Origin of the sequence: Streptomyces adustus (genome assembly GCF_009377175.1) — a bacterium.
Taxonomy (GTDB): domain Bacteria; phylum Actinomycetota; class Actinomycetes; order Streptomycetales; family Streptomycetaceae; genus Streptomyces; species Streptomyces adustus.
This window is the reverse complement of record NZ_VJZD01000006.1, coordinates 1-57,671: the sequence shown is the minus strand read 5'-3', so window position 1 is coordinate 57,671 and position 57,671 is coordinate 1. Positions and strand designations below refer to the sequence as shown.

General features: G+C 71.3%; 47 protein-coding genes and 3 pseudogenes (1 of these 50 running past the window's edge). 13 read left to right on the top strand and 37 right to left on the bottom strand.

Going from position 1 to position 57,671, the window contains the following annotated elements:
- The 22 genes and pseudogenes from rfbC to FNH09_RS02835 all read right to left on the bottom strand — a co-directional run.
- Positions 1-69, bottom strand: partial view of a dTDP-4-dehydrorhamnose 3,5-epimerase gene (gene rfbC, locus FNH09_RS02940; RefSeq protein WP_152884794.1) — the beginning only. The gene continues 483 nt to the left of window position 1, outside the view; 69 of the gene's 552 nt are visible here — the first part of the coding sequence; it begins with the start codon at positions 67-69; its stop codon lies beyond the left edge, outside the window.
- A complete protein-coding gene (locus tag FNH09_RS02935) occupies positions 66-1,310 on the bottom strand; it encodes a polysaccharide pyruvyl transferase family protein (protein WP_152884792.1) in 1,245 nt (414 codons plus the stop codon). The genes rfbC and FNH09_RS02935 overlap by 4 nt, the downstream gene beginning before the upstream one ends.
- Positions 1,307-2,254 carry a glycosyltransferase family 2 protein gene (locus FNH09_RS02930; RefSeq protein WP_152884790.1) on the bottom strand — a complete coding sequence of 316 codons (948 nt, stop codon included), beginning with the start codon at positions 2,252-2,254 and terminating at the stop codon, positions 1,307-1,309. Before FNH09_RS02930 ends, FNH09_RS02935 begins: the two co-directional genes overlap by 4 nt.
- A complete protein-coding gene (locus FNH09_RS02925) occupies positions 2,251-3,540 on the bottom strand; it encodes an MATE family efflux transporter (protein ID WP_152884788.1) in 1,290 nt (429 codons plus the stop codon). Before FNH09_RS02925 ends, FNH09_RS02930 begins: the two co-directional genes overlap by 4 nt.
- Positions 3,541-3,545: 5 nt before the next feature.
- A complete protein-coding gene (locus FNH09_RS02920; RefSeq protein WP_152884860.1) occupies positions 3,546-4,799 on the bottom strand; it encodes a DUF4910 domain-containing protein in 1,254 nt (417 codons plus the stop codon).
- Between the two features lie 32 nt (positions 4,800-4,831).
- A complete protein-coding gene (locus FNH09_RS02915) occupies positions 4,832-5,857 on the bottom strand; it encodes an NAD-dependent epimerase/dehydratase family protein (protein ID WP_152884786.1) in 1,026 nt (341 codons plus the stop codon).
- 3 nt (positions 5,858-5,860) lie between these two features.
- Entirely contained in the window at positions 5,861-6,508 is a 648-nt protein-coding gene (locus tag FNH09_RS02910) for a PIG-L family deacetylase (protein ID WP_162468032.1), read from the bottom strand.
- Positions 6,505-7,335, bottom strand: a complete 831-nt coding sequence (locus tag FNH09_RS02905) for a glycosyltransferase family protein (RefSeq protein WP_152884784.1) — start codon at positions 7,333-7,335, stop codon at positions 6,505-6,507. Before FNH09_RS02905 ends, FNH09_RS02910 begins: the two co-directional genes overlap by 4 nt.
- Entirely contained in the window at positions 7,332-8,567 is a 1,236-nt protein-coding gene (locus tag FNH09_RS02900) for a class I SAM-dependent methyltransferase (protein ID WP_152884782.1), read from the bottom strand. Before FNH09_RS02900 ends, FNH09_RS02905 begins: the two co-directional genes overlap by 4 nt.
- Complete coding sequence (locus FNH09_RS02895) at positions 8,567-9,835, bottom strand: glycosyltransferase (protein ID WP_152884780.1); 1,269 nt, start codon at positions 9,833-9,835, stop codon at positions 8,567-8,569. The genes FNH09_RS02900 and FNH09_RS02895 overlap by 1 nt, the downstream gene beginning before the upstream one ends.
- A gap of 2 nt (positions 9,836-9,837) precedes the next feature.
- Positions 9,838-11,112, bottom strand: coding sequence for an O-antigen ligase domain-containing protein (locus FNH09_RS02890; RefSeq protein WP_152884777.1), 1,275 nt, complete (start codon positions 11,110-11,112; stop codon positions 9,838-9,840).
- 1 nt (position 11,113) lies between these two features.
- The gene (locus FNH09_RS02885) at positions 11,114-12,634 is read right to left on the bottom strand and encodes a right-handed parallel beta-helix repeat-containing protein (RefSeq protein ID WP_152884775.1); all 1,521 of its coding nucleotides are present in this window, start codon (positions 12,632-12,634) and stop codon (positions 11,114-11,116) included.
- A 13-nt stretch (positions 12,635-12,647) separates the two neighbouring features.
- Positions 12,648-14,618 carry a heparinase II/III family protein gene (locus tag FNH09_RS02880; protein WP_152884772.1) on the bottom strand — a complete coding sequence of 657 codons (1,971 nt, stop codon included), beginning with the start codon at positions 14,616-14,618 and terminating at the stop codon, positions 12,648-12,650.
- Positions 14,615-16,813 carry a Gfo/Idh/MocA family oxidoreductase gene (locus FNH09_RS02875; protein WP_162468031.1) on the bottom strand — a complete coding sequence of 733 codons (2,199 nt, stop codon included), beginning with the start codon at positions 16,811-16,813 and terminating at the stop codon, positions 14,615-14,617. The genes FNH09_RS02880 and FNH09_RS02875 overlap by 4 nt, the downstream gene beginning before the upstream one ends.
- 25 nt (positions 16,814-16,838) lie before the next feature.
- A complete protein-coding gene (asnB, locus tag FNH09_RS02870) occupies positions 16,839-18,773 on the bottom strand; it encodes an asparagine synthase (glutamine-hydrolyzing) (protein ID WP_152884770.1) in 1,935 nt (644 codons plus the stop codon).
- Positions 18,774-18,776: 3 nt separating this feature from the next.
- Positions 18,777-20,297: a Wzz/FepE/Etk N-terminal domain-containing protein gene (locus tag FNH09_RS02865; protein ID WP_162468030.1), complete on the bottom strand. Its 1,521-nt coding sequence runs from the start codon at positions 20,295-20,297 to the stop codon at positions 18,777-18,779.
- A complete protein-coding gene (locus tag FNH09_RS02860; protein WP_152884768.1) occupies positions 20,294-21,658 on the bottom strand; it encodes a Wzz/FepE/Etk N-terminal domain-containing protein in 1,365 nt (454 codons plus the stop codon). Before FNH09_RS02860 ends, FNH09_RS02865 begins: the two co-directional genes overlap by 4 nt.
- Positions 21,655-22,922, bottom strand: a pseudogene (locus FNH09_RS02855) (glycosyltransferase family 4 protein). The gene FNH09_RS02860 and the pseudogene FNH09_RS02855 overlap by 4 nt, the downstream one beginning before the upstream one ends.
- On the bottom strand, positions 22,912-24,231 hold the full coding sequence (locus tag FNH09_RS02850; RefSeq protein ID WP_152884764.1) for a nucleotide sugar dehydrogenase: 1,320 nt from the start codon (positions 24,229-24,231) through the stop codon (positions 22,912-22,914). The pseudogene FNH09_RS02855 and the gene FNH09_RS02850 overlap by 11 nt, the downstream one beginning before the upstream one ends.
- Before the next feature lie 73 nt (positions 24,232-24,304).
- The gene (locus tag FNH09_RS02845; RefSeq protein WP_162468029.1) at positions 24,305-25,783 is read right to left on the bottom strand and encodes an exopolysaccharide biosynthesis polyprenyl glycosylphosphotransferase; all 1,479 of its coding nucleotides are present in this window, start codon (positions 25,781-25,783) and stop codon (positions 24,305-24,307) included.
- A 709-nt stretch (positions 25,784-26,492) separates the two neighbouring features.
- Positions 26,493-27,365 carry a PhzF family phenazine biosynthesis protein gene (locus FNH09_RS02840; protein WP_152884752.1) on the bottom strand — a complete coding sequence of 291 codons (873 nt, stop codon included), beginning with the start codon at positions 27,363-27,365 and terminating at the stop codon, positions 26,493-26,495.
- A gap of 39 nt (positions 27,366-27,404) precedes the next feature.
- Positions 27,405-28,034, bottom strand: a complete 630-nt coding sequence (locus FNH09_RS02835; RefSeq protein WP_202919575.1) for a cutinase family protein — start codon at positions 28,032-28,034, stop codon at positions 27,405-27,407.
- A gap of 267 nt (positions 28,035-28,301) precedes the next feature.
- Here FNH09_RS02835 and FNH09_RS49715 point away from each other — a divergent pair, with 267 nt between their 5' ends.
- Together FNH09_RS49715 and FNH09_RS02825 are read left to right on the top strand one after the other, a co-directional pair.
- On the top strand, positions 28,302-29,912 hold the full coding sequence (locus FNH09_RS49715) for a LuxR C-terminal-related transcriptional regulator (RefSeq protein ID WP_162468028.1): 1,611 nt from the start codon (positions 28,302-28,304) through the stop codon (positions 29,910-29,912).
- 10 nt (positions 29,913-29,922) lie between these two features.
- A complete protein-coding gene (locus FNH09_RS02825; RefSeq protein WP_152884745.1) occupies positions 29,923-30,384 on the top strand; it encodes a GNAT family N-acetyltransferase in 462 nt (153 codons plus the stop codon).
- Between the two features lie 45 nt (positions 30,385-30,429).
- On the opposite strand, the gene FNH09_RS02820 is transcribed toward FNH09_RS02825, so the two are convergent.
- From FNH09_RS02820 to FNH09_RS02795, 6 genes are all read right to left on the bottom strand, one after another.
- Positions 30,430-31,422, bottom strand: coding sequence for a phosphotransferase family protein (locus FNH09_RS02820; RefSeq protein ID WP_152884743.1), 993 nt, complete (start codon positions 31,420-31,422; stop codon positions 30,430-30,432).
- Positions 31,423-31,480: 58 nt separating this feature from the next.
- Positions 31,481-32,323, bottom strand: coding sequence for a hypothetical protein (locus tag FNH09_RS02815; protein WP_152884741.1), 843 nt, complete (start codon positions 32,321-32,323; stop codon positions 31,481-31,483).
- 24 nt (positions 32,324-32,347) lie between these two features.
- Positions 32,348-33,937, bottom strand: a complete 1,590-nt coding sequence (locus FNH09_RS02810) for a tannase/feruloyl esterase family alpha/beta hydrolase (protein ID WP_162468027.1) — start codon at positions 33,935-33,937, stop codon at positions 32,348-32,350.
- A gap of 491 nt (positions 33,938-34,428) precedes the next feature.
- Complete coding sequence (locus FNH09_RS02805; protein WP_152884737.1) at positions 34,429-35,688, bottom strand: esterase/lipase family protein; 1,260 nt, start codon at positions 35,686-35,688, stop codon at positions 34,429-34,431.
- Between the two features lie 168 nt (positions 35,689-35,856).
- On the bottom strand, positions 35,857-39,519 hold the full coding sequence (locus FNH09_RS02800) for a family 78 glycoside hydrolase catalytic domain (protein ID WP_152884735.1): 3,663 nt from the start codon (positions 39,517-39,519) through the stop codon (positions 35,857-35,859).
- A gap of 577 nt (positions 39,520-40,096) precedes the next feature.
- Positions 40,097-40,882 (bottom strand): hypothetical protein, encoded by a 786-nt coding sequence (locus FNH09_RS02795; protein WP_152884733.1) that lies wholly within the window; start codon positions 40,880-40,882, stop codon positions 40,097-40,099.
- Here FNH09_RS02795 and FNH09_RS02790 point away from each other — a divergent pair.
- Positions 40,881-41,075 (top strand): hypothetical protein, encoded by a 195-nt coding sequence (locus tag FNH09_RS02790; RefSeq protein WP_152884731.1) that lies wholly within the window; start codon positions 40,881-40,883, stop codon positions 41,073-41,075. The genes FNH09_RS02795 and FNH09_RS02790 overlap by 2 nt on opposite strands.
- Before the next feature lie 203 nt (positions 41,076-41,278).
- Here the strand turns inward: FNH09_RS02790 and FNH09_RS02785 are convergent.
- The 3 genes and pseudogenes from FNH09_RS02785 to FNH09_RS02775 form a co-directional block, all read right to left on the bottom strand.
- Positions 41,279-41,773: pseudogene (locus FNH09_RS02785) on the bottom strand (nucleotide triphosphate diphosphatase NUDT15); the annotation flags it as partial.
- A gap of 90 nt (positions 41,774-41,863) precedes the next feature.
- Positions 41,864-43,366 (bottom strand): methyltransferase, encoded by a 1,503-nt coding sequence (locus FNH09_RS48145; RefSeq protein ID WP_238426418.1) that lies wholly within the window; start codon positions 43,364-43,366, stop codon positions 41,864-41,866.
- A 156-nt stretch (positions 43,367-43,522) separates the two neighbouring features.
- Positions 43,523-44,125, bottom strand: coding sequence for a hypothetical protein (locus tag FNH09_RS02775; protein ID WP_152884729.1), 603 nt, complete (start codon positions 44,123-44,125; stop codon positions 43,523-43,525).
- A 670-nt stretch (positions 44,126-44,795) separates the two neighbouring features.
- Here FNH09_RS02775 and FNH09_RS48140 point away from each other — a divergent pair.
- Positions 44,796-45,293, top strand: coding sequence for a tetratricopeptide repeat protein (locus FNH09_RS48140; RefSeq protein ID WP_238426417.1), 498 nt, complete (start codon positions 44,796-44,798; stop codon positions 45,291-45,293).
- 54 nt (positions 45,294-45,347) lie between these two features.
- The gene (locus FNH09_RS02765) at positions 45,348-45,881 is read left to right on the top strand and encodes a hypothetical protein (RefSeq protein WP_238426416.1); all 534 of its coding nucleotides are present in this window, start codon (positions 45,348-45,350) and stop codon (positions 45,879-45,881) included.
- Between the two features lie 78 nt (positions 45,882-45,959).
- On the opposite strand, the gene FNH09_RS02760 is transcribed toward FNH09_RS02765, so the two are convergent.
- Positions 45,960-47,576: a TROVE domain-containing protein gene (locus tag FNH09_RS02760; protein WP_152884727.1), complete on the bottom strand. Its 1,617-nt coding sequence runs from the start codon at positions 47,574-47,576 to the stop codon at positions 45,960-45,962.
- A 369-nt stretch (positions 47,577-47,945) separates the two neighbouring features.
- Between FNH09_RS02760 and FNH09_RS02755 the strand changes: the two genes are divergently transcribed.
- The gene (locus FNH09_RS02755) at positions 47,946-48,509 is read left to right on the top strand and encodes a dihydrofolate reductase family protein (RefSeq protein ID WP_152884724.1); all 564 of its coding nucleotides are present in this window, start codon (positions 47,946-47,948) and stop codon (positions 48,507-48,509) included.
- Between the two features lie 253 nt (positions 48,510-48,762).
- Complete coding sequence (locus tag FNH09_RS02750; protein ID WP_152884722.1) at positions 48,763-49,986, top strand: oxygenase MpaB family protein; 1,224 nt, start codon at positions 48,763-48,765, stop codon at positions 49,984-49,986.
- A 171-nt stretch (positions 49,987-50,157) separates the two neighbouring features.
- Here FNH09_RS02750 and FNH09_RS02745 read toward each other — a convergent pair whose 3' ends face one another.
- Together FNH09_RS02745 and FNH09_RS02740 are read right to left on the bottom strand one after the other, a co-directional pair.
- Positions 50,158-50,982, bottom strand: coding sequence for an ABC transporter permease (locus tag FNH09_RS02745; protein ID WP_152884720.1), 825 nt, complete (start codon positions 50,980-50,982; stop codon positions 50,158-50,160).
- Entirely contained in the window at positions 50,979-51,899 is a 921-nt protein-coding gene (locus FNH09_RS02740; protein WP_338017447.1) for an ABC transporter ATP-binding protein, read from the bottom strand. Before FNH09_RS02740 ends, FNH09_RS02745 begins: the two co-directional genes overlap by 4 nt.
- Positions 51,900-52,108: 209 nt before the next feature.
- Here FNH09_RS02740 and FNH09_RS02735 point away from each other — a divergent pair, with 209 nt between their 5' ends.
- Positions 52,109-53,284 (top strand): sensor histidine kinase, encoded by a 1,176-nt coding sequence (locus FNH09_RS02735; protein WP_152884715.1) that lies wholly within the window; start codon positions 52,109-52,111, stop codon positions 53,282-53,284.
- Positions 53,281-53,943, top strand: a complete 663-nt coding sequence (locus FNH09_RS02730) for a response regulator (protein WP_152884713.1) — start codon at positions 53,281-53,283, stop codon at positions 53,941-53,943. Before FNH09_RS02735 ends, FNH09_RS02730 begins: the two co-directional genes overlap by 4 nt.
- 40 nt (positions 53,944-53,983) lie before the next feature.
- Here the strand turns inward: FNH09_RS02730 and FNH09_RS02725 are convergent, their stop codons facing one another.
- On the bottom strand, positions 53,984-54,211 hold the full coding sequence (locus FNH09_RS02725) for a hypothetical protein (protein ID WP_162468024.1): 228 nt from the start codon (positions 54,209-54,211) through the stop codon (positions 53,984-53,986).
- A gap of 40 nt (positions 54,212-54,251) precedes the next feature.
- On the opposite strand from FNH09_RS02725, the pseudogene FNH09_RS02720 reads away from it, so the two are divergent.
- The 4 genes and pseudogenes from FNH09_RS02720 to FNH09_RS49425 form a co-directional block, all read left to right on the top strand.
- Positions 54,252-54,443: pseudogene (locus FNH09_RS02720) on the top strand (DUF1330 domain-containing protein); the annotation flags it as partial.
- 31 nt (positions 54,444-54,474) lie between these two features.
- Positions 54,475-55,041 (top strand): SEL1-like repeat protein, encoded by a 567-nt coding sequence (locus FNH09_RS02715; protein ID WP_152884707.1) that lies wholly within the window; start codon positions 54,475-54,477, stop codon positions 55,039-55,041.
- Between the two features lie 234 nt (positions 55,042-55,275).
- Positions 55,276-56,343 carry a DUF3500 domain-containing protein gene (locus tag FNH09_RS02710; RefSeq protein WP_338017446.1) on the top strand — a complete coding sequence of 356 codons (1,068 nt, stop codon included), beginning with the start codon at positions 55,276-55,278 and terminating at the stop codon, positions 56,341-56,343.
- Positions 56,344-56,381: 38 nt separating this feature from the next.
- Positions 56,382-56,675, top strand: a complete 294-nt coding sequence (locus FNH09_RS49425) for a hypothetical protein (protein WP_152884704.1) — start codon at positions 56,382-56,384, stop codon at positions 56,673-56,675.
- 24 nt (positions 56,676-56,699) lie between these two features.
- On the opposite strand, the gene FNH09_RS02700 is transcribed toward FNH09_RS49425, so the two are convergent.
- A complete protein-coding gene (locus FNH09_RS02700) occupies positions 56,700-57,206 on the bottom strand; it encodes a GNAT family N-acetyltransferase (RefSeq protein WP_152884702.1) in 507 nt (168 codons plus the stop codon).
- Positions 57,203-57,625, bottom strand: a complete 423-nt coding sequence (locus FNH09_RS02695; RefSeq protein ID WP_152884699.1) for an arsenate reductase ArsC — start codon at positions 57,623-57,625, stop codon at positions 57,203-57,205. Before FNH09_RS02695 ends, FNH09_RS02700 begins: the two co-directional genes overlap by 4 nt.
- Between the last annotated feature and the right edge of the window lie 46 nt (positions 57,626-57,671).

The following is a 57,671-nucleotide window of genomic DNA, read 5'->3' as shown; positions in this document are numbered from 1 at the left end:
TTCGTCGGCGTACGGTGTCGGTTCGAAGAGGAACGCACCCGTGATCGCCGGGACTTCGGTCGCTCTCATGAGGTCTCCCGCGGGGCGTGGGCAGGGGCGTGGACGTCGGCGGTCGCCGGGAACAGGGCTTCTGTCAGGGCGGTGAACTGGCGGTCGAGGTGCCGGACGGCGTCCTGGTTGTGCTCGGCGAGGGTCCGCCGCAGGTCCGCCGAGTTCTTCTCCAGCTCCTGGAACTGTTCGAGCAGCCGGTCGGCGTCGACCTCGCGGGCCGGGTGGCAGTACGTGCCGAGCCCCATCTGGGCCATGAGCGCTTCGCTCTTCGCCGCGTAGCTGAGCGCGAGCGTCGGCGTTCCGGCCTTCAGCGCGCAGATCAGGTTGTGGTAACGCGTAGCCACCACGGCCTCGGCGCCGGCCGTCTCCTTCATCAGGTCGGCCAGCGAGGCGGTCTCGGCGACGGTCACCAGCGGCGAGCCCACCGCGTCGAGGATCGCGGCGACCACCGTGGCGTCGACGTCGTCGCCGGTGAGCAGCCGGACCGGCCTGCCCTCCTCGACCAGGGTCCGGACGAACCGGGTCGTGCCGTCGAGGTAGCGCCGGTGGATCTCCTCGGCCCGGGCGCGGTCGTCGTCGCTGCCGTGGAAGGCCATGACGCCGACGCAGACGCGCCCCGGCGCGTCCGGGGGAGTGCTGGCGGGCGGTACCGGCAGGGAGAACGCGAGGTCCGGGTGGACCTCGTCGCGCGTGGTGTCCACGCCCATCGCGCGCATCGCGTCGCGGGAGGGGGCGTCCCGGTAGGACCGGTACGCGGCCAGCCGCGCCGACCAGCGCACCAGGGTCCGGGTCGCCCGGTTGCCGATCGGGGCGGCGCCGACGCCGACCAGCGCGACCTTGGTGCCGGACAGCCGGCCGGACGCACACAGCAGGAACAGCGCGTACGGGAAGCCCCACGGGCGCAGCGGCAGCGTGGCCTCCAGGACACCCATGCCCGGGACGATCACCACGTCGTGTCCCCGTACCCAGGAGGCGGTGCGGAAGACGTCGACGAGTTTGCCCAGGCCCTTCCCCACGATCGCGCCCGCGCGCGACGCCGTCCGGTACTCCCCGCGGTACCAGTGCAGCCGTGTCGCGGGGATCCCGTACCGGGCCGTTACGGCCTCGGGGCCACCGCACAGCGCGTCCACGGCCGCCTCCGGGTGCCGGTCCCGGAGGTATCCGAGCACGGCTTCGAGGGACCCGTCGTTGCCGAGGTTGCCGGAACCGAGCAGGCCGAACACCCCGACCCGCACCGGTCTTTCGTTCGCGGGTGTCATGACCGCCTGCCCTCACGGCCGGCGACCAGGGCGTCGACGGAGACGGCGAGCCGCTCCTGGTCGACCGGGGCGCGGTCCTCGACCCGCTCACCGGCGCCCGGCCGGACCCGGCTGGTCATCCACGCGGCCAGGTGGCCGAAGCACGCGCGCCGGTCGGCCGGGGACAGCGGCGCCCGCCGGATCGCCGAGACGAAGCCCCAGACGTACTCGGCGAGCAGCCGGGGCGTCGGGTGCAGCGCGCCCGCCCGGCGCGGGTCCAGGTTGACGCACCGGGAGCGCTTGCTGGGGTTGGCCCGCTCGGCGCGGGTGGGGTGGTCGCGGCGGAAGTACAGCACCTCCGGAACCTGGTGGAAGGGCCCGTGCAGAGTGATCTCGGCGACGTAGGTGCGGTCCGCGTGGTGGTAGCTGTCCATCGGCTTCACACGGCGCAGCACGTCGGCCCGCATCACCCCGTAGAAGTCGTCGCCGCCGGGCTCGAACAGCAGACTGCGGAAGCGCTCCGGGGCGTGCGGCGAGTCGGTGGCGAGACCGTACTCGTAGGGGACCTTCACACGGGCGTCGCCGTCGATGACCGCCTGGCCGGTGTGCGCGAGGATCATCTCCGGTCGCTCGTCCAGCGCCTGCACACACACGCGCAGCAGGTCGCGGCCGTACAGGTCGTCGTGCGAGGCCCACTTGAACAGTTCGCCGCGGGACTCGGCGAGCACAAGGTTGTGGTTCGGGGTCGCGCCGATGTTGCGGGGCAGCCGCAGGTAGCGGATGCGGGAGTCCTTCGCCGCGTACCGGCGGCAGATGTCCTCGGTACCGTCGGTCGAGGCGTTGTCGGAGACGACCAGCTCGAAGTCCTCGTAGGTCTGGCCGAGCAGGGCGTCGAACGACTCGGCCAGGTACTCCTCGCCGTTGTACACGGGCAGGCCGATGCTCAGCCTGGGTTGCGCGGTCATGACGTCCTCACTTCGCGGATCGGTTCTTGAGCGTGCTCGCGCACGGCGGAGCGCAGTTGCAGCCACCACACGGCCGAGCCGCTGACGGTCGCGGCGGCGACGCCCCAGGCCGAGCCGACCGCGCCGGCGGCGGCCGCGCCGCCGAGCCCGCCGCCGACGTAGCAGACGGAGGCGAACAACTGGCAGCGCAGGCTGCGCCGGGCCGCGCCGAGCGCGCGCAGCCCGGCCGCCGCGCCGGTGCCCAGGCCCGCGCCCGCGACGCCGAGGCTGATCGCCACGATGAGCGGGGAAGCGGAGTGCCAGACGTCGCCGAGTGCCATCTCGCCGAGCCGGCCGGGCAGCAGCAGCAGCGCCGCGCCCCAGAGCAGCGAGCCGGCGGCCTGTCCTCCGCCGAGGAGCAGGCAGAACCTGGCCAGCCGATGCGGGGCCTGGCGCAGTACCCGTGCCGCCTCCGGGACGGTGACCAGGGAAAGCCCCATCAGTACGGCGAGGAACGGGCCCATGAGGAGCTCGGCGCCCCGCACGGCCCCCACCGCGCTCACCCCGACGATCGCGCCGACCCCGTACGCCCGCAACTGGCTCGCGCCACTGAGACTCACGTTCTCGACCAGGTACCGGTAGCCGAGGTCGCGCTGCTCGCGCAGCCATCCGCGCGCCTCCGCCATCCGGGGCCGGATGCCGGACTGGACACAGCCGTAGCCCGCCGCCACCGTGGCGGACGCGCCCCAGGCGAGCACGAAGGCGGCCACAGTGCCCACACGGGCGGCCACCACCATGGCCGGGATCAGGGCGACACCCCACACGACGTCGTTGAGGAACGCCTTGCGCCCGGTGCCGGCGGCGAAGAACGAGTACCTCCAGGCGTCCTGGAGCAGCAGCCCCGGCAGCATGACACCGAGGGCGGCGAACGCCGGCCCCACGCGGCCGCCGAGGCCGAGCCCGGCGGCCAGGGACACCACGCCGAGGACGGCGCCGACCGCGAGTGCGGTACCCGTCGAGCGGCCCACCGCCCCGCGCCAGGCCGGGCCCGGCGGGCCGCTGAAGCGCACCGTGAGCGGATCGGTGGCCAGCCCGCGGGAGACGTTGAGCACCACGCCGTACGTCACCCAGGCGAGGCTGAACACGCCGAACGCGGTCACCCCGAGCGAGCGGGCCACGTAGAGGCCCACCGCGAAGTTGCTCACGCTGGAGGCCGCCTGGTCGGCCAGTCCCCAGGACATCCGGCCGACAAGGGCACGCTTGGCGGACCCGGCCGGTGCCCTCGTCATCTCCCCCTCCGTGGTCATCGGTCTCACGCCTTGATCAGTTCGGCGCCGTGCAGCGCGTCGGCCGCCGCGACGACGGTGTCGAACGGCAGCCCGGAGCGCTCGGCGACGTCCAGCAGCGTGTGTTCGCCGTCGGAGAGGCTGAGCACCCAGAGCATCGCCATCTGCGCCTGCTTGGCGTCGCTGCGGCCGCCGAGCGAGTCGTACAGCCCGCGGCGGCCCAACTGCGGCTCGCCGTACGGGCTGAGGTTGACGTAGCGCCGGTTGCGGTCCAGTACGGCGAATGCCTCGCGGCACACGGCGAGGGTGTCCGCCATCGCCTCCGGGGAGACGAAGTCCGGGTTGTCCGCCGAGGTGTGGTACTCGGGGTACCCGGCGTACGGGGTCCGGCTGAGCGAGCCCACACCGAGGTCGAACCCGGGGGAGCAGTACTGCCGCTCGTCATAGCCGTACGGGGTGAACTCGTCGATCCGGTGCGGGCGTTCGGAGCCGGTCAGTACGTGTTGCAGGACCCGGTCGATCTCCGCGTCGCCGCGCCTGCTCTGCTTGTAGGTCAGTTGGCCCCGGTCGCCCGCGCAGGCCAGCACCAGCCCGTGCCTGACCCGGTCGATCCGCTCCACGTTGCGGGCCAGCCAGGTGATCGCCCCGATGGTGCCGGGCGCGAAGATGAACCGGTAGGTGTAGTACGGCGTCTGCTCCGCCAGCGCCCGCGCGAGATACGTCGCCACCGCGATGCCGGCCAGGTTGTCGTTGGCCAGCGACGGGTGGCAGACATGGCAGGAGACGATCACCTCGTCCGCCACCTGACCGGGTATCACATGCTCGGCGTAGGTGAGGTGGCCGTCGGCGAGCGTGGAGTCGACACGCACCTCGTACTCGCCGTCGGGCAGCGCGTCCAGGGTCTCCTGGGCCAGGCAGAACCCCCACTCCGGCTTGTAGTAACTCGTGCGGTACGGCACCCAGGACGGGTGCTCCGGCGAGGTGTGCAGATGTCCGCGCAGCTCGGCCAGCGGCATGGTCGCCGACACCGGCACGCTGTAGCCGAGCACGTGCAGGCTGGACGCGGCGAAGTCGACGACCCGTTTGCCCGTGCCGTCGGCGATGTACGCGTCCCGGATGTTCCACTCCTGGGGCACCGTCCAGTCGAGCACCTGCGTACCCGTGGGCACCTCGTGCACCGTGAGCGGGATGTACTCCCCGACGATGTCCAGGGTGGCGCGCACCCCGTCGCCGGTGATGCTCCGGCACAGCGGGTACATCCGCCGCACCAGTTCGTGCATCTCCTCGCCGGCACCTCTTTTTACCCGCGTGGTCACCGGCGCCACCGCAGGGTGTCGTCGACGGTGCCCGCGTCGGAGGCGGCGCGCAGCACGGCGAGCCGGGTGAAGCGCTGCTCGAAGGCCTCCCGGGTCAGTCCGTGCTCGCGGTAGGCGTCGGCGAGTTCGAGCGCGCCCCGCTTCACCGTCCACTCGCAGTCGAAGCCCGGGATCGCCTCGCGGAACCGGGAGAAGTCCACCCGGTAGGACCGCGGGTCGGCCCCGTTCTCCCCGGTGATCACCACCTTCGCGCCGGACACCGCCTCGGCCACCTGCTCGGCGATCTCGGCGACCGTGACGTTGTTGACCTCGCTGCCGATGTTGAACGCCCGGTCGTGCACCGCCTCGCGCGGCGCGTCCAGCGCGGCCGTGAAGGCCCGCGCGATGTCGGCGGCGTGCACCAGCGGGCGCCAGGGGGTGCCGTCGGACAGCACGAGCACCTCGCCGGACAGCAGCGCGTGGCCCACCAGGTTGTTCAGCACGATGTCGGCGCGCAGCCGGGGCGAGTAGCCGAAGGCGGTCGCGTTGCGCATGTACACCGGGGTGAAGTCGTCGTCGGCGAGCTGGTGCAGGTCGTCCTCCACCCGCACCTTGGACTCCGCGTACGGCGTCACCGGACGCAACGGCGCGTCCTCGGCGACCAGTTCGTCGCCGCCCGCGGCTCCGTAGACCGAGCAGGTCGACGCGTACAGGAAGCGCCGCACCCCGGCCTCGCGAGCCAGCCGGGCCAGTTTCACGGAGGCGTGGTGGTTGATGTCGTAGGTGAGGTCGGGCGCCAGCGATCCCAGCGGGTCGTTGGACAGCGCGGCCAGGTGGATGACGGCGTCCACCCCGGCCACGTGCTCGGCGGTGACATCGCGCAGGTCGACGCGCGTGCCCGGCGGGTCGGCGGGCGTCGGGCCGAGCACGCAGTCGGCGAACAGGCCGGAGTCCAGTCCGACGACCTCGTGCCCGGCGGCGGCGAGGACCGGGGCCATGACGGTGCCCAGATAGCCCTGGTGCCCGGTCAGCAGTACGCGCAAGGTTCATTCCCCCAGGTCGAGAGTGAGTTTGGTGACCGCGAACGCCTCGGCGTAGCGCGCGTTGCATTCGATACCGCGGATCCGGGCCAGCCCCAGGAAGGCCTCCCGGTCGTACCAGGGCCGGTGCTGCTGCGAGGGATAGTGCTCCTGGAGCAGTCGCACCTTCTGTTCGGCGATCTCCGCCGACAGCGGCTGGTAAACCACCGGACGGCCGAGATCGCCGTCCCACTTGACGATCTCGTAGCCGAGCACGAGATGGTCGCGGAACGCCGTGGTCATGAGCTTGGCCAGGCCGCGGTGGTCCTGGTGGGCGTCCTCGGTGCGCGGGGCGAGCACGAGATCCGGCTCGGTCTGCGCGCGCAGTTCCTCGACCGCGCCCTTGGCCTCGTCCCAGTGCGCGGGCAGCCGGCCGTCCGGCAGCTTGTCCACGGTCAGCCGCAGATCGGCGCCCGGGCAGAAGGCGGCGAGCGCGGCCCGCTCCTCCTGCTCCCGATCGCCGCCACCGCCGGAGAGCACCAGCGCGTCGACGCGGATGCCCGGCCGCGCCAGGCACAGCGCCAGCAGCGTGCCGCCGGCGCCGATGGCGATGTCGTCGCAGTGCGCGCCGACCGCGACGATGCTGCCGAGCCGCTCGGCCCCGAGCCGGATCACGCGGTCCCCGCCTTGACGCCGGCCCGGCTCCCGGGCACGAACGCCCCCGCGCCGCCGTGTTCCCACACGGCCCACGGGCGGTCGCCGCGGGCGTAGGCCTCGTCGAGCGCGGCCCGCTCCTTCACGGTGTCGGTCGGCTTCCAGAAGCCGCGGTGCTGGTGCGCCACCAGCCGTCCCTGCTTGGCCAGTTGGGCACAGCCGTCGGCGACCAGGTCCCCGTTCTCCGGGATGTGGTCGAAGACCTCCTGGCGCAGCACGAAATAGCCGCCGTTCTCCCACAGCGGCATGTCGCTGACCGCCGTGATGCCGCCCACCAGACCGTCCTCGCCCAGGTCCACGCAGTGGAACGAGGACTGCGGCGGCACCACCATCATCGACGCCCCGGCGTCGCGCCGGGCGAAGTTGTCGATCATCCGCGGCAGCGGGGCGTCGGTGAGCACGTCGGCGTAGTTGGCGAGGAACATCTCGTCGCCGTCCAGGTGGTGGCGCACCCGGCGCAGCCGCTCGCCGATCGGCGACTCGATGCCGGTCTGCGCGAAGGTGATCGTCCAGTCGGCGATGTCGGTGGACAGCAGCTCGGTCTTCCCGCCGCGCAGCACGAAGTCGTTGGACGTCGTCTCCTCGTAGTGGAGGAAGAAGTCCTTGATGTGGTTGGCCCCGTAGCCCAGGCAGAGGATGAACTCCGTGTGCCCGAAGTGCGCGTAGTAGCGCATGACGTGCCAGATCAGCGGGCGCGGCCCGACCATCGCCATCGGCTTGGGCACGTCGTCGGCGGTGCCGTTGCGCATGCGCATCCCGTAGCCGCCGCAGAACAGTACGACCTTCATGCCTTGACCTCGACAATGCTCAGTTCCGGTATGGGGAAGACCAGTCGGCCGCCCCACTCGTGCACGAAGGACAACTGCTCGGTCAGCTCGGCCCGCAGGTTCCACGGCAGGACGAGGACGTAGTCCGGCTTGTCGGCGGCGATCCGCTCGGGCGCCAGGATCGGGATGCGGGTGCCCGGGGTGAACCTGCCGTGCTTGTAGGGGTTGCGGTCGACCGTGTACGCGAGCAGGTCGGGCCGGATGCCGCAGTGGTTGAGCAGGGTGTTGCCCTTGCCGGGGGCGCCGTAGCCGACGACCGTCTCGCCGCGCTCGGCCGCGTCGATGAGGAACCGCAGCAGGTCCCGGCGCACCTTGGCCACCCGGGCGGAGAACTCGGTGTACCCGGACAGGTCCTGGAGCCCGGCGGCCTTCTCCCGGTCGAGGACCTCGGCCACCCGCGCGGACGGCTCGCCCGCGACCTCGGCCGGGCGGGCCCACAGCCGGATGGAGCCGCCGTGCGTGGGCAGCAGCTCGACGTCCACGAGGGCGAGTCCGCCACTGGCCAGCGCCCGGATCGCGGAGGCGACCGTGTAGTACTGGAAGTGCTCGTGGTAGATCGTGTCGTACTGGTTCTCCTCGATCAGGGTCAGCAGGTGCTGCACCTCGATGGAGACCCAGCCGTCGTCGGCGACCAGGGCGCGCAGTCCCTGCGTGAAGCCGACCACGTCGGGGATGTGCGCGTACACGTTGTTGGCCACGACCAGGTCCGCCGGGCCGTGTTCGGCGCGGACGGCCGAGCCGGTGTCGGGGGACAGGAACTCCGTGAGCGTGGGCACGCCCGCGTCCCGGGCCGCCGCGCCGACGTTCACCGAGGGCTCGACGCCAAGGCAGCGGATCCCGCGGTCCACCACGTGCTTCAGCAGATACCCGTCGTTGCTCGCGACCTCGACCACGAAGGCGTCGCTGCCCAGACCCAGCCGCTCGACGGCGCCGTCGACGAACGTCCGCGCGTGCTCCACCCAGGAGGTGGAGAAGGAGGAGAAGTACGCGTACTCGCTGAACGTGTCCTCCGGTGTGATCAGCGGCGGGATCTGCGCGAGCCAGCAGTCGGTGCACACGCGCAGATGCAGCGGGTACGCGGGCTCCGGCCGGTCCAGTTGGTCCGCGGCGAGAAAGCTCTCGCACGGCGGGGTCGCCCCCAGATCGACGACGCTCGCGAGTGACCCCGCGCCGCAGAGTCGGCAACGTGACATCAACTTCCCCCATCCCGCTCGCCCGGGTGTACCCGCGGCGAGCCCGTTCTTTCCCCTACCGATGGCGGGTTGTCCCCGCCGCCGGACCGTCCCGCGATCGCGGAGCGGTACCCCTCCAGCAGTCGCTCCAGCCCGACGGCCGGGCTGAAGTCCTTCTCGTAACGGCGCCGGGCCGCCTGCCCCATCTCCCGGTTGCGCTCCGGATCGGTCGTGATCCGGCGCAGACAGGACGCGAGCGAACCGGGATCGCCCGGCAGATGCCGCAGCCCGGTCACCTCGTCCTCGACGAGTTCCACGAAGGCGCCGTGCCCGGCGGCGACCGCCGGGACCCCCGCCGCCATCGCCTCCACGACCACCAGGCCGAACGCCTCCAGCCAGGTGGAGGGGGCCACCACGGCGACCGACCGCGCGACGGCCTGCCGGCACTGCGCCTGGTCGTACAGGCCGACGTAGCGCACGTCGTCCCGGCCCGCCGCCCAGGCGCCCACCTCCCGCTCCAGCGGCCCCGTACCGGCGACCACCAGCGGCACGCCGACTCCGCCGCCGGCGGCGATCTCGTCCCACGCGGCCATGAGCAGCCGTACGCCCTTGGCCTCCGCGAGCCGCCCGAGATACAGCAGATGCTCACCGGCGCCGCTTCGCACGACGCCCGGTTCGGGCACGAAGTTGTGCTTCACCGCCAGGCGTTCGGCGGGCATTCCGGCTCCCACCAGGACCTCGCGCTGCGCCGCGGAGATGCAGAAGAACCGCTCCACGCCCGTCCACCACCGCCGCCGGTTGACCGACAGGCTGACCGCGAGCGGCACGGTCGCCAGCCGGGAGTCCCGGTAGCAGCCGTGCCTGACGGCGGGCAGCGGCGTGGCTCCGACGCACTCGGTGCACGGCCGGCCGTCCCGCTGGAGGGTGCCGGGCGGGCAGACCTGGGTGTAGTTGTGCAGCGTGGCCACGGCGGGCACGCCCGCGTCGGCGCAGGCGGCCAGCACCGCCGGCGACAGCAGCGGGAAGACGTTGTGGACGTGCACCACGTCCGGCCGTTCGGCGCGCAGCTTCGCGGCGAGCTCCTTGCGGACCGCCGGGTTCCAGGGCACAAGGAGCGGCACCGCGGCCTTGGACGGCAGGGAGCGGGCGGCGATGGTGTCGCTGCGCCGCTCGAACAGCTCGACCCGGTGACCGGCGTCGCGCAGCAGCGCCACCTCCTGGTCGACGACCTTGTTCTCGCCGCTCGGCTGCGCCGAGGCGTAGCGGTTGTGCACCACGAGGACGTGCATGCTCAGCTCGCCTCCGATCTCTGGGCCCAGCGCGGAATGCGCCGGCGGGGGACTTCGGGCGTCGAGCGGGGGGTGACCCGGGCGGGCGTCGCCAGCAGCGAGGCGGCCACGGCCAGATGCAGCAGATACGGCGAGGCGTCGCCCAGCCCGGCCTCGGTGTACGACGCGATCGCGCAGTAGCTGATCAGGAAGATCGCGCAGGCCCTGGCCAGCGACGGCGGCCGCAGCAGCGCGACGCCGCCCAGCACCAGCAGGACCGCCGCCACCAGGACGACGCCGATCAGCCCCTGCTCGTTGTAGACGGCCAGCCAGCTGTTGTCGATCGGCAGCCCGTCGAACGACTTGTCGCCCAGGCCGGCGCCGAACAGGAACCGGGTGGTCGTGCGGGGCTCGATCAGCAGCGCGTGCCAGACCTTGGCCCGGCCGGTCAGGCTGGAGAAGTTCTCCTGGCTCTGTCCGCGCAGGAACCACGTCTGGAGCGCGGAGGCGAACCCCACCGCGGCCACCGTGCCGATCAGCGTCGCCCGGGTGAAGAACCGGCGGGCGGCGCCGCTGGTCAGGATGAGCGAGGCGATCGCCAGCGCGAGCCCGACGAGCAGGCCGAGCGTGGCCGTTCGGGTGTGTGTCAGGGCGAGCAGGACGAGCGACGGCACGATGACCACGGCCGCGCTGGTCCGGTCGGTCTGCCGGCCCAGCAGGAGCAGCACGGTGAGCCCGATGATCACCGCCGCGTACTGGCCGATCTGCGGCGGGGTGAGCGGCCACAGGGCGCCGACCAGCCGTCCGCCGTAGAGGTCGGGCAGGGCCGCGCCGGGTGAGGCGATCAGGCCGGCGGCCACCGTCCCGAGCACCGCCAGGTACATCCGGATGTGGTGCCGGACGAACGTCATGCCGCCGTCCCACCAGCGGGTGAGCAGCCACAGCGTGCCGACGAAGAGAGTCAGCCGGAAGCAGCGGAACAGGGCGCCGAACCCGGATTCCAGGTTCGCGCTGGAGATCACGCTCAGCATCAGCAGCAGGGTGAGCAGGAACACGAAGGCGCTGGGCCGGATGCGCAGCCGGGTGTTGACCGCGAGGGCCAGCGCGAACGCGGTGACCAGCGCGCCCATGGTGACCATCTGGATGAGGGAGCGGGGCAGCGGGACGATGGTCTTCGCTCCGGCGGAGCCGAGCGTGTTGAGGATCAGCAGTCCCCAGACGGTTCCGACGATCCTCGGCGTGCGGCCCACGGTCCCGGGCGTGAGGTCCGCGTTCTCCGGCGGGTGGTCAGCGCGCATCTCAACCTCCGTCCTGGGCGCGGAAGGTGCTGCCCGTGTCCTGCCGGTACGGCGTGGCCTGCCACTGCGCGGAGTCGAGGATCCGGCTCGGGTCGTGCACGACGAAGCTCCACGGTCCGACGTAGACGTTGTCGTGCCAGCGGTTGTGCTGCGTACGCGTGATCGCCTCGGCCACCCGCTCGCCCTGGTACGGCGACCAGTCCGGATAGGTGCCGTAGTTGGCCAGCACCGCCATGCGGTCGCACTTGACCGTGCAGTCGACGACCGACTTGTCCAGCACGAAGCGGTTGTCGTGGATGTCCACCCGCTGGGTCTTCCAGCGGCAGTCGGCGTACAGCGGCGCGGTGTCGATCCCCGGCTGTGCGCAGCGTTTCTTGTCCTTCACCAGCAACGTGCAGTCGCCGGAGGAGGTGTTGGCCGGGCTGTTGCAGAACCGGTCGGCGTTCTCCCACAGGGTGATCCCGGACCAGTTGTTCTCCAGCACGTTGCGATAGATGTCGATCTTGTCGGTGCGGGCGTGGACCCGTGGTTCGCCGCCGGACTCGGACAGATAGACGGTCGCGAACGGGAAGGTGTCGCCGCGATCGGCGTACTTGCGGCCCTCCACCCAGTTGTTGCGCCGGATCGTGTTTCCCCGGACGACCGCGTTGTAGCTGGTCTCGTAGATCAGCGCGGCACCGTCGTTGGCTTCGAGCACGTTGTCCTCGATGAGGAAGTCGTTGTTGTTGGTGTCCGCCCACAACCCGGTTCCGCGGTTGTCGTGCACCCAGTTGCCGCGTACGTCGGCGCCGTCGACGGCCCAGAACTTCACGCCCCCGGTGCAGCCGCAGCCGGACTGCTTGCGCTCCCAGTCGTCCGTGTTGTTGCCCGTGATCTCGTTGCCCTCCAGCACCAGGCCGCTGATCCGGCCGTCACCCTTGTACGCGTTCATGCCGTACTGGCCGTTGGCGCGCAGACAGCTGGCGCGCACCTGCTGGCGGGCACCGGCCATCAGCCCGGCGCCGGAGTTGTCCTGGATCGTCGCGTGCTCGATCACCCATCCGTCGGCCGAGTCGTGGTTGACCACACCCTCGTTCTGCGGGGCGACGAAACCCTGCACGGTCAGGTAGCGGATGGTGACGTCCGGAGCGGTGCCGGCGAACGCGTACTGGTTGGTCCTGCGGCCGTCGAGGACCGCGCCCGGCGCGCCGAGGTAGACGTCCCCCTTCTTGGGGACGACCTGGGCGAAGCGGTCCCGGTCGAGCCGGTGCTTGCCGGGCCTGAGCCAGAACGTGGTGTTCGGGGGGCTGCTCCTGGTCTTCGCGGCCAGGTCACCGGTGACCGCGGGGTCGACCGTCACCGCGCCCGCGGGCGCCGTCGCCGGCCCGGCCGCGGGCTTGGCGCACACCCGGGCCACGGCCGTGACCGGCGCGGTGGTCGGCTTCGGCAGCGCGTCCGGCGTGCTCTTGCAGCCGGTCGCCGTCGAAAGGGCCAGCGCCAGCAGTGCAGCCGGCAGCGCCCGGCGCCGCCAGTTGATCCCCAAGCGTCCTTCCCCCCTAGCCGTGGAACCTGAGTACGGTGGTGAACTGCCGCGTGCCGTCGGCGAAACCGGTGCCGAGCAGCGTCGTGGCGGGCTCTTTGCGCCCGAAGCCGGGGGAGTACCAGCCCAGCGGCGGTTCGCTCGCGCCGCGGTGTGCCTGCCAGCTCAGCTCCCCGGGCAGGTCGAGCTCCGCGGACCGGTCCTCGCCGTCCCGGGTCCAGGTGAGCCGGGCCCGGTTTCCCACCAGGTCCGCGGTGATGGCCGGGCCGAGGTGGAACGCCAGACGGACGGCGGCGGGGCGGTCGCCGCGGACCTCGTCGACCACCGTCAACTCCTGGCTCGCGGCGCTCAGTTCCACCTGGCGGCGGTGCACGGCCTGCTGGTAGCCGTCGTGCTCGGCGCACCAGCGGGCCGTCCCCCCGGCCGAGGCGCCGGACGGGTCCGCGGCCAGGACGCGGCTGCGGGCGTGCCGGGTCCACAGGAACGGGCCGCCGGAGGCCGACTGGTCGGCGCCGTCCAGCTCCAGGGTGTTGTGGCCGATCGTGGAGCGGAAGTACCGCCGCCACTCGGGCTGCCCGTGGTAGCAGTACGTCCCCGGGTCGGCGAGCACGTCGACCCCGTCGTGCCGGACCTCGACGGACAGCGCGTCCGCGTGGGCGTGCGCGGCGATCGACAGGAACCCGTGCGGGCCGCCGTCGCAGCGCGCCCAGATGTGCTCGGGACCGCGCAGGATGGTCATGCCCGCGTCGGAGAAATGCGCCGGCCGGCTCGCCGGGCGGGTCACCGCCGGTGCGCCGCCGTCCTTCGCGTACGGCCGCACGAGCGCGGCCAGCAGCGAGGTGCGCACATCGGTGCCGGTCACCTCCGGCCACCAGTCGAGCCGGCCGAACACGGCGTCCCCGGTGGCCAGCAGCGAGCCCCAGCGGTCGGTGCCCGCGCCGTCCACGACCAGCCCGTGCCCGTCGTCCGAGTCCCCCTGGCGCGGCGGCCGCAGCCGGTTGTCCACGACGGCCGCGAGCGCGTCCGTCATCCGCAGCAGCACCAGCCGGACCGTCGCCGGGACCGGTACACCCGCGGCATCCGCCTCGGCCAGCGCGGCCAGCCCGAGCTCCAGCACCAGTCCGTGGTACTCGGTGGCCAGCTCGCGGTTGAGGCCGGAGCCGAAGGTGTTGGCCTTCAGCTGCCGATCCAGCGACCGCAGCGCCTCGGCCCGCCAGCGCGCCGATTCGGGGAACCAGTCGAACGCGCAGGCCGCGGCGAACTGCCCGGCGGTCTCGGCGATGACGTGGTTGTTCGCCGACGATCCCCGGCTGGGGAAGGCGGCGAGCCAGCGCTGGTGGTGCCAGATCTGGCGCAGCGCCACCGGGTTGTCCTCGAACAGTGCGGTCACCCCCGGCCAGCCGTCGAGCAGCCGGCGGATCCACACCCAGGACAGCAGCCGGATGCCCAGCTCGATGCCGCTGGTCCAGTGCACCCCGCGCAGCGGTGCGTTGGCCGCCCACCACGACCGCAGATGCGCGGCCACCCGCTCGGCGTACCGCTCGTCCTCGGTGAGCGCGAAGGCGGCGGCGAGCACGGTGAGGTACTGGTGCCGGGACAGCTCCCAGATCTGCTTGATGTCGCCGACCGCTTCCTCGTCGCGGTACGGCACGTCGAAGGCGTAGCCCCAAGGAGCCCGGCGCCCGGTCTTCGGGTCGTACCACCAGTTCGGGTCGGCCAGGTCGTCGCGCGGCACGCCGAAGTACTCGACGTGCCCGTCCAGCAGCCGGTCCGCCTCGGCGACCAGCCGCTTCGCCGCGTCCGGCGGCACCGCGGCGATCGTTGCGGCGGGCAGCACCGCGATGAACCGGGCGCCGCTCACGCCCGGGGCGACCGGCCGCGCCGACCGCCAGCGCCGTCTTCGCACCGTGTCGCCGACCCGGCCGCCGACCTCCCGCGGTCCCATCCGGGACAGCCGCCGCAGGTACCAGCCCGCGCTCATGGTCATCGGGCGCCCGCCAACGTCACCGGCGCGCCGCCGGCCAGTCCGGCCTGCACGGCGAGGGTGGCCGCGGTGGTGGCGACCAGCGACTCCAGCGGCACCGGCATCGGGCCGCCGGTCCGCACGGCCTTGACGAACGCGGCCAGTTCGGCGGACTGGCCCTTGTCCCGGGCCTTGGGCAGCCGTGAACTGACCCACCGCTTACGGCCGGCCTTGCCGTCGAAGAACAGGGAGGCGCGGACGAAGTCGTCGAGCCGCAGCACCTTGCCGTCCGCGACCAGGTCCAGCGTCTCCTTGGGGAAGCCGGGTGCGCCGGTGGTGACGTAGCTGATGGTGGCGGTGGAGCCGTCCGGGTAGCGCAGTACGACCTGGAGGTCGTCGTTGCCGGGCGCGGCGACCGCGTACACCGAGACCGGATCGGCGTCCAGCAGCCAGCTCGCCGTGTCGATGAAGTGACCACCCTCGCCGGCGAACCGCGAGCCCTCGGTGCCCTGTTGGAGGTACCAGCTGCCGTGGTCCAGGCGGCCCGCGTTGACCAGGTAGCGCAGGTTCGCCGGACCGGTCCGGGCGCCGAAGCGCTTCTTGGCCTCCTGGAGCAGCGGCGCGAACCGGCGGTTGAAGCCCACCTGGAGCCGGTCGTTGCCGGACTCCTCCACCGTGGCGAGCACGCCCGCCAGTTCGTCCTCGGTGAGCGCCAACGGCTTCTCCACGAACACCGTCTTGCCGGCCAGCAGCGCCTTGCGGGTCAGGTCGGCGTGCGAGCTGTGCCGGGTGACCACGAACACCGCGTCGACGGACTTGTCGCCGAGCACGGCGTCGAGATCGGTGGTGGCCCGGGCGAAGCCGAACTTGCGCTGTGCGTTGGCCGCGGACAGCGCCGTCGTGGTGACGACCGTGGACAGCTCGACGCCGTCGCGCTGGGCCAGGTGCGGCAGCAGCATCGACGTGGCGTAGTTGCCCGCGCCGACGAACGCCAGGCGCACCGGCGACTTCACGGCCCGGGCCGCAGTGGGCACTTGGGCGCCGGACCGCTTCACGGCGGGCACGGTCACCTCGGGGGCCGCCGCCTCGGCCGTGTGCTCCGGGTAGCGGAACAGCACGGCCACGGCCTTCAGTTCGCCGTCCTTCAGACTCCGGTACGTCTCGACGGCGTCGTCGAAGTCGGCGACGTGGGAGACGAGCGGCTCCACGTCGACGCGGCCGCGGGCGACGAGGTCGAGGAAGCACGCCAGGTTGCGGCGCTCGGTCCAGCGCACATAGCCGATCGGGTAGTCCCGCCCCTCCAGTTCGTACGCCGGGTCGTAGCGCCCGGGGCCGTAACTGCGGGAGAACCGGACGTCGAGCTCCTTCTCGTAGTACGCGTTCCACGGCAGGTCGAGGCGGCACTTGCCGATGTCGACGACCCGGCCGCGGTCCCGGCTCAGCCGCGCGGCCAGCTCCACGGGCTGGTTGCTGGCGCCGCCCGCGGCCAGGTACACCTGGTCCACGCCATGACCGTCGGTGAGTTCGGCGACGGCCGCCTCGACGGCCGCGGAGGCGGGGTCGCCGCAGGTCGCCGCGCCGAGCCGCTCGGCGAGCTCGCAGCGCGCCGGGTCCGGGTCGACGCCCACGACGCGCACTCCCGAGGCGGTCAGCAGCTGCACCACCAGCTGGCCGATCAGCCCGAGGCCGATGACCAGCGCCACCTCGCCGAGCCGCGACTCGCCCTGACGGACGCCCTGCAACGCGATCGACCCGACGGTGCCGAAGGCCGCGTGCCGGGGCGCGAGGCCGTCCGGCACCGGGGCGTAGAGGTTCTTCGGCACCCAGTTCAACTCGGCGTGCAGCGCGTGCTCGTTGCCCGCGCAGGCCACCAGGTCGCCGACCTTCACGTCGTCGATCCCGGCGCCGACCTGCTCGACCACCCCGCACAGCGAGTAGCCCAGCGGGGTGTAGGAGTCCAGCTTGCCCATCACCTTGCGGTAGGTGGCGGGCACCCCGTTGGTGGCCACGCTCTGCACGACCTTGGCCACCTGGTCAGGCCGGGAGCGGGCCTTGCCCAGCATCGACATGCCGGCCTCGGACACCTTCATGAGCTCGGTGCCGGTGGAGATCAGCGAGAAGGCGGTCCGCACCAGCACACCGTCGGGCTTGCACCCGGGGACCGGCACGTCGAGCAGCGCGAGCTCGCCGCTCTTGTAGTTCTGTACGACCTGTTTCACCGAAGTCCTCTTGTCTCTACTGTCTCTACGCCGTCACGGGAGAGTCCTGGCCGGCCCTGGAGGTCGCGCCGCGATACCAGTACTCGAGGGTCAGCACATGCCACAGATGCTTGGAGAAGTCCCGCTGCCCGGAGGCGTCCTCGGCGACCATGCGCGCCAGCGCGTCCCGGCGCAGCAGCCCGGAGCGGACCAGCTCGCCGTCGTTGACCACCTCGCGCACCAGCGGCGCCAGATCCCGGCTCATCCAGGCCCGCAGCGGGGCGCTGAACAGGCCCTTGGGCCGGTAGACGATCTCCCGGGGCAGGATCGAGGTGGCCGCCTCCTTGAGGACGGCCTTGCCCTGCCGTTTGACGATCTTGCGGTCGCCGGGCACGGCGAACGCCGCCCTGACCACCTCGACGTCCACGTACGGCACCCGCACCTCGGTCGACGCGGCCATGCTCGACCGGTCGGTGTAGGTGAGGTTCAGGCCCGGCAGGAACATCCGGGCGTCGCCCAGGCACATGCGGTTGACGAAGTCGTCGAGGTCGTTGTCCTCGTAGACGTCCGCGTGCTCGGTCAGCACGTCCTCGACCGTCCCGGCCAGGTCCGGGTCGATCAGGGCGAGCAGCTCGTCCCGGTCGTACATGGTGTAGCTGCGCCGGAACGCCGTCTCCTCCGGCAGATCGGCGAAGGACAGGAACCGCTTCGCGAAGCGCACCGACCGGTAGCCGCGGCGGGCCGAGGCGACCGGCAGCCGGTCCACGGCCGCGGACAGACCGCGCCGCAGCGGCCGCGGGACGCGCTGGTAGCGCAGCGCGATCAGGTTGGCCAGGTGCTTGCGGTAGCCGGCGAACAGCTCGTCGGCGCCCATGCCCGAGAGCAGCACCTTGACCCCGGCTTCCCGGGCGGCCGAGCAGATCAGGAAGGTGTTGATCGCGGCGGGGTCGCCGATCGGCTCGTCGAGGTGGTGCGTCATCCGCGGCAGCAGGTCGAGCACGTCCGGGGCGATCTCGATCTCGTGCAGATCGACCCCGAACTTCTCGGCGACCTGCCGGGCGTAGCGCAGGTCGTCCGGCATCGCCTCGAACTTGGCGTCCTCGGCGCGGAACCCGATCGTGTAGGCGGAGATCCCGGGCCGGTCGCGGGCCGCCAGCGCGGTCAGATAGCTGGAGTCGAGACCGCCCGAGAGGAAGGTCGCCACGGGTACGTCGGAGAGCAGATGACGCCGGGTCGACTCCTCCACGACGGCCGCGATGTCCGGCAGTTCGCCGCTGAGGGCCCGCTCCCTGCCCTCGGCCGCGACCTCCCGCAGGTTCCAGTACCGGCCGCGCTCCACCCGGCCGTCGGGCCGGAACCGCATCCAGGTCCCCGGCGGCAGCTTTTCCGCCTCGCGGAACGCGCACCGTGAGTCCGGCACCCAGTAGTACAGCAGCGACGCCACCAGCGCCGCCTGGTCCACCTCCAGCGTGCCGCCGGTCACGGCGGCCAGCGCCTTGAGCTCGGAGGCGAACACCAGGCCCTGGCCGCGCCGCAGCAGGAACAACGGCTTGATGCCCAACTGGTCCCGGGCGAGCACGAGTTCACCGGTGCGCTCGTCGAAGATCCCGAACGCGAACATGCCCCGCAGCCGGGGCAGACAGTCCGTGCCCCAACGCCGCCAGGCCTCCAGCAGCACCTCGGTGTCGGAGGTGCCACGGAAGCGCACCCCGGCGGACTCCAACTCCGCCCGAAGCTCAGGGGCGTTGTACAGCTCGCCGTTGTACGTCAGGACGAGGCCGCCCGAACTCATCGGCTGGGCGCCGGTCTCGGACAGGTCGATGATGGCCAGCCGACGGTGCCCGAGGTGCACCTCGCCGTCACCGGCCGGGTGGCTGTAACGGCCCGCCCCGTCCGGACCGCGGTGGGCGAGGGTCTCGGTGAGCCGGTCGGCCACCGCCTTCCCGTCCGGCCATCGATAAGTGCCTGCGATGCCACACATGTACTACCGCGCCTCCTGGTCGCTGTCCGGGAACCGTGTCGCCCGCATCGGCAGTTGCTCGGCCCGCCATCGGTCTGTCCCGTTCTGCCGGGCCGCCCGCTCGCTCTGAGCGCGCGCCGCGGTGTGCGGCCCGTCCCACAGGGTGCCGTCGGTCCGGTCGCGTGGATCGGGGTCGATCAGCACCACACCGACCACCGCGATGCGCTGGTCCGCGAGCTGCCTGGCCACGGTGTGCAGCCATGCGGTGCTGCCGTGCCCGGCACGTACGACGAGCACGGTCCGGGTGCCGAGGTACCGCAGGTCGGTCCACGCCGTACCGGGAGCCACCGAGCCGACGCCGATCCTGCGGTCCTGGTGCGGCACGGCCGCGGCACTCTCGCCGCCGACCACGGTCACGTCTCCCGGCTTGCGGCGGCGCTTGGCCAGCTGCGGGCCGGGCAGCCCGTCGACGACGACCACCGGCCCGTCCGCCGTCAGCGCCCCGGCGAGGTCCAGGGCGAGCCCGCTCGTGCTGCGCGCACAGCCCAGTTCGAGCAGCGACACCGGTTCCGCGGAGCCGCGCGCGGTGCGCGCCAGTGATGTGACGAGCCGTTCGCGGGCCACCCGGACCCGTCGGCGCCGCCACGGCCGGACCGACCGGCGGGGCAGCTCCGTGATGACCGAGGCGCCGAGGTTCGACGCGATCTCCCGGCGCAGCACGGGGCGGTCCGCCACCACCGAGCCGACCGCGGCCAGCGCGAGCCCGAGGACCAGCCCGAGGACCAGCCCGATCCCGGCGTCGGTGGCAGCGGTCCTGGGCAGGGAGTGCGCCAGGACGCGCGGGTCGTCCACGATCTGCGTACCGGCGACGAGCTGGGGCGTGCCGATGCGCGCCTCCGAGGCACGCTGCGTGAAGTCGCTGATGCTCGAAGTGAGTTCGGCCCGGCGGGCGAACAGGGACTCCAGGTCCGACGCCGCCGTCGGCCCACTCCGCTGAGATCCGTCCCCGATCGCCTTGTTGACCTGCGCGAGTTCGTCCTGGAGTCGGTCACGCTGGTCGAGCAGGGCCTTGGACTCGGCGGTCGCGGCTTCCTGTATCCGCCGCACATGGTCCGCGACGAACGCTTGGGCCAGCGCCTTGGCGCGGGCCACCGCCTCCGCGTCGGTGTCACCGGTCACGGTGATCTGGAGCAGGTTGTTGGTCAGGCCGAGACCGACGTACTCCTGCATGAAGTCCTCGGGTTTTTCCGAGGACTTGAGGGTCCGCAGGGCCTGGTCGGCGATCCGCGTCGTCTGGAGCAGCGCGACATCGGTGCGGATCAGCGTGCCGGGGTCGTTCGGCTGGTCCTCCTGATGCGCGACCAGCACCTTGGTCACCGCGGTCGGCGGCGGCGGTTTCAGCACCGCCACCGACCCGCCCGCGAGCAGCCCCACCAGCCCCACGGAGCACCAGAAGCGGCGCCGCCTGCGCACCGCCACCACCAGCGCCTGCACATCCAGCAGCGGAGCGGCCGGCGACGACTCCGAACTCGTACTCGTCGTCACGCTGAACTTCCCTTCCCGTCGTGACCAACCGCGAGCACCGGCGTGGCGGTATGCCGAGGACGGTCGGCGGACCGCGTCGCAAGAGCCCGGACCGGGCCGGCGATGACGATGCCGACGACCTCGTGCCCGGCGTCCATGCACGCCTCGGCGAGGCCGGCGAGCTCCGCCGCCGTCCAGCTGCCCGCGCTGAGCACGACCAGGGCACCGGACTCGTCGCCACGGTCCGGCACCATCGGGTGGGACATCGGGACCTCCACCGGCCGAAGGAGCGGATCGCTCCCGGCCTCGGCGGCGAGCTGCCCGGCGGCCCGCAGAGCGATCTCGTCACCGTCCGGGACGACCACCAGCAGCTGCCGGGCGTCCGGCACCCGATCCCGCAGCCGGGCACACACCCGCCGGTAGCGGACCTGTCTGCTGGCCTCGTCGCCGGACGCCTGCGGGGCCGGGACGTCCCAGCGGACGTCGACGCCCAGCAGCCGGCGGATCCACCGCGGGCCACGGCCCCGCGGCCGGTGCGCGGGCCGTCCGCCCGGTACGTCGACGGTACCCAGCAGGGCCGAGCCCAGCGCCGCGGCGATCTCCGGCTGGGTGCGCGGCCGGCGGCTCATCCGGGCCGCGGTGAGATGACCGATGATCCCGAGCAGGAGGAACAGCAGTGCTCCGGCCACGACGAGCTGGATCCTGGTCGGCGGTGCCTCTCCGGTCGGCCGGGCCGCCGGTCCCATGACGACCATGTGGGCCTTGTTGCCGGCCGGGTCGGTCTGGTCCAGCTTGGTCATGGCCTCCTGAAGCGTGGTGCGCAGCTTCTCGAGCTCCGTGCGGGCCTGCACGCCCTCGACGGTGCGCCCCGGATCGGCCGAGTCGGCCAGCTCGGTGATGCGGCGGCTGGTCTGCGTCACCGTCTGCTGAAGCGCCTCGCGCTGCGCGGCCGCTTCGGGGTCGGTGTTGTCGTCCACCACACGCGCGGCGAAGGTCACGAACTGCTGGGCCACCTGGTCGGAGAGCTGCTGCGCGCGCTCCGGGGTGTCGGCCGTGCCCGAGATCTTGATGATGTTCCCGTCGGCGGTCTTGGCGCTCACCTGGTCCCGCAGCTCGCTGTTGCTGACCCCGCGCCAGTGGAGCGTGGCGGCCGCCTGGTCGACCACCGTCGAACTGGTCGCGATCTGCTCCTGGGTGAGCAGCTCGCGCTCCTCCCAGGCACCCGGCAGCAGTACCGACGCCGAGGTCGTGTAGCGCGGCGGAAAGAGCAAGGAGGTGCCGTACCCGACGAGCGCCCCCACCACGGCGAGAATGGTGAGAAGCCGCCAGCGCCGCCGGATGATCCGCCCGATCGTCACCAGGCGTATCGTGTCATCGTTCAACGGTGTGGTCTCCGCCCTGTGCACGGTTCGTCTCGCCGGCCGACGCCGGGGCGTCGTCACCGCAGGCGGCGGCGTAGGCGGCGAGTAGCGAAGCCTGCGAGTTGCGCCAGGACAGCGGTCCGCTGATCCGCTCCTGGCCGATCTTGCCCATCAGGGCCCGCCTTGCCGGATCGTCCAGCAGCAGCGCGATGAGCCGCGCGAACTCGGCCTCGTCGTTGGCGGGCGCGTAGACGGCGGCGTCACCGGCGGAGACGCGCGCCTCCCGGAGCTCGAAGGAGACGAGCGGCCGGCCCATCACCATGTACTCCAGGACCTTGTTCATGGTCGACACGTCGTTGAGCGGATTGTGCGGGTCGGGGGAGAGGCACACGTCCGCGGTGGACAGGTAGCGCACCAGATCGGCGTCCGGGATGCGCCCGGTGAACTGCACCAGCTCCGAGAGCCCGAGCTGCCGGGACAGCTCCACCATCGCGTCGAAGGTGTCGCCGCCGCCGACGAACACCGCGTGCCAGTCGCTCCGGCCGACCTCGTCGCGCAGCTTCGCCAGCGCCCGCAAGGCGTAGTCGACACCGTCCTGCGGGCCCATCACACCGAGGTAGCACAGCAGATGGGGCTTGCCGCGCTTCAGCTCCGGCTCCGGTGGTACGGGATGGAAGCGGTCGATGTCGGGCGCGCTGCGCACCACGAAGACGTCCTCCGGCCGTCGTCCGCCACGGCTCACCGCGACGTCCTTGTAGCTCTCGTTCGTGGCGATCACCACGTCCGCGGCCCGGTACGTCATCCGCTCCAGCGCGCACACCCCGCGATAGAGCAGGTCCTTGCCGCGGCCGAACCGGGAGAGGTACAGCTCGGGCACCAGGTCGTGCTGGTCGAAGACGAACCGCGCGCCGCGCCGCTTCAGCCACCGCGCGGGCAGGAACAGCAGGTCGGGCGGGTTACAGGCGTGGACCACGTCGACCGGACCGATCTTGCGGGCCAGCCGCAGCGTGTGCCACAGCGCCGATCCGTACTCCCGCAGATAGCCGGCCGGTCCTCCGGTGGCCGCGCGCAACGGGTAGCGGTGGATCCGCACCCCGTCGATCTCCGCGTAGACCTCCGTGTCCCGCTTGCTGCCCTGCGGGCAGATCACGTGCACCGTCCAGCCCGCGTCGCGCAGCGTGGCGCACTCCTGCCACACCCGCCGGTCGAACGGCACCGACAGGTTCTCCACCAGGATCAGCGCGCGCCGGTCATGCCGGTCGCCGCTGGTCTGTCTACCAAGCAAGGCCCATGTACCCCGGTTCGGCCCGGCGCGCTTCGGCGTCGGGGAGGCGGATGAGGTCGACTATCAGCGGTCCGTCGCCCCCGTGGGGGAGCGCGGACAGCACGGCCGGGTCCTTCGTCCCGACCAGGCACACCTCGGCGTGGTCGAGGACTTCCTCGACGGAGTCCGCGAGCAGCTGCGCGAGGTGCGGCAGCCGGTTCTCGATGTACTCGCGGTTGGCGCCGAGCAGTCGGGACAGGCTCACGTTGGCGTCGTGGATCCGCAGGTCGTAGCCCTTGCCGAAGAGCCGCTCCGCCAGCTCGACGAGCGGGCTCTCGCGCAGGTCGTCGGTGCCGGGCTTGAACGACAGCCCGAACAGGCCCACCTTGCGCCTGCCGGTGCGCTCGACCATCTCCACCGCACGCTGGAGATGGTCGGCGTTGGAGGGCAGCACATGGGACAGGATCGGCACCGAGATGTCCGCCCGCTGCGCCGCGTGGACCAGGCTGCGCAGGTCCTTGGGCAGGCAGGAGCCGCCGAAGGCGAAGCCGGGCCGCAGATAGGCGGGGCTGATGTTCAGCTTGCGGTCGGCGAGGAACACGTCCATCACCTGGTGCGAGTCCACCCCGAGCGCCTGGCACACCGCGCCCAGCTCGTTCGCGAAACCGATCTTGAGGCCATGGAAGGCGTTGTCCGCGTACTTGATCGCCTCGGCCGTCGGGATCGGCACCCGGAACACCTCGCCGGGCAGACCCTCGTACAGCGCCGCCACCACGTCGCCGCTCGCCGTGTCGAGCTCGCCGATGACGGTCTTGGGCGGGTCGAAGAAGTCCCGCACGCTGGTGCCCTCGCGCAGGAACTCCGGGTTGACCGCCACCCCGACGTCCACCCCGGCCGTACCGCCGACGGACTTCTCCAGGATCGGCACCAGCAGGTTCAGACAGGTGCCCGGGAGCATGGTGCTGCGGAACACCACGGTGTGCCGCCCGCCCCGCTCGGCCAGCGCGGCGCCGATCTGCTCGGTGACCCGCTCCAAGTACGTGGTGCACAGGCTGCCGTTGGGCTCCGAGGGCGTACCCACGCAGATCAGCGACACCTCGCTGCCCGCGATCGCCTCGCGGACGTCGGTGGTGGCGCGTAATGCCCCGCTGCGCACGACGTCGGCGACGAGTTCGCCGATCCCCTCCTCGACCACCGGGGCCTTGCCGTCGTTGACCAGGTCGACCTTCACCTGGTTGACGTCCACCCCGATGACCTCGTGGCCCTGGCCGGCCAGGCACGCGGCCGACACACAGCCCACGTAGCCGAGCCCGAAAACGCTGATCCTCATGTCCCGTTCCTCCCCCCGGGCAGGCCGCTCCGGCCTGCCGTCCGCGCCCCTGCCCGACGACGCTCAGCGCGCATCAGTAGGCCCCATGCCCGTACAGCACCGCACGGAGTGTCTTCCACAAGATCACCGTGTCCAGGGCGAGCGACCAGTCCTCCACGTACCGCAGGTCCAGCCGGACCGCCTCCTCCCACGAGAGGTCACTGCGTCCGCTGATCTGCCACAGGCCGGTGAGTCCGGGCTTGACCAGCAACCGCCGCCTGATGTCCGGGCCGTAGGCGGCGGACTCCTCCGGCAACGGCGGCCGCGGACCGACGAGCGACATCGATCCGGCGAGCACGTTGAACAGTTGCGGGAGCTCGTCGATCGAGTACCGGCGCAGCACCGTACCCACCCGGGTCACCCGGGGATCGCGGCGGAGCTTGAACAGCAGGCCGGCGCCCTCGTTGCGGTCGGCCAGCGCGGCACGCGCGGCGTCGGCGCCGACGACCATGGTGCGGAACTTGAGAATGGTGAACTCGCGGCCGTTCTTGCCGACCCGGCGCTGGCGGTAGAACGCCCCGCCCCGGCTGTCCACCAGCACGAGCAGACCGACGAACAGCATCAGCGGCGCGAACAGCAGGATCAGGATCGCCGCGCCCAGCCGGTCGACGATCATCTTGACCGTACGGCGGCCCCCGGTGAAGGTCGGCATGCTCACCCGCAGCAGCGGGATGCCGAGCACCGCGTCGATGTGCAGCCGTGGGCCGGCCACCTCCATCAGCACGGGGGCCACGACCATCTCGGCGTCGCTGCCTTCGAGGTTCCAGGCCAGCCGCTGCAACCGGTCCGGCGACCAGTGCGGGTCCGGGGTGACCGCGACGACACGGTAGCCGTCACGGTGGACATGGTTCGCGACATCCGTCAGCCGGCCGACGACCGGCACCCCGTCCACCAGGTCACCGTCGGGTCCGAGACCGTCCGTGGTGCACACCGCCTCCACCCGCCAGCCGAGGTGCGGGAACTTGCGGGTCCGGGTGATCAGGTCCCGCACGGTGGCCGGGCTCCCGGCGGCGAGCACCGGTCTCAGGCATCTGCCTTCCTTGCGCTGCTTGTGCAGCCAGATACGCAGCAGATACCGAGTGATCATGGTGACGAACGCGATCGCGGGGATCGCGACGAAGATCCAGAGTTTGATGTTGCGCGAGGTGAGGGCGATCCCGCCGAGCGCCAGTACGACGGTCGCCGCGAACAGCGAGCGTCCGAGCCGGCGGAACTCCTCGGCACCCTGCCCGAGCACGGCCGGAGCCCACGACCGGCTCACGGCGAGCGTCCCCAGCACCAGTAACTCGGTGCCGAAAGCGAGAATCCCCCACTTCTCATGCCAGTTGGCCGCGTCCCGGGCCCCGAAGAAGTTGCCTATCGCCGCCACCACGAAGGCGGTGGCCACCATGTCGCTGGTGATCACGGTACGGCGGTACCGCTGTTCCCAATCGGTCGCCGGTTGGTCGATCGTCCCGGTCGTCAGACGCCCGTGTTCAGACGGAAACGGGCGTACCAGTCCCCCTTGCCGCACAGAACCCCCCAGGTTCCAGTGGGTCGACGTGTTCGCCTAGCACTGTTCCTCTCTGTGGGAGGCCCCCGCCTCCCGTGCCGCGCTGTTCCTCCCCGCGGAAGACCCCGCCCCCCGCGCATGACATTTCGGCTACTGCAGAGCTATGTGAACAACCCACCCTGGCGACAGCGCACTTGCGCGTCCTGCCAGGCACTCGAGGCACATGGAAGTCCGTCGAAGACCTTGGTGCTCCCCATGACCAAGGCTCCCCCCGGACCCCAAGAACCGATCACCCCCACGTCTGGCGCCGGTGACGAAACCGCTCTCTATCCGTAACGCCGGACCTATGGACCATTGTTGGTCGCCTCACCTTCGAACAGGTGAAGCACGGTCAATCTAGACCATCGGGGCCAGTCTGAAGAGAGGGATGTGTGGAATTTGTGCTCAAGATTTTGGGCCGGATCCGTCGATCGATGACCGTATACGGGTGCTTTGCGCCAACGCCTGCTTTGACGGCCGACCCGGCGCCCGGCCGCGGCGTCGACGCGGCAGCGAGCGGTGAGCCCCGGCGGGGCTTGTGCGGCGGCTGGTTCGCCGGGACCTGCCCCTGAAATGTGTCCGGGGCGTGGCACCGACGGTGCCACGCCCCGTGATCGAGAACAAGCCGGACCTGCCGACGGGCCAACTGCCGAGGCCCGCAAGGTCGGTTTGGCCGGAATGGCCCGGTCGGCTAGCCGATGCGCGTTCCCGCGCCGCTGACGCGGACCCGGGGGTCGCCCGCGCGCAGCGTCACCGTGAGCTCGCCCGGGCGGCCCAGGTCCGCGCCCTGGTACAGGGTGAGGACGGCGTCCTCGGGGGCGAGGCCGAGCTCACGGACGTACGCACCGAACGCGGCCGCCGCGGCGCCTGTCGCCGGGTCCTCGACGACACCGCCGACGGGGAACGGGTCCCGTACATGGAAGACGGTGGCCGACTCCCGCCAGACCAACTGGACCGTGGTCAGGTCCAGACGGTGCATCAGGGCTTCGAGGCGCGCGAAGTCGTAGGCCAGATCGGCCAGTCGGGCGCGCGTCGCGGCCGCGAGAACGAGATGGCGGGCACCCGCGAACGCGATGCGGGGCGGGAAGGCTGGGTCGAGATCGGCGGCCGGCCAGTCGAGCGCGGCGAGCGCCTCGTCGAGGTCGGCCTCGGCGATGTCCTCGATGTGCGGCTCGACGCTGGTGAGCGTGGCCCGGAGCGCACCGCCCTCCCGGGTCACCTCCACCGGCACGGTTCCGGCCCGCGTCGTGAACACCAGCTCGCCGGGCCCGGTCTGCTCGGCGAGCGCGATGGCGGACGCGACGGTGGCATGCCCGCAGAACGGCACCTCGGCCTTCGGGCTGAAGTAACGGATGTCGTACGCCCGCCCCTCCCGGCCGTCGGCGCCATCGGCGGCCGGGGTGAGGAACGCGGACTCCGAGTATCCGAGGTCGGCGGCGATGGCCAGCATGTCGCTGTCGTCCAGGGCGGTGGCGTCCAGGACGACACCCGCGGGGTTCCCGCCCTCGGGGTCGCTGGAGAAGGCGGTGTAGCGCAGGACTTCGGGCCGCGGCGGGTTCGTCATGATCGTGACGATACCGGGCGCCGCTTTCGTTCGTACCGCTCAGCCCCGGCCGATCCGCTCGACGGCGAACCGGGCGCCCTGCTCGACACTTCCGTTGACGTGATAGGTCAGGTGCGCGGCGCCGTTGCGGCCGTTGCCGCAGACCGGGTCGCCGGTGTTGCAGAACTCCTTGGCCTTGGGGCCGAACACATCGCCGGCCGAGGCGATCGTGCGGCCCGACAGCCGCAGGGGATTGCCGAAGACGACGACCGCCTTGACGCGCCCGGCGAGCTTCGCGGGGATGGTGCGGCCGGTGCCCAGCCGGGTGGGTATCCCCAGGGCGATGTCGGTGACACTGCCGCCCTGGGAGTAACCGCCCAGCACGAAGGACGTGCCGGCGCAGTTGGCCGCGGTGGACACGACGCGGTCGGTCATGTCGGTGGCGCCGGGTCCGGCACTCGTCTGCGAGAAGTTCGCCGCATAGTCGACGGCGTACGACGACACGTTCTTCCCCGGCAGGGCACTCTTGATGTCCTTCACGAGCGGGGTCCCCGTGATGCCGAGACCCGGGGCTTCCCCGGTGCCGCGGGCGAAGACGACCTCGACATCGGGGCACGGGGCCGCGGACGCGAGGGAGGGCAGCAGCGACAGGCCGGCCGCGCTGAGCGCGCCGACGCCTGCGAGGGACACGAGAGTGAGACGACGCCGTGACGCATGACGGGACATGGGGGGTTCCTCTTTCTCGAGCGGTGGTACCAGCGCCCGGGACGGGATCCGTTCGCCGAGCGCAACAGCACCGTAGGAAGCGCCGCGCCCCGCACGTATCGGTGGAATCACCAGTCGACCACCGGCGCAACCCTGTTGGATGGGCAGTCGGCAATGCCGTGGAACCGGGCCCGCGCCGGTAGGCCGCTCGCTGCCATCGGCACAGAAAGACCACAGAGAACGGTGGTGCGCGTGGGGCATGAGGCAACCGGCACGGATCCCGACCTGCGGGACGCTCCCCCCACGCGAGGCGAGCAACTGCCGCCCACGCACGCGGAGATGACGCTCGGCATCCGGCTGTTGCGCGACGGTCCCGTCTCCGACGCCCACCACCTCCTGCTTCTCGCCGCGCGCACCCTGCGGACGACCGACCTGGCCCGCTCGCGCGAGGCGGCCGTCCACGCCTGCCTGGCAGCCTGGTCGGCCGGCGACCGCGACGGCTACCTCACCCCGCTCGACGCGCTGTGCCCATCGGCCGCTCCCACCGACGGCGAACCTCCCGCAGCTGACGGCGACGATCCGCTCGACGCCTTCTGGCGCGCCTACCGCGACGGCATGCACAGCGTCCTGCACGGCGACTTCGAACGCGCCAACGCGCTGCTCGGCCCCATCCTGAACATACTGAGGGCGCAGCAGCAGACCTCGCGGCTGCTGTCCGCGGGCACGATCGCGCTCATGCTGGGCGACCTCGCGGCGGCCCGGCAGGTCCTCGGCCTCGCGCTGGCCACCGCCCGCTGCGAGGCGACGCCGACGTTCCTTCCGCGCGTCCTGGAACACCTCGCCTACGCGGAACTGCGGGAGGGCAGATACCACCAGGCCCGCGTGCACGCGCAGGCAGGTCTGGAGGCGGCAGGCGAGCACCCGCAACGCAATGTGACGGCCGGTCTGTCCGCGGTCCTCGCCCTGGCCGCCTCCGTCGCGGGCGACCCGGACGAGGTCGCCACCCACGCGCAGTCGGCCCTGCACATCGCCCACGCCCACGGGCTCGGCCAGACGAGAACGCTCGCCGAGTGGGCCCGGGCCCGGGCCGACCTGGGCCACGGCAACGCCGAACACGCCGCCGCACGACTGGCCCCGCTCGTCCACGAGGGGCCGCGACAGGGCCATTTCGGTCTGTGGATGATGGTGGTCCCCTGCTACATCGAGGCCACGGTCCTGGCCGGCCACGACGCGGACCTGGAGCACCTGATCGACCAGTACGCCCGGTGGGCCTCGCGCGGCGCGGACCCCCAGGCCCCGGCGGTCGTACTGCGCTGCCGCGCCCTGGTGGCGAACGACGAACACAGCGAGGACCTCTTCACCGCGGCCCTGGCCCGGCACGAGAAGGTCGACAGCCCCTACGAGCACGCCCGCACCCATCTCGCGTACGGCATGTGGCTGCGCCGCCGACGCCGATTCGTGGAAGCGCGCGCCCAGTTGCGCAGTGCCGTCATGGGGTTCGACCAATGCGGTGCCGACGTATGGACGAAGCAGGCCGATGCCGAACTCCGAGCGGCCGGCGAGACCCCCACCGCCGTGCCCACCGCCCCCTCCGGGACGGGACCGCCGGCGCAGCTCACCCCGCAGCAGCAGCGCATCGCCCACTTGGTGGCCCAGGGCGCCACCAACCGTGAAGTGGCACGTCAGCTGTCGATCAGCACCCGTACGGTCGAGTACCACCTGCGCAACATCTTCACCCACCTCGGAGTGCGCTCCCGAGTTGCCCTCACCCGCCGCCTCGAACCAGAACTCCCCTTGCCCGCACCGGCGGACAGCACCGGGCGGGACCGAATCGAGATGCGGCCCGTCCGCCCGGCCCCCTAACCTCGGGGCCATGACCGACGACCGTGCCTTCGTGCCCGAGGACTTCGTCGTCCCCGCGGACCTGACCACCCCGCGGTTCCGGCTGGAGCCGCTGGACCCCCGTCACAACGCCGCCGACCACGCGGCCTGGACCGGCAGCATCGACCACATCCGGGCGACCCCGGGCTTCCGCGACTGGGGCTGGCCGCCTGTGGACGGGATGTCCCTGGAGGCCAACCTCGCCGACCTGCGACGTCACGCGGACGACTTCGCCCGGCGCCGCGGGTTCACCTACACCGTCATCGAACCGGCCGGTGGCGAGGTGATCGGCTGCGTCTACATCTATCCCTCCCGCAGCGACGACCACGACACCGACGTCCGCTCCTGGGTCCGCGCCGACAAGGCCGAGCTGGACGCGCCCCTGTACGCGGCCGTCACGACCTGGCTGACCACGAACTGGCCCCTCGGAAGGCTCAATTACCAGCCCCGCTGACCACCGTGCGGCCCCGCGGCGGTCAGCCGAGCCGGCCGTCCGGGGCTAGATCGACGGCAGGAGCGCCAGCGCCTCCGTCGCGTTGTGGTCCGCGATCCCCTGCATGAGCGCCCGGTCGGGGAAGTCGCCGTCGAGGAGACGCAGGGGGCCGGCCACCAGCGACAGACGCATCGCGAGCCGGTAGAGGTCGAGCCGCCGTGGATCGAGACCGGGCCGGGCCAGCGCGGTGTAGCGCTCGCCGAAGCGGAGCTGGAGGAAGACGTGCTCCCATTCGACGTCGAAGTACATCAGGCCCTCGATGTCGATCAGGACGGGGTACCCGTCGGCGTCGACCAGGACGTGGTCGGGGCCGAGTTCGCCGTGGATCAGTCCGAATTCCGTGCGTGGGCCCACCCGGTCGGCCAGTTCGTACAGACGGTCGCGCAGCGCGGCGGCGGCTGCCGTGATGCGGGCATCGCGCCCGGCCGCCTCCGCCAGGTCCCGCAGGGCGCGGTCGAGGACCCGCTGTTCGCAGGTGACCTCGGAGACGGAGCCGTCGCGCTCCGGCAAGTCCAACCTGCCGTAGCGCACGTCCTGGTGACGATGCATCACCTCCAGCATCCCGGCGAGGTCGCCCAGCGCTTGCGAGGCGCGCGCGGGATCGGTCGCGAAGAGTGCTTCGAGCGTGCCGCCGGCGACGTCCTCGACCACGGCGACGTCCGCCGGACGACGGCGTCGGCTGTCATCGGCCAGGAGCAGCCGCGGAACCCGGACCCCGAGGCGCTCCAAGGTTCGCTGCGCGGTCAGGAAGGGGACCAGCCCGGAGGCCGGCGCGAACGGGTCCGCAGGGTCCTCCTCGCGCGCTCCCGGCCAGTAGTTCTCCGCCTCGGCCCAGCTGTAGACGATCACGCCGGCCGTGCGGACGCCATCGAGGTGGACCCGGTACACGCCCTTCTTGCTTCCCCCGCGCAACCGGTCCACCGCGACGACGCGGCATCCCGCGCCCAGCGCGTCCCGTACCAGTCCCGACAGGTCCTCGATGTCCGCGAATTGCCGCATCCGCAGAACCTAATGAAGCCGGTGCCGAGCGTGCCACCGGATACCTCCGCTGCCCCACCTAGAACGGCAGCGACAGCAGCTCGATCACCCAGAGGACCGCCGGGATGCCGCAGGCAACGCCCCAGAAGCCGGTGAGCATGAAGGCGGCCAAGGCGATTCCCAGCCAGGCCGCGCGGGTCGGCGCCAGGACGCGTGAGGGGTCCTCGGGGTCGTAGCGAATCTCGTCCCGGCGTCCGCGCAGGGCAGGGCGTGCCGTGACCTCCCGGCCGTCGAGAGTGCGGAAGTGGACGAGGTAGCTGATGCCCTCGCTCGCGTGGTCGAACTCGAACCTCGCCCGTACGGTGACGCCCCGCCGCCATAGCACCCACCGTGTGTCCAGCTCGGCCATGCCCACCCACGTGCGCAGCAACACCACGCTCAGCGGCAGCAACAGCCAGGCGAGGAACCCCAGAAGGCGGTCCACCGGAAGTCCCACGAACACCGCAAGCCCCAGGACCACGTACGCGAGAGCACGCCGCCACCACGGACTGCCGTGCCGCAGCCGATCACGCAGGCCGGCTGCCACACGCAGGGGCCACAGCCGTGCCGACCGCCGGTGTACCGGCGGTCGCACCCCCGACGCGCCCGTGTCACCGATGATCGCCTCGATCTCGGCACCGAGCGCGGCGACCACCGCTTCACTGCGATACCGGACCCGTATCACCTCGTCGAGTCGCGCGTCCTCGAAGAGGACCACCTCCAGGGACTTCCCCGCGACCTCGACCCGCCGGATCCGCGCCCCCGGAACAGTGACGGTCGTACGTCCCCGTCTCCGGTGCAGCGCACCCCGCTCCACCCACAGCCGGGTACGGCCATGGGCAAGAACGACGCCTGTCCCCGAGTCGCTGATCGATTCCCCCATGGCGGCAGAGCCTAGGCCCTGTCGTCAAGGGCGGTCCTCGGCGGTGAGCGACTGCGTGACGAGGTCGGCGGGGACGCGTGTCCGCGTGCGGCACGAGGCGTTCGCACCTGGGGCGGTGGCGACGTCGGGGTACGCACAGATCGTGCGCTGGGTGCCGGTTCCCCGGTCCTTCTGGTCGAAGGACTCGGGAGCCTTGCCGCGCTCGGTCCAGGCCAGCAACGCATCGAGCAGTTGCGACTGCGCCGAGGCGGTACCGGTGAGCGTCGGGTCGCCGTGTCCGACGCCGGGGAAGTAGAAGGTGCGGACGAAGGAGCGGGTGCCCTGGAGGCCGTAGCGGTCGAACAGGCGTTGCTGGTAGTTGTAGGAGCCGAAGGGCACGATCAGGGGGTCGTTCGTCCCCAGGTAGTAGATGATCTTCCCTTTGCCGTGCCGGACCTTCGAGAGGTTCGTGCTGTCGGTCGCGGCGGTCTGCTCGAACTTGCGGTACGAGGCTTCGAAGGCCTGGGGGAAGTTCTTGATCGTCAGGTTGGTGCGCCAGTCGTAGTTCGCGTCCTGGGCGAGCCAGTAGCGGACATAGGTCTCGATCATGGGGCTCATGCCGTTGCCGTCGGGCAGCAAGGTGGAGAAGCTGGTGCCCCGGGTGATACCGCCCCACAAACGGTCACCATCGGCGTCCCGTGGTCCGTCCCAGATCAGGTTGACGGCCTCGGCTTCCTTCGCGGTGAGTCCCTTGACGTCGGTCGCGTCGAACGAGCAGCGGCGGGGTTCGGCGATGACTCCGTCGGTGACGCCGTCCTGGCTGTCGCACGCGGCGACGGCGGCGGCATTCGCCGCATCGCTCTTGGCGGGTGACAGGCCGTCGCGACCGAGGAGTTCGTTGACGACCACGGCCGGCCATGCCTCGCCGATGATGAACCGGTTCCAGTTCATCGCCGGATAGCCGAGGAGAAAGCCGTCGTAGCGGTCGCCGTACTTCTGGGCCATCTGCCAGCCCTGTCGGCCCCCGGTCGATCCGCCGACCCAGTAGTTCCGCTGCGCGGCCGTGCCGTAGTAGGTCTTGGCCAGCGCCAGGGTCCAGACCGTCTGCTCGTGGATGCTGCGGTCGATGAAGTCGTCGACCTGGGAGGTGTTGAGCTTGCCGGCGGGGCTCAGGACGAAGCCTCCACCAGCCAGTCCGCAGTCCGGCTGCGCGTTCGCCAGGCCGGTCCTCGGGTCGGTCGCGTTGCACCAGTCGGCGTTGTGGCCGGTGTCGGTGAGCGAACCGACCTCACCGCGTTGGATCGGCAGGCTGAAGTCACTCCAGTAGGAGCCGGCGTAGCCGGCCCCGCCCAGGTTCAGCACGCGGCCGTTCCAGGCCCCGGTGAAGGTTCCGCCGCTTCCCGCGTCAGCGGTGCTCAAGGGAAGCGCGACGCGGACGTTGATGGACCGGGTCGGCACAAGGTCGGCCTGGCAGTAGGCCGGCATGGCCCCCGAAGCGGGAACGATCTTGGAGGTGACGGTCTTGACGTGGGAGCTGGAGAGCACCTTCCGAGCGAGTTCGGCGCAGCCCAGGCTGTGTTGCTGTGCCCTGGGCAGGGCCGTGGCCGGCTGCATCGCGAGTGCGGCGGCGGTCACAAGGGCCGTGGCTCCTACGACGAGGCGCAGGCGGCGGTGCCGAGAGCCGAACCGTCCGGGCCCCTGAGGTGCTCGCGTATCAGGTGTGTTCATCACAACCTTCCTGACGATGGAATGCTCCACGAGTGGTCATTCCAGTGCCATGGCCGGTTGCAGGGAAGTTCGTGTTCCGTTCTGCGGTACGGAAAAGCGGCGCGGGACGAGCAGACCGTGTCCACCGCGAGGACCGCCGGTGCGCCCGCGCACTCGACACCGGCAAAGCAGAAACGGATCCTCCCGGCCCATCCCCTTCATCTTCGCCGAGATCGGAGCAGGCCGCGCGGGCGGGGGAGAGACGCGGAGCCGCTCCTGGTGGATGCGGGAGACGAGGAAGGCCTCGTGCAGGGTCCTCATCGCGGCCGCGGTCGCCATCACGTCCGTCTTCGGGGCGGTGAGGCCGAGGGGTGGGCGGGCTGTCGGTTGTAGGCCCGCCCACCCCGGTCACCCGGGGGTCAGCCGCAGGCGACGATCTCGTTGACGATCCATGCCCCGAGTTCCTCGGTCATGGAGGTGTGTCCCTCGTTGCGGCCGGCGCACATCATGGCGTCGAGCGCGCTGTGCTCGGGGCTGATCGGGCGGTGGAGCGCCTGCTGGTCGCCGATGTCACCGGCGTCGACGGCGCTGATGCTGGGGATGAAGCAGGACGTGCTGATCACGCCCGGGTCCAGGGTGTTGCCGAGCAGCGTCATGAGGGCCGCGGCCAGGCCGAAGCTGCCGGTGTCGCCCGCGGGGGACGGCACGGTGAACAGGCCTCCGGGAGCGCCGTCGATCTCGGGCAGCCCGCTGGTGCGGACCGATGTCGGCGCGTCGTCCGTCTTCTCCAGCCGCGCGACGACCTGGTCGCCCTGTGCCTGGGTCTTGAGCCAGGTGTCGTGCAGCGTGCCGCCGTCGCACCGCACCGCCGTCGCGGCGGGCTTCACGCCGTTGCCCTTGCCGGTGGCCACGCCGTTGGCGACACCGATCTTGCGGACGTTGCGCGGCCATCCGCCGAGCTCGTCGAGCTTCTTGAGGAACGCCACACGCTCGGGTGCCTGCGTCGGGGTGGCGCCGACCTTCTCGATGTGCCAGCGCGCCATCTGTCGTGCGGCGGGGCTGTTGAGCAGCCCGGAGAGCTGGCGCAGGAGGGGGCCCACGCCGGGGGAGTCCCCCCACTTGTCCGTCGAGTAGTGCGTGAAGGCCTGGAGGGCGATGGGGAACCAGGCACCCTGATGGGGGGTGTCGTAGGAGAAGTACAGGGACGTCTCGTGGTCGGGCATCGAGGGGTCCTGCTCCATCCTGGCCAGCGCGTAGCGGGTGACCAGTCCGCCCATGCTGAATCCGCCCACGGCCAGCTTCGCCCGGCCCACGCGCTCGGCGAGGGCCCGGCGGATACAGTCGATGACGGCGTCGGCGTTGTTCGTGATCGACGCCGTGCGGTCGGTGTAGCCGAGAATGATCACGTCTCGGCCGGTCGCGTGGAGTTCGGAGATGAAGCGGTACTCGCCGTTCTCCTCCAGGCCGTGCCAGAGCTGGTCGAGGTCGCTCGACCCGCCGGAGAAGCCGTCGGAGAGGATGACGGGCCTGACGAGCTGCCTGCGGTTCAGCGGGCTGTAATACACCCAGGCCGTTCCGCCGGCGAGGGTCCATTCTTCGTGCGGTTCGGGTGCGGGGGGAAACGAGGAGCGGGCCATGGGGGAGACCTGACCCCAGACGTCGACGACAGGGATCGACATGTTCGGTTGACTCCTTGCGTCTGTCGCGGACCGACCGGAATGCCCGGTCCCGTCCGCGTGGCGCCGCGAGATCGACGCCACGCGACAGCATAGTCACGATGAGTATGTCAACGGCCACTCCAAGTAGCCGTACGGGGGTGGGCCCGGCCCCTGCCGCTCCGCGGGGCGTCAGGCGTTGAACGTGTACGTGCCCGCGGTCGCCGTGTAGACCTGGTACGAGGCTCCGCCGGCGGTGTCGGAGCGCAGGAGCTCGACTCCGCGCGGTGCGTCGACGGACCTGCCCTGGGTCGGCACCCACAGCTCGGCGGTGGTGTTGGTGGGCACCGTCACCTTCAAGGTGATGCGACCGTCGGGACGGCGGGACCAACCGGAGGCGACCTCACCGCGCACCGTGTCGATGGATGCCGCGACGCGGTCCAGGGTCGCGGGGCTCAGGTCCGTGTCGGCGGTGGCGGCCGGGACCCTGCTGTTGACAGGGACCGACGGGATGTAGGGCCGGATCCGCACGGTTTCGTACGCGTCGCTCGTCGGCCGGATGCCGGCCAGGCTCTGGTAGAACCAGGTGGCGACCAGGCTGCGGTAGTGGTGGTTGAGGGAACCGCCGGACCAGCTCTCCCACAGGGAGGTGGCTCCCTGGGCGATCTGGCTGGCGTACGAGGGGGCCGTGGCGACGGTGACCGCCTTGAGGAGGACGTCGGTGTAGCCGTGGTCCGAGAGGATGTTGTACTCGTAGCGCGAGCCGTACATGTCGCTCTGGATGTGGTGGTCGGCGTTGACGATGCGGTCGGCGCAGAACTTGGCGAGGGCCGCCTCGTTCTCGGCGACGGTCCTGGCGCCGGAGAGGTACCGGGGATCGTCGGCGGCCAGGTCGCGGCCGGGGACGAGGTCGAAGGCGACGGCCATCGCGTTCTCGCTGGAGAGGCTGCCCTGGTCGAAGGAATTACTGGTGGCGTTCCAGTAGTTGGTGACGAACGCCTTGCGCAGGGTCCTGGCGAGGTCCTTGTAGTGGGAGGCCCGCTCGGTCCGGCCGAGGAGGGTGCCGATCTCGACCATGTAGTCGCAGAAGTGGACGTAGAAGGCGAGGCTGATGACGGCGTTGCTGCCGGCGCTCTCGGCTCCGGAGTAGGCGCCGAGAGCAGCGGTGAACTTGTAGTTGTTGTCCGCGGTGAAGAGCTTCTCGTAGGTGGCCAGGAGCGCGTCCTGGTGGTCGTAGAGCTCCTCGAACAGAACGCTGTTGCCGTAGTACTTGCGCAGTTCCCACGGGATGACGAAGTACGCCGAGTCCCAGGCGGGAACGGCCTTCCAGGTGAAGTTCCAGCCCGGGGTCCGGTCGTAGCCGTATCCGCCCTTGGCCGCCGGAAGGATCATGGGGAGCTGGCCGGTGGAGATCTGTCCGTCGGGGAAGCTGCGCAGGTATTTGGTGAGGGCCGCGTTGACGTCCCAGGTCAGGCACTGGGACTCGGAGCTGGCCATGGTGTCGCCGGTCCAGCCGTTCTTCTCCCGGGAGGGCGTGTCGGTCGGCTTCTGGACGAGGTTGTTCTGCTCGGCCCACTCGAGGTTGCTCTGGATACGGTTGATGAGCGCGTTGTCGGTGGTGAACGTACCGGTGCGGGCGAAACCGGAGCGGGCGACGTTGACGGTGAACAGCCTTGCGTCGCGCTGGAGGCTCAGGCCGCGGCCGAGCACCGCCTCGACGTTGCGGACCTCGAGGTAGCGGAATCCGAAGTGTCCGAACTGCGGTTCCCAGCGCTGCTCGGCGGCGCTGCTGCAGGTGTAGTAGTTGGTCTGGAGGTTGGCGTCGTGGAAGTTGTTCTCCTCGGCGACCACGTAAGGCGAAGCCGCGGTGCCGCTTCCGGTGACGCTGTTGCCGCCGCGCATGCGGACCGTGTTTCCCTCGGCGGACCGGGGCAGACCGGTGAAGTCGACGGTGACGAAGCCGGTCATGATCTGGCCGAAGTCCACGACCCAGACGCCGGACCCGGGTGAGGTCTCGTTGATCGCCTGCGCCTGAAGGGTCCGGTTCACCAGGACGGGTTCCGCCTCGTGGGCGCGGACGGTGGCTGCCGTGAACCCGGCGGGCACCTTCGTGGCGGGGAGCGGGCCGTGGTACTCCGGGGAGGGGCCGGAGCAGCTTCCGGGAGAGATCATCACGGTGGCGGCCTGCCAGTCGCCGGGGCGGCGGTAGTCGGCCAGGCGCCAGTCGCCGAGTTCCGCGGCCCGCCGGGCGTCGTACTTCTCACCGCTGTAGACCGAGTCGAACAGGGTCGGACCGTCGGCGGTCTGCCAGGCCGGCCCGGTGGTGACCGTCACGGGGGAGCGGTCCTCATAGGTGACGACGAGCTTGGCCCGCAGTCTGGGCGCGCCGACGTAGGGGGCGAGGTTCCAGAACCACTCGCACGGAGTGGTCAGGCCGTACCAGCCGCGTCCGAGTTCGGCGGCCAGCACGTTCTCGTGTCCGGCCCGCAGGCTGTCGGTGACGTCGAACGTGTCGTACAGGACGGTGCGGTCGTAGGTGCTGTGGTCGCTCAGCAGACGGGGGACGTTGCCGCCGTCCGCCGCGGGCTGCTTCCCGTCGGTGGTCAGGAGCCGGCCGTTGACGGTGAAGGTGAAGCAGCCCGCGCCGCTGACGTGGAGGCGCGCCGAGGCGATACGGCCCCTGGGCAGCGACACGGGCTTGCGCAGGAGCGCGGAGGGGTTGGCGATGGGCAGCATCGCGTTCTTGCCGACGAAAGTCAGGCCGCCGGTGGTGCCGATGCCGCTCTCGAACGGGTTGGCGCCCTCCCGGAGGTCGGCCGAGAAGTCGCGCGCTCCGCTTCCCCTGACCTTCACGCTTCGCACGGTGGCCGAGGTGTTCGCACCGAAGCCGATGGTGCCGTGCCGGCGGATCTGGTCGCCCTGAAGGGTGCGGGTGTCGACCTCGACGCCGTTCACGGTGGTGGTCACCGTCAGGCCGGTGACGGAGACGGTCACCGTGTGGTCCTGGGAGTCCCAGGTCGCGGCGGTGAGGCCGGCCGCGTCGGGCAGCGCGACGGTCGCGATGGCCACGCTTCTGGTTCCGACCGCGGTGGGGTTGGTCTCGCTCTGGGGGTCGTAGTGGTTGACGCCCCAGTCGGGCTCTGTGGTCCCGTCGTCGACCCACGTGTTGCCCGCGTAGTGCTTGGTGGTCATGACGAGTTCGAAGGCGGTGCCGGTCCTGCGTATGGTCCAGGACAGAGCCTCGCCCCAGGTCTTGCCGATGGGTTCGGCGCGGAAGAGCAGGATCAGGCCCGTCGCCGGGGCGGACCCGCCGCGGAAGACCACGGTCTCGGTGAAGTCCGTCCAGTCATGGTCCTGTTCGGGGCGGCCGCCGATCCAATGGGCCCCGCTCCAGTCCTTCTCGGTGAACAGTCCGGTCTCCCAGAGCGAGCTCTCGCTCCAGTCGGACGCCTTGCCGTGCTCGTCCCAGGTCCGCACCCGCCAGTGGTAGTCGCTCTGCGACGCCAGCGGCTTGCCCCGGTAGACGACCTCGGTGCTGTTGGAGCTCTTGACCTTTCCGGACGACCACAGATCGCTCCGCCCGGCTCTGGTGCCGACCTGCACTTCGTAGGCCGTCTGAAGTGCCGCGGCCGGCTGCCAGCCGAAGCGTGGCGCCGTCTGCGTACCGAGCGGCGCGGTCATCGAGTTGACCTGGAGCGCACGGGGCTCGGACGAGCCCGGATTCCCGCCGGTGGTGGGCTTGTTCTGGTTGTCGGCCGAGGCGGTTTGCCGGCTCGCCAGGGGCAGCGCCATCCCGGCGGCCAGGGCGCCTCCCACACCGACGACCTGCCTGCGACTGAGAGCACCTTCGGACATGCGCAAGTCTCCTCTTCGGAACGGGACAGGGTGAGGCCGTCACTACGCAGGCGTGCGGATCGACCGGCACGCCGTCGCGCGGCCCGGCTGCGGTGCGCGCCCATCCCTGGCAGGGGTGGGCGCGTTCGGCGTTGATTCGTTTCAGCAAGGCGTCTGCACCGTAGCCTCGGCCGACCGTTCAAACAATGTTTCAATCAGGTTTTATCGGCAGAAAAGAAGGATGTGGATCTCGGCAAGGCGGGAGTACGTGAATTGAATCGTTCAATTTCGGAGGTTGATCGGGCGCTTGACCGGCGCGATTCCCGGGTGGCGCGAGTCCGTGTCGCGCCTGCGCCATGCAGCGGCCCGCTGCCGTGAGCGTCGGGAACGAGGCCCCGTCGGCGTAACCGTCCACTTCCTCGCCGGTAACCGGGGCAGGTCCCCGGTTGAGGCCGTCGGTGATCGGTTGGACAGTGAGAATCATGAATCGGCACCGGCGCCCAGCGCGAAAGGCCCCATGGATCGCGGGCGGCGCGGCGTTGCTGGCCGTGGGCGGCTACGGGATCTGGGCACTGGTGTCGTCCGGCGGCGGAACACCTCACCCGACGCCGTCGCGCTCCGGAATCCTGTCCCTGCCGTCGTTGAGCCCCGTGCCCACCCGGAAGCCCGAGCAGAAGCCCTCCAGCTCACCGGCCCGCACGCCGACCGGCGCGACGACGCCCCGGTCGACGCCGACCAATCGGCAACCGGTCCCGCCAGGCATCCCACCGGCAGCGACCACGACCGGACCGGTCCCGTTGGTCGTGCCGCCGGTGCCGACCGGGGTCAGGCCTGTGCCAACGGTTGTTCCACCGGCAGCGACCAGCACCGGGCCGGTTCTGTTGGCTGTGCCACCGGTGCCGACCGGGACCAGGCCGGTCCCGCCGGTCGTTCCACCGGCAGCGAGCACCACCGCTCCGGTCCCGCTCGTCGTTCCGCCGGCACCGACCAGGACTCCGACCAGGCCGGTCCCGTTCGTCGTTCCACCGGTGCCGACCACCACCGGGCCGGTCCCCCTGGTCGTTCCGCCGGCACCGACCACCACCGGGCCGGTCCCCCTGGCCGTTCCACCGGCGCCGACCGTTGTCCGGCCGACTCCACCGCTGATCACGACCGCCCCGAGTGCCGGGTACACACCGGGCGTGACGCCGTACCGGAGCGCGACGCCCACCACTGTGCCGGTCTCACCTCGGCCGCCGTCGCCGACGACGCGACCGAGCCCGTCCACCGCCGCGCCGACTCCGCCCCGGATGCCTGCTGCCACCCCCACCCGAACGGTCGAACCGACACCCACCTCCGCGCCCACCCGAACGGCCGCGCCGACGGCACCGAAGCCGTCGGCCATGGCCGGAGCGACGACGACCTGGGTCACGTCCTCGGCGGCGATGGCCGCCGCCCGACGGATGGCCGCGGCCGGAGCGGTAGGCGACCCGGTGTGCTCGCTGGCGGCCGTCGGACGGCCCAACCCGTGGCTGGTGCCGCACGGCGGTCGGATCGGGATCGGTCACTACGGCGTCTACTGGTGCCTGATCTGGTAGCTGAGGCCGCCGTGGCACCGGCGATCGCGGGTGTCTCAGGTCAGTGGACTGCGGAACATATGAGTGCCGGGCCGACGGTGGTGCGGGTGCCGTCGGGGAAGCGGATCTGCGCCTCGGTGCCGGGAAGGATCTCCGCGTGCAGGACGAAGGCGCCGTCCTCGCCTTGCTCGATGCCTCGTCGGCTGTCAGGCGAGGTCGTTCGCCTAGAGCGTGGACCGGGGTGCGGGGGAAGCGAAGGGGGTGAAGTGCGCGGGTGCATGGTCGACGGGCAGGCCGGGACGCCAGGCGGTGAGGATCTGAGCGCTGCACACGAACAGGCCGTCGGGCAGCCGGTCCAGGGGATACCACTTCCAGTCGCCGACGCGCTCGTCCGGCTGCGTGGCCGGTTGCCCCTGCCAGGCGTGCACCAGGGCGCCCACGGTGACCCGTACGACACCGTCGACGTGGTCGACCAGCGTCCCCAGGAGGCTGACGTCGTCGGGGCGGGCAACCAGACCGGTCTCCTCGGCGAGTTCACGGACCGCCGTCGCCTCGAAGGACTCCCCGGCCTCGACGGTGCCGCCGGGCAGTTCAAAGGTGCCGCGCCGATGGCGGCCCAGCAGCACGCCATGCTCGCCGAGCAGCACCACACCGACACCGACGGCCGCGTGCGGTACCGGGGGCCGGGTGGTGCGGGGGCGACTGGAAAGGCGTGCGGGCGGCGGATGGGAGTGGGTGAGCCGGACCTGGGTGTCGATGTCGTCGGCGGTCACGGTGTTGCGTCTCCTTCGTGGTCGGTGCGATCCGGTTCAGGTGTGTGTGAAGAGGTAGGCAGGGCCTTCGCCGAGCCGGGCGCGTTCGACGGCGTCGAGACGGGTGAACGCACCCGGCTCCATCAACTGCCGCCATTCTTCGAGGTCGTGGACGGCCCACATGTCGTGCTCCGCAGGATCGAGGCGGATCCGACGGAGCTGGTCGGCGGTGAGGCGCCCTCCGTCGAAGATGAAGCCGACCTTGTTCAGGGGCAGCCGGGACCCGGCGTGCAGGAAGTGCGTCAGGAGCAACCTCGGTGTTTCCAGGCTCAGTTCGAGCCCGGTCTCCTCGACGGTCTCACGCCGGGCGGTCTGGAGCGGGTCTTCCGACTGGGTGTCGAGATTGCCGCCCGGGAACTGCCACTGCCGGGATCCGTACACCGAGCGCAGCTGCACGGGCCGGTCGTGCTCGTCGCGTACGTACAGGCAGCCGTACACCGTGTGGTGGGGCACGGTCTGCACGTACTGCGACGGTGGTACCGGAAAGGAGTGGCCGGGCCGCGCGGGACGGTGGTCGAACTCGAAGGCCAGCGGGCCCAGCGCCTGTCGGTCCGGCGGGTAGATGCCGCGGAGCGCGACGAGCAGTTCCTCACGGGCGGCGTCGGGGTCTACACGTGCGGGTTCCTCCGTGTCGAGGAGATCCTCGAACGAGTCGTACCGGGTGACCCGCCGCACGACGACATCGAGTTCCCGGCCGCTGTCCCGGTCGTGGAAGACGATCGTGTCCCCGGCTGCGACGGCGGCCTTCTCCGGGGTGGCGACGCGTACCTCGACGGTCTTTCGCCCCGACTCGACCTGACCGTAGTAGCGCCCCGACAGATGGAAGTGATGCTGCCGCGGGGTGACGGCCCCGGCGGCCCCGGTGGGCTCGGCACTTCGGGCGCTGGCCGCCCCGCTTGGTACGGCGCCGGCCGGTGAGCTGTCCTGCGGGACCGTGGTCCGGAGCGGGCCGCGCAGGAGCATGAAGGCCAGCCCCTCCGTGTCGTGGCGCTCGGCGGTGGACCAGCGGCTCTGCAATGCCGCGAGTTCGTCCTCGCCGAGTGCGATGCCGCGCCGCCGGGCCGGGGCGTCGGCGGCGAGCGGTGTGATGACCACGAGGGCGCCCCCGGGGCGCAGGCGGTGGCCCAGAGCGTGCAGGGTGCGATCACGGGTGCTGAGGAACGGAGCCACGAATCGCAGGGTGATCAGGTCGTAGCCGTCGGCGTGCAGCGGTCCCCGGTCGTCGCCCTCGATGTCGAGGCGAAGCCAGCGGACCGCCTCTCCGTAGCGCGCGCCGGCTTCGGCGAGGGCGGTCGCGGACCAGTCGACGGCGTCCACGGAGTAGCCGAGGTCGGCCAGGTGAGCCGCGAGCTCACCGATCCCGCAGCCGACGTCTAGGGCCCGTCCCTCGACCGGCGCCGGTGCGTGAGTGGCCAGCAGCATGCGCTCGCTGTCGCCGAGCCGGCGATAGCGGAGACCGTCGGCGTAGCCGCGGTCCCATTCCTCCTGTGTGGTGAACATGTGCGGGCATGTCCCTTCCCGGTGGCGGCGGTCTGCGGACATGTCCTTCCCCGGTTGCGGCGGTCTCAAGAAGGGATTGGGTCGACCGGCGGACGTCGGGGGCCTGAGATCGCGCACGGCTTCGCCGTCCTCCGGACCCGTCGGGTCGAGATCCGGTCAGTGACCGCCGCTCGGGGGCTCACAGTTGCTGCCGTCGGGGTAGCCGCCGAAGGCGTCCGCCTCGATGGAGTCATTGGTCATCGTGCCCTCCACACACCAGGGCGAGACGCCGATGTCGATGAGGAAGCCGACTCCGGTGGACGCCCCGCCCTGGTACACCTGCATCTTCCCGGCGGGGTAGCCGAGCCCGGTGAGTGCGGTGCGGACGCTGCCCGGGGCGAAGTCGCCACGCTCGCGCAGCGGTTCGAGTGCCTCCTTGACGTGTGCGACGGCGGCGAGTCCGTTGCAGCGGTTCTGGCCGTGGAGCGCGATGGGCACCCTGAAGCCGTGGTTCTCGGCGTAGTGGTCGACCGGCAGGTCGGTCGAGGGGGGAGTGGAGGCGAGTGCGGGCTCCGTCGGCCTGGGGCTGGGACTCTCGCCGGGACAGAGGAAGTCGGCCGGTGTGCTGGGCGTGGATATGACGGTCGGCGTTGGACGCGTACTCGGGTTCGCGTCTGCGGCGTCCCCGACCCGCTGCGTTCCGCACCCTGCCGCCGACAGGACCGTCACCGCTAACGTCAGCATTCCGAGCCGGGCTCTCGTCATCCCTTGTGTGATCATCCCCCGATCCTTTCCTGTGACTCGCCCAGCGTCATGAGTACTTCTACTCATGATCGATCGATCGATCGCTTCGTGGCCGTCGGCGCCGCACCGGGCATCGGCGCGTTGTCGGACGGAGGCACTACGGTACGTCACCGTGGACGCCGCTGATCTTGACCATCGGGCCCTCACACAGACGGGCTGCATACCGCCGTGTCTGGTCTCCCGCCTTCTCGAACTCGGCCATGCCCAGGCGGTGGGCCATTGGGCCGGCCAGGGGGGAGTGGTTCTGCGCGCGGGAGTGGGCGCGACTGCTCGGTGAACAGGGCTCACAGGCCGAAGCGCTGGAGACGCTCGCCCCGTACCTGGCCACGGGCTGGTGGACGGCCACCACGACCACGGCGGAACTGCTGGAGAGCTGGGGACGGGCCGACGAGGCGATCGTACTGACCCGCACCCGTATGGAGCTGGGGCATCCGCAGGCCCTGGAGTTCTGCGCGAGATTGCCTGCCCGGCACGGCCGCGGCGACGAGGCGTTCACTCTGCTGCGGCCCCACATCGACGACTGCTCCCTCGCCACGGCCCTGGTCGAGGTGGCGGCGGGCGCCTGCCGCGACGAGGAGGCCGCGGCACTGCTCGCCGGGGGTGCGCCACGCGGCGCCTTGCGGAACTGCTGGAGGAACGCGAGGACGTGGAGGGCGCGATCGCCGTGTACCGACAGTTCGACGACTCGTCCGCCTATCGGGGCAGCGTCACGGTGGATCTCGCGCAGCTGCTGGCTCGGCAGGGTCGTGGGGGCGAGGCGATCGAGGTGATGCGGGCCCTGGCCGGCCGAACGGGCCAGGCCGTCGACTGGATCCTCCACGTGCTCTGCACCCTCTGTGCCGAAGAAGGCCGCCCCGAGGACGGCCTGGCCCACCTCGACACGTTCCTGGAACGCCCTGGCGGCGAGGAGTGGGACCTGTTCTGGATTCGGCTTCCGCTGCCGGCCGCCTGCGACCGTGTCGACGAAGCGCTCGAGCGGGCCAGGGCTCACCCCGAGGGCGGCACGTGGTGCGCGGCGGAGCATATTGCCGCTCTGCTGGCCGGCGCCGGACGGACCGAGGAGGCCGTGGCAGTCCTTCACCAGGTCAAGTCCGCGCCACCACAGCCCTCGACCGTCGCCTGGAGCGAGGAGCCCCCGTTCTGAGATAACCGGCAACTGTAGTTGTCGTGACTGGGGCGCGGCAACTAAAGTTGTCGCATGACGGTCTTTGAACTCACCCCGGAAGAGCAGGCGGAACTCGACAAGGCCCTGTACGGCGCCTTGAATCCACTGGCCTCGGCGATTCGCTCCCGAGAGACCGGGCAGCCCGTGGACCGCATGTGGGAGGCGGATCCCGTCGAAGTGGCACTGTCCGTCCTGGCCGCGTGGAAGGTGATGGATGTCGAGGCCAGGCGCCTGACTGCGCAGGCGGCGGCAACCGCGGGCTCCTACGGCGCAAACTACGAGCAGTTGGGGGCTGTCTGGGGGATCACCCGGCAGGGTGCCCGCAAGAAGTGGCCCGACGCCGTCAGCCGCCCGGCGCCCGCGACAGCGGGCAGGAGCACGCTCGCGCTGTTCGGGGGGACTGCCGAGCTGGTGCAGGCGTCTTCCGGGGGCTGGGAATGGACGGGCAGGGGTGCTGACGGCACATCAAACCCGGTCGCCGACGGGACGTGTTATGCGACCGCGGAGGAAGCGGCAGCCCATGCGGGCGCGTTCCTCAAAGAACACGCCCTCGACGACAGGGCCTAGACCCTCGGACCGGACCCCGCCTGCCGACCACCCCGCGTGCCGCGCCGTGTTTCACCGGCCGCGGGGTGACCGCACGGGTCAGGCCGGCTCAGCGGTCCACGGCCAGATGGCCTCGCGGCCGCCCTCGATCAGGCCGACCATCCGGAACGCGGCGTCCGTGAGGCCGCCGAACGTGTGCCGGTGCCGGCCCGTCGGGCCGTGGGCGGGCCGGTATCCCGCAAGGTTCCAGGTGTAGACCGGGATGCGGCGCGGCACCGGGTCGCCAGGTCCGGCAGGTCTGGGACGTCTGGCGGCGACGTAAGGGGCGGCCTGCTCGTCGGTGACGATCAGGACCCGGTCGTGTTCCCGGTAATGGGTCCGCACCGCCTTCGTGGTGTGGGTGCCGCCAAGACTGTGGAACCGTTTCAGCACGTCGAGTACCGGCTCGCCCGCCTGGAACGGGACCTCCGCGCTCCTCCAGCCGAACTCCACCAGCTCCGCCTGCTCGGCACGCATGGCCAGCGCGGTCCCGAACACGGCCGCCGCGTCCGCCCGGGTCAGCTTGGACCGCTCGGATACCGTGTCCCAGAACATGGAGTCGGACCGGTCCACCAGGATCAGGGTCCGGCCGGGCAGGGACGGCACGTTGGCCAGGGAGTGGGCCAGTGCCTGTTCCAGCGCGGCCGCCCAGCGCTGCGACGGCGCATGCTGGTGGGCGGCCAGGTAGCGGAAGGGGAACTGCCGGGACCGCGCCACCTCGGTGGCGTCCGAGAGCCGGGCGGCGACCTGGGCCGCGACCTCGTCCGAGACCCCCGCCTCGTCGAAGTTCCGCAGGTTACGCAGGAGCGCCATCGGCCCCATCGCCGGGATCACGGACTCCCAGACAGCGGCGTCCAGCGGTCCCTGGAGCCAACCCGCCAGTACCTCCCACGTCATGCCCGCCGCGGTCAGCCGTTCGGAGCCGCCGGGTCCGGTCGCCAAGGCACGTCGCTCGTCCGGAGCCGCCTCCATCAGCGCCCGGTGGGCGGTCAGCAGACGGTCGGAGGTCGGCGGAACCGCCTGCTCCGGATGGTGGCGGCGGTCCAGGGCGTACCGGAAGAGCGCACCCTGCCAGGGCTTGTCCGGGTCGGGGGAGGCGTGCACCAGGTTGAGCACGTCGCCGAAGCGCAGATCCCTGGACGCGGTGTCGTACTTGAGCAGGGACCGGGACGTGTACAGACGGCGTACGCCGTCGGCGACGCCCCGCTTCACCGGCTGCGGCACGTTCCGTCCGTACGTCGAGATCCAGTGGGCGAGCAGTTCGCCGGGCTCGTCGGCACGCCGGAGCACCGAGTCGATCACGGAACGGTTGGACGGGCCCCCGGACTCCCCGGCCTTGAGCCGGGCGTGCACGTACGCGGCGGCGCCCACCAGGGACGCGGTGCGCATGTTGCCCTCGCCGCGCAGCCAGCGCAGCAGTCCGGCCGTCCACTCGGGGTCCTGGAGGGCGAGTTCACCGACGAGACGGACGTACCGGTCGTCCCGCTCCGCGCCGCCCTCGTAGAACGTCTGCTGGGAGACGAAGTTGCCGACGGCGAGGAGGAAGAGTTCCTCATGGGGCTCCCGGACGAAGGCCTGGCCTCCCTCGTAGGTGCGGAGGTGCGGTGTGCCCTGGTGCTCGACCCGTGGTGGGGTCAGGGAGCGGGCGGCCGCCGAGATGTGCGGGGTCACGAGCATCTCGGACCAGATCTTGGAGACGCGTGGGGCGTAACGAGGCAGCGAATCCCCCCGGATTCAACGGATTGGACGGCCCCGGCCAATAGGCTCGACGGGCGAAGGCGCCCGCGCCTGCCGAGATCAGAGGTGGCGGCGGCGTCACTTGGTTTTCGAAAGGAAGTAGCCGCAGCCGAGCGCATCGGAGGCGCGGTCGCGATGACAAACGTACAAGCGCCACCGGATCGCGCACCAGCGATTTATGCGGGCCGGTGATCCTTTCCGGCGCTCGGACGTCAGACGGGTGGTCGACCCGGGTGTGCCGCGAGCCGCGATGAGTCCCGCGGTGTCCGGCGGTCTTACGGTCGAATCCGCAACCGAGGAGGTTTTCTGATGCGCAGTGTGACCTATTCGATGAGCGTCTCGCTCGACGGCTACATCGTCGGGCCGGACGGTGGCTTCAACTGGTCGGAGCCCGACGACGAGGTCTTCCGCTTCTGGATCGACGACATTCGTGACGTCGGCGTGCACCTGCTGGGACGACGACTGTACGAGGCGATGCTGTACTGGGAGACCGCCGAGCAGGATCAGTCGCTGGACGAAGCCCAGCTCGAGTGGACCGCGCTCTGGAAGCCGCTCCCGAAGGTGGTGTTCTCGACCACGCTGTCGGAGGTGCAGGGCACTGCCCGCCTGGCCTCCGGCAGCGTGGCGGAGGAGATCGAGCGGTTGCGGGCCGAGCCGGGGGAGGGTGAGATCGCGATCGGCGGCGCTACTCTCGCCGCAGAGGCGGCCGCGGCGGGTCTGATCGACGAGTACCGGACCGTGGTGTACCCGGTGCTGGTCGGCGGTGGCATTCCGTTCTTTCCCCGGGACGAGCGCCGGGTGGACCTCGACCTCGTCGAGACCCGCACCTTCGGTTCGAAGTTCGTCTACGTCCGGTATCGCGTGGCGCGCTGAAGGCCCCGTCCCGTGACTGCCGGGACGCCCGAGTCCACAAGTGCCTCCCTGATTCGGTGAAGACTCTGGCGCTCCAGCGCAGCTTGTGCTCCCCTGATGATACGAGGATCCTCGATCTGTTTCATCGTATCAAGTAGCCGTGGGGCCCAAGGGTTGCATGGCGCGCGCAGGCCGGCGGAGCCCCGGGGCTCAAGCTCTGCGGCTACGGAGCCCCGGGACTCAAGCCACCGAACTCTAGGAGGAGTTCAGCGCAATGGACGCGATCAGCAGGCGCAAGATGTTGATGTCGGGAGGGGCCCTGGGGGCCCTCGGGGCGTTGAGCCTGGCCACGCCCGCCAACGCCCGGTCCCTGTGGACGTGGGCGCCGGACACGTCGGTGGCCGGCTCCGGATCGGGGGTCGACCCGCAGTGGGTGTGGGACGAGGAGGCCGACCCGGTGCTCGCGGCCGTGCTCGACCGCGGCAACGTGGCGGCGATCAACGAGCGGTTGGCCACCTGGACCCGCAACGACCAGGCGCCGCCCGCCGGACTCCCGTCGGACTTAAGGGAGTTCATGGACTACGCCCGCCAACTGCCGTCCTGGGCGGACCCGGTCAAACTCGACCGCGCCTCCCGGATCAACTCGAAGAAGGGAATCTACATCGGAGCGCTCTACGGTCTCGGCAGCGGCCTGATGAGCACCGCCATTCCCCGGGAGGCCCGCGCCGTCTACTACTCCAAGGGCGGCGCCGACATGAAGGACCGCATCGCCAAGACGGCGAAACTCGGCTACGACATCGGGGCCACGGACGCCTATCTGCCGCAGGGTTCGATGATCGTGACCGCGGTGAAGACGCGGATGGTGCACGCGGCGGTACGCCATCTGCTGCCGCAGTCCCCGGCCTGGACCCAGACCAGCGGCGGCCAGACGATACCGATCAGCCAGGCCGACATCCTGGTCACCTGGCACAGTCTCGCCACGTTTGTCATGCGCAAGATGAAAGAGTGGGGTGTCCGGGTCAGTGCCGACGACGCGGAGGCGTATCTGCACGTGTGGCAGGTCAGCGCCCATATGCTCGGGGTGCGTGACGAGTACGTCCCGGCCTCCTGGGACGCGGCCAACGCCCAGTCCCGGCAGATCCTCGACCCGGTGCTGGCCGCCAGCCCCGAGGGCAAGGCGCTGACCGAGGTCCTCCTGGGCATCGTGGCGCAACTCGACCTCGGTCTGACCCGGCCCCTGATCAGCGCGTTCTCCAGGTACACGCTCGGCGACCGGATCGGCAACATGATCGGCCTCTCCCAGGAACCCATCCTGGAACCCCTGATCGCGACCGCCTGGCCGCTCCTGGTGGCCTTCCGCGAGGGACTGATCCCCCTTCCCGCGATCCCGGCGATCGCCTGGACGCTGGAGGAGGCCCTGCGCCAGTTCGTGCTGCTCTTCCTCAACGAGGCGCAGCCGATCGCCATCACGATTCCGGACATGAACCGCCCCTCCTGAACGATCCCTCCCGAACCGCGCAGACACCGCGACACCCCGGCGCCGTACCCGTGCCGGGCCCCGTCCGCTGCCAGGGGCGGCCGTCCACCCCATCGCCCACCGCCCCTGGCAGCACTCCCCGACCCGACCTGCGGCGGCAACGAGCAGCGAGAACCCGGCCTGGAGGCACGCTCAGACGTCGCGGCGCCGCACGACGAACACGGCGAGTGCGACCGCGACCAGCGGCCAGAGCACGTACACGATCCAGGAGCCGGAGACCGTGGCGGTGTAGCCCAGGGACTCGGGGTCCGGTTCCCAGGTTTGGACCAGACGATTCCAGGCGGCCGACACCATCGTGTGTTTGACGTCCGCCGACCAGCGGTGGCTCTCCGAGAACATGGTGGGCAGCATCAGCAGGGCGAACACGATGGTGACCATGGTCGCGGCGGCGTGCCGGAGCAGAACGCCGAGGCCCAGACCGACCAGGGCGCAGACCGGAGCCAGCGACGCGGATGCTGCCAGCGCGCGGAACACCCCGGGGTGGGTGATCGGTACGGCGGCATGACGCCCGGCCAGGATGGCCTGGGAGACCAGGAGGGAACCGGTGGCGGTGGCCGTGCCGATCGCGGTCCACAGCATGCCGGTGACGACCGCCTTGGCCAGTACGACCGAGCCGCGGGCCGGGACGGCCACGGTGGTGGTGCGGATCAGGCCGCTGCTGTACTCGCTCACGACGGTGAGGGCGCCCATGCTGCCGGCGACGAGCATCAGGCTCCAGCAGCCGGCCGCCGGGTAGGCGTCGAAGGGCCGGAAATCAGCGGTGCCCGAGCCCGCGGCCTCGTCCGTGAGCGTGGACACCGCGGCGGACCCGAGGACGAACAGCAGGGTGAGCGCGATCGTCCACGGGGTGGAGCGCAGGGACCGCGTCTTGATCCACTCGGCGGCGAGCAGGTCGCCGAAGCGGGCGGGCGGTCCGGCGACGGGGGTGGCCGGGGAGAGGGAGACGAGTGTGGTCATCGGGGGTGTCCTGCCGGGTATTCGACGCTGTCGGCGGTCAGTTCCATGAAGGCGGCCTCCAGCGAGGCGGTACGGGTGGTCAGTTCGTCCAGCCGGATGCCGTTGTCGAAGGCCAGCGCCCCGATCCGGACGGCCGGGAGCCCGGTCACGGCGAGCTTCTCGGCTCCCGCCGAGCCCTCCGGCTCGACCGAGGCGCCCGCCGCGGTCAGTACGGCCGTCAGCTCGGCGGCCCGGGGTGTCCCCACCACGACGCTGCTTCGGGTGCCGCGCGCCGCGAAGTCCCGTAGCGGCTCGGCGGCGATGAGGCGGCCCCGGCCGATGACGACCAGCTGGTCGGCGGTGTTCTCCATCTCCGACATCAGGTGGCTGGAGAGGAAGACCGTGCGTCCCTCGGCGGCCAGGCGCCGGAAGAGCCGACGTACCCACAGGACGCCCTCCGGGTCCATCCCGTTGACCGGCTCGTCGAACATGAGCACGGGCGGGTCGCCGAGCAGGGCGGCGGCGATCCCCAGCCGCTGCTTCATGCCGAGCGAGAATCCGCCGATGCGGCGCTTCGCCGCTTCGGCCAGCCCCACCTCCTGGAGCACCTCGTCCACCCGGCGCCGCGGGATGCCGTTGCCGCGGGCCAGAGCGGACAGGTGGGCCGCGGCGGTGCGGCCGCCGTGGACCTGTCCGGCGTCGAGGAGGGCACCGACGTACCGCAGTCCGCGCGGGTGGCGGTGGAAAGGAACGCCGGCCACGGTGGCGGTGCCGGTGGTGGGCGCGTCCAGGCCCAGGATCATCCGCAGGGTGGTGGACTTGCCGGCTCCGTTGGGGCCGAGGAACCCGGTGACCTGGCCCGGCCGGACGGTGAAGGACAGATGGTCGACGGCCGTCTTGCCGCCGTAGCGCTTGGTGAGTTCGCTGACTTCGATCACGGCATCCACACTGCCGACAGGAGTCCCGTCCGGGCATGGGGCCGTGGTCGGCAATCGTGCGCCCGTACCCACCCGTGGTCGTACGTCCCCGGGCCAATGCCACGCGGGTGCCGGCCCGGCTAGTCTCGCGGCGTGAACCCCACGACAACTGCTCCTCCGCCCGCGCGCGTTGCGCTCCGCGGCCCTGCTCCCGGGAGGGCACACCGCCGATGACGAGGACCAAGGCCATGGCCTGGGCGGGGGGTGCCTCCTACTTCCTCGTGGTGGGCCTGCTGGTGGGGGCCGCGCCGCGGGCGTCGGGCACGGCCCACGGGGTCGGGGCGCTGCTGGCCGTGACCCTGCTCGCCGACGTGGTGCGGCGGATGCCGTTGCTTGCCCTGTCCCTGGCTCTCCTCGGTTCCACTGCCGTGGTGGTGGGCCCGCCGAGCTCGGGCCAGGAGAGCCTGGCGACGTCGTACCAGGGCCAGTTCCTGTCGTATCTGGCGGTGGACCTCGTGCTGGGTCTTGTCGTCGCCACCTGCCTACGGCGCGCTTCGATCGCGGCCGTGTCCGTGTCATTCGCCGTGCAACTCCTGGTGATCGGCGCCTTTTCGCACGGGGACGCGCTGGCCGTCAACGAGGTGATCTCCGTCCTGGCGCTCGCCGCGTCCTGCCTGGCCGGCCTGCTGATTCGCGAGCGCCGCGAGCACGCGGTGGAGCTGCGGGCACAGGAGGTGGCCGAGGCGGTGATCGCCGAACGGCTGCGGATCGCAAGAGAGTTGCACGACATGGTCGCGCACAGCATCGGCATCGTCGCCATCCAGGCCGGGGTGGGCAGCCGGGTCATCCAGACGCAGCCCGCACAGGCGCGCGAGGCCCTTCACGCCATCGAGGCCACCAGCAGAGAGGTCCTGTCGGGGCTGCGGCGCACCCTGGTGTCGCTCCGTCAGGCCGACCGCGAAACGACCACGACGGAGCAGCCGTCACTCGCGCCGTCGCCGGGGCTGGCGGACGTCGAGCGGCTGGCGGCGGCGACCGCGGGTGCGGGAGTACACGTCGACGTGCACCGCACCGGGGAGCGGCGCCCGGTGCCGGCCGACATCGATCTGTCCGCCTACCGCATCGTGCAGGAAGCGCTGACCAACGTGGTCCGCCACGCGGGCACCGGGCGTTGCCGGGTGGCCATCGACTACGGGGACGAGGAACTGTCCGTGGAGATCGTCGACGACGGGCACGGCGCCGCCGACCACGGCCCGGCGCACGGCTTCGGCATCATCGGGATGCGCGAGCGGGCCGGCCTGCTGGGCGGCCACCTCAGCGCCGGACCGCGTCCCGAGGGCGGCTTCCGGGTGGCGACCCGGCTGCCGCTGCCCGCACCCGTCCCGGTCGCGGTGGAAACCCGATGACCGTCCGGGTCGTGCTCGCCGACGACCAGCCCCTGGTGCGGTCCGGTCTGCGCGTGCTCATGGCCGATCACAGCGACCTGGAGGTCGTCGGGGAGGCCGCCACCGGCGCCGAAGCCGTTCGTCTGGTCGGCGACCTCGACCCCGACGTAGTGGTCATGGACATCCGGATGCCTGGCATGGACGGGATCGAGGCCACCCGCCTGATCACGTCCGGTCCGGCGGCCACCCGCGTGCTCGTCCTGACCACCTTCGACGAGGACGAACACGTCTACGGCGCGCTGCGGGCCGGCGCGAGCGGCTTCGTGGTCAAGGACATGGCGCTGGACGACATCCTCGCGGCGATCCGTGTGGTCGCCGCCGGCGACGCACTGATCGCGCCGGGTGTGACGCGTCGTCTGCTCGCGGACTTCGCCGGGCGCCCGGCGCCGGTCCCGGTGCACTCCCCAGGGCCGGTCGAGGGCATCACCGAGCGGGAACGGGAAGTACTGACCCTGGTCGGTCGCGGCCGGTCGAACGCCGAGATCGCCGAGGACCTGTACATCACGGTGGCCACCGCCAAGTCGCACGTCTCCCGCCTGCTCACCAAACTGGGCGCCAGGGACCGGGTCCAACTCGTCATCACCGCCTACGAGACGGGGCTCGTCACCCTGCCTCGCTGATGCCGTCCGCGCGGTGCGCGGGAGGCTGTCGACGGTGGCGTCAGTCGGTCGGCGCCGGGGCACCCTCGGACCCGTCCTCGGCCGGACTGCGGCCGGCGACCCGGCGGCGGGCGAACCGGATCGCGAGGGCCGTCAGCAGGGCGGCGACGGCGAGCAGACCCAACGGGACACCGGCGCTCAGCCACCACCACACTCGCTGCGCGGTCGCGGCGTCGTCAGCCTGCTTGTGCACCGAGGCGTCGCCGCCCTTGACGGCGACGTCGGTCACGGGGAACAGCGTGACCGGGCCGCCCGCGCCCTCCGTCCGGGCGAGCACCGTGATCGCTTTTCCCGGGATCGCCGAGGCGCGGGCCTGGTGGGACTCTCCCGCGTACCAGGAGATCGCACCACTGCGCTCACGGCACATCGAGGGCGACATCATCCTGGTCGAGGGCGTCCCCGAGAACTACGACCCGGCTACGACCGCCAAGGCGATGCGGGAGTGCCTGCCGGCCGAGTGACCCGGGGCCCGGGCCCGATTGCCTCTCGTCCGTGGCCTCGACCGTGATCCGCCGTGGTGCCGGCGAGACGTCGTCGGGGCCGGACACGGCGACCATCCACCGGATCGGCGCGGGCGCGGAGTCGGGTGAGGTCCATGCCGCTTACCACCTCGGGGTGCTCCACTGGGAGCGGGACGACCACGAAGCCGCTCTCGGGTGGTGGACCCGGGCCGCCGGGGCCGGCCACCCGGACGCCGTGTTCCGCCTGTGCGAAGTGCACCTGAACGTACGCGGGGACCTCGCGGAGTGCCTGCGCTGGGCGTCCGTCGCGCTGGAGCTCAAGGGGGTGCAGCCCGGCCGGTTGGAGGCTCTTGCCGCGGGGATGCGCCGGATTGCGGAGCAACTATGCGATCCCGAGGGTGCGTTCGAGCCTGACCCCGCGGCTGCCGCGGAAGCCTGCTTCGTGGCGGCCAAGGCGTACCGGCGCCTCACCGCCCACGACGGTGCCTACCGTCCGGCATGGGAGGACAGCGCCCGGCGCCTGGCGGTCCTGGCCGAGTCGTCCGGCTCGTCGCGGGCGCGGGCACTGGCTGCGCGGGTAAAGGCCGACGCCCGCTGACGGAATCCGGCCAGAGTTTCCCACTGCAAACAATTGACAGGTCACTCCCAGCGTTTGGCGATGCAATCCACAGCGTCGGCTGGTCGACTGCACCCCGCTCCGTCATTGTCTGGTGCATGACAATGGTGTCCGGAGGTGACGGAGGAGGAAGTCCCCCACAATCCTACTTCCGAAGGGACTGGCACGGTGTCAGAAGACATCACCCGGCGCGGGTCATTGGGCAGGTGGAGGCGAGTGAGCGTGGCCTGCGCCGCAGGAACCGCCTTCGCCCTCGGCGGGGTCTACGCGCACGCCGAAGCCGCGAGCGCCCCGACCGAGTCCGTGTCCGGCGCGTCGGCCGCCACGGCCGTCTCGACCGCATCCGTCTCCGACGTGGTCACCGCGGCGAACACGTTCCTGGCCACGCTGAGCACGACCCAGAAGAGCAAGGTGCTCCTCGGATTCACAGAGGCCAACGCCACGGCCTGGTCGAACCTGCCCTGCGGTTCGTCCTGTCGGGTCGGCATCCAGTTCAGCACGCTCAGCACCACACAACTGGCCGCAGCCAAGGCGGTCGTCAAGGCGGCCACCGGCACGGGCAGCGGCACCGGCTACGACCAGGTCTCGCAGATCCTCGCGGCCGACGACGTCCTCGGCAAGAGCGCGAGCGGCTACGGCAGCGGCAACTACTACCTGGCCTTCCTGGGCACGCCCAGCGCCACCGGCACCTGGCAGCTGCACTTCGGCGGCCACCACCTCGCCGTCAACCTCACCTACGCCGACGGTCAGGTCGAAGGCGCCACCCCGTACTTCGTCGGCGTGGAGCCGTCCAGCTGGACCGGGAGCGACGGCGCCACGTACGCGCCGCTGAAAGGCATGCGGGACGGCATGCTCGCCATGCTGGGCAGCCTCAGCACCACCCAGTTGGCCCAGGCCAAGCTGTCCCAGTCGTTCAGCGACGTGCTGCTCGGCCCGGCGAAGGACGGCGCCTTCCCGACCACCAAGCAGGGCCTTCAGGTCAGCCAACTGACCTCCGCCCAGCAGCAGTTGGTACTCGCGGCGCTGACGCCCTGGGTGCAGGTGGCGGACGACACGACCGCCGCCTCGCTGCTGGCGACGTACCAGTCGGAACTCGACGCGACCTACATCGCGTATTCCGGCAGCTCCGCCCTGAGCAGCCAGGGCGACTACGTCCGCATCGACGGGCCCGGCGTCTGGGTCGAGTTCGTCTGTCAGAACGGCGTGATCTACCGCAGCCAGGTGCATTACCACACCGTGTATCGCGACCACATCCGCGACTACGGCGGAGAGTTCTCGTTCTGATCGACCGCCCACCGCTCCCGCCGTCATCGGCAGTGCCCATGACGGTCGGGGTCGCGGCGGCGGTACTGGCGGCGCCGCCCGCCGCCCGCCGCCGCACTCCGGTTGTCCGCGGCTCGCTCGACGGCCTCAAGGGCGGCGACGGCGACGACGACATCTCTGGCGACGACGGCAACGACGTCGCCTTCGGAGGCGACGGCAACGACAGGATCCTCGGCGGCCGCGACGGCGTCTTCGGCGGCAGCGGCAGCGGCAACGACCAACTCGACGGCAACACCGGCAACGACGACCTCTTCGGCGGCGAGGCCGACGACAGCCTCGGAAAGGTCGGGTGAGGCGTCGAGGCCGGCCTGCGACGCCTATGCGACAACAGGGCTGCGACGCTCGATCAGTACGACGTCGCGCCACACCCCGTGGTGCCTGCCGATGCGTTCGCGCGTGCCGATGACGCGGAAGCCGGCCCTCCGGTGGAGGGCCAGGCTGCCAGTGTTCTCGGGGAAGACGCCGGACTGAATGGTCCAGACGCCCGCTGCCTCGGTCGACGCGATCAGCGCGCTCAGCAGCGCCGAGCCGACGCCGCGGCCGCGGGCGTCGGGGTGGACGTACACCGAGTGCTCGACCACCCCGACGTAGACGCACCGGTCCGACACCGTCACCGCGGCGACCCAGCCGAGCACCCGGCCGGAGTCGTCGACGGCGACGTGCCGGTGGTCGGGCAGCTTGGTGGCGTCGAAGTGCTCCCAGGTGGGCGCGGCCGTTTCGAAGGTGGCGTCGCCCTCGTCGATGCCCAGTCGGTAGATCGTCAGGACCTCGTCCGCGTGCTCGCGGCCCATGGCGGTGACGCGTACGACGGACGGTGCGCTCATGCTCGGCCCACCGGGGCGATCTCGTCGATCAGGCCGCGGATGCGCTTTTCGATCTCGTCGCGGATGGGCCGTACGGCGGCGACGCCCTGCCCGGCCGGGTCCGCGAGCTGCCAGTCGAGGTAGCGCTTGCCGGGGAAGACCGGGCAGGTGTCGCCGCAGCCCATCGTGATGACGACGTCCGAGGCGTGCACGGCTTCGACCGTGAGCACCTTCGGCACCTCGGCGGAGACGTCGATGCCGACCTCGGCCATGGCCTCGACGACGGCAGGGTTGACCGTCGTGGCGGGGGCGGACCCGGCGGAGCGCACCTGGACGCGTTCGCCCGCGAGGTGGGTGAGGAACGCGGCGGCCATCTGGGAGCGCCCGGCGTTGTGCACGCAGACGAAGAGGACGGACGGCTGTTCGGCAGGAGTGTTCATGGCGGGTGCGCTTTCTGGCGGCGGGCCGGTCAGGGGAGTGCGGGGG

What these genes read in the sequence shown, in the direction of transcription:
- FNH09_RS02930 (WP_152884790.1), bottom strand. Translation starts at nt 2,254, where the DNA reads ATGACCGCGCAACCCAGGCTGAGCATCGGCCTGCCCGTGTACAACGGC.
- asnB (WP_152884770.1), bottom strand. Translation starts at nt 18,773, where the DNA reads ATGTGTGGCATCGCAGGCACTTATCGATGGCCGGACGGGAAGGCGGTG.
- FNH09_RS02730 (WP_152884713.1), top strand. Translation starts at nt 53,281, where the DNA reads ATGACCGTCCGGGTCGTGCTCGCCGACGACCAGCCCCTGGTGCGGTCC.
- FNH09_RS02735 (WP_152884715.1), top strand. Translation starts at nt 52,109, where the DNA reads ATGACGAGGACCAAGGCCATGGCCTGGGCGGGGGGTGCCTCCTACTTC.
- FNH09_RS02815 (WP_152884741.1), bottom strand. Translation starts at nt 32,323, where the DNA reads ATGGGGGAATCGATCAGCGACTCGGGGACAGGCGTCGTTCTTGCCCAT.
- FNH09_RS02775 (WP_152884729.1), bottom strand. Translation starts at nt 44,125, where the DNA reads ATGATCACACAAGGGATGACGAGAGCCCGGCTCGGAATGCTGACGTTA.
- FNH09_RS02840 (WP_152884752.1), bottom strand. Translation starts at nt 27,365, where the DNA reads ATGACGAACCCGCCGCGGCCCGAAGTCCTGCGCTACACCGCCTTCTCC.
- FNH09_RS02900 (WP_152884782.1), bottom strand. Translation starts at nt 8,567, where the DNA reads ATGTCACGTTGCCGACTCTGCGGCGCGGGGTCACTCGCGAGCGTCGTC.
- FNH09_RS02925 (WP_152884788.1), bottom strand. Translation starts at nt 3,540, where the DNA reads ATGACCACGGAGGGGGAGATGACGAGGGCACCGGCCGGGTCCGCCAAG.
- FNH09_RS02700 (WP_152884702.1), bottom strand. Translation starts at nt 57,206, where the DNA reads ATGAGCGCACCGTCCGTCGTACGCGTCACCGCCATGGGCCGCGAGCAC.
- FNH09_RS02760 (WP_152884727.1), bottom strand. Translation starts at nt 47,576, where the DNA reads ATGCTCGTGACCCCGCACATCTCGGCGGCCGCCCGCTCCCTGACCCCA.
- FNH09_RS02880 (WP_152884772.1), bottom strand. Translation starts at nt 14,618, where the DNA reads ATGACCATGAGCGCGGGCTGGTACCTGCGGCGGCTGTCCCGGATGGGA.
- FNH09_RS02850 (WP_152884764.1), bottom strand. Translation starts at nt 24,231, where the DNA reads ATGAGGATCAGCGTTTTCGGGCTCGGCTACGTGGGCTGTGTGTCGGCC.
- FNH09_RS49425 (WP_152884704.1), top strand. Translation starts at nt 56,382, where the DNA reads ATGACGGTCGGGGTCGCGGCGGCGGTACTGGCGGCGCCGCCCGCCGCC.
- FNH09_RS02745 (WP_152884720.1), bottom strand. Translation starts at nt 50,982, where the DNA reads ATGACCACACTCGTCTCCCTCTCCCCGGCCACCCCCGTCGCCGGACCG.
- FNH09_RS02895 (WP_152884780.1), bottom strand. Translation starts at nt 9,835, where the DNA reads ATGCACGTCCTCGTGGTGCACAACCGCTACGCCTCGGCGCAGCCGAGC.
- FNH09_RS02695 (WP_152884699.1), bottom strand. Translation starts at nt 57,625, where the DNA reads ATGAACACTCCTGCCGAACAGCCGTCCGTCCTCTTCGTCTGCGTGCAC.
- FNH09_RS02825 (WP_152884745.1), top strand. Translation starts at nt 29,923, where the DNA reads ATGACCGACGACCGTGCCTTCGTGCCCGAGGACTTCGTCGTCCCCGCG.
- FNH09_RS02935 (WP_152884792.1), bottom strand. Translation starts at nt 1,310, where the DNA reads ATGACACCCGCGAACGAAAGACCGGTGCGGGTCGGGGTGTTCGGCCTG.
- FNH09_RS02765 (WP_238426416.1), top strand. Translation starts at nt 45,348, where the DNA reads ATGACGGTCTTTGAACTCACCCCGGAAGAGCAGGCGGAACTCGACAAG.
- FNH09_RS02800 (WP_152884735.1), bottom strand. Translation starts at nt 39,519, where the DNA reads ATGTCCGAAGGTGCTCTCAGTCGCAGGCAGGTCGTCGGTGTGGGAGGC.
- FNH09_RS02790 (WP_152884731.1), top strand. Translation starts at nt 40,881, where the DNA reads ATGGCCGGAGCGACGACGACCTGGGTCACGTCCTCGGCGGCGATGGCC.
- FNH09_RS02795 (WP_152884733.1), bottom strand. Translation starts at nt 40,882, where the DNA reads ATGGCCGACGGCTTCGGTGCCGTCGGCGCGGCCGTTCGGGTGGGCGCG.
- FNH09_RS02890 (WP_152884777.1), bottom strand. Translation starts at nt 11,112, where the DNA reads ATGCGCGCTGACCACCCGCCGGAGAACGCGGACCTCACGCCCGGGACC.
- FNH09_RS48145 (WP_238426418.1), bottom strand. Translation starts at nt 43,366, where the DNA reads ATGTTCACCACACAGGAGGAATGGGACCGCGGCTACGCCGACGGTCTC.
- FNH09_RS02750 (WP_152884722.1), top strand. Translation starts at nt 48,763, where the DNA reads ATGGACGCGATCAGCAGGCGCAAGATGTTGATGTCGGGAGGGGCCCTG.
- FNH09_RS02805 (WP_152884737.1), bottom strand. Translation starts at nt 35,688, where the DNA reads ATGTCGATCCCTGTCGTCGACGTCTGGGGTCAGGTCTCCCCCATGGCC.
- FNH09_RS02755 (WP_152884724.1), top strand. Translation starts at nt 47,946, where the DNA reads ATGCGCAGTGTGACCTATTCGATGAGCGTCTCGCTCGACGGCTACATC.
- FNH09_RS02820 (WP_152884743.1), bottom strand. Translation starts at nt 31,422, where the DNA reads ATGCGGCAATTCGCGGACATCGAGGACCTGTCGGGACTGGTACGGGAC.
- FNH09_RS02920 (WP_152884860.1), bottom strand. Translation starts at nt 4,799, where the DNA reads ATGCACGAACTGGTGCGGCGGATGTACCCGCTGTGCCGGAGCATCACC.
- FNH09_RS02905 (WP_152884784.1), bottom strand. Translation starts at nt 7,335, where the DNA reads ATGAAGGTCGTACTGTTCTGCGGCGGCTACGGGATGCGCATGCGCAAC.